51 protein-coding genes are annotated in these 56403 nt (G+C 69.1%); 35 read left to right on the top strand and 16 right to left on the bottom strand.

Annotated features, from left to right (window positions below):
- Nucleotides 1–249: 249 nt before the first annotated feature.
- Nucleotides 250–678: an NUDIX hydrolase gene (locus ACZ6DT_RS24765; RefSeq protein ID WP_465599328.1), complete on the bottom strand. Its 429-nt coding sequence runs from the start codon at nt 676–678 to the stop codon at nt 250–252.
- A 186-nt stretch (nt 679–864) separates the two neighbouring features.
- Here ACZ6DT_RS24765 and ACZ6DT_RS24760 point away from each other — a divergent pair, with 186 nt between their 5' ends.
- The 7 genes from ACZ6DT_RS24760 (at nt 865) to ACZ6DT_RS24730 (ending at nt 5429) form a co-directional block, all read left to right on the top strand.
- Complete coding sequence (locus tag ACZ6DT_RS24760) at nt 865–1026, top strand: hypothetical protein (RefSeq protein WP_169812906.1); 162 nt, start codon at nt 865–867, stop codon at nt 1024–1026.
- Between the two features lie 24 nt (nt 1027–1050).
- Nucleotides 1051–1611 carry a PH domain-containing protein gene (locus ACZ6DT_RS24755; RefSeq protein ID WP_465599325.1) on the top strand — a complete coding sequence of 187 codons (561 nt, stop codon included), beginning with the start codon at nt 1051–1053 and terminating at the stop codon, nt 1609–1611.
- Nucleotides 1612–1662: 51 nt separating this feature from the next.
- Nucleotides 1663–2526, top strand: coding sequence for a PHP domain-containing protein (locus ACZ6DT_RS24750; RefSeq protein ID WP_465599323.1), 864 nt, complete (start codon nt 1663–1665; stop codon nt 2524–2526).
- On the top strand, nt 2523–3152 hold the full coding sequence (locus tag ACZ6DT_RS24745; protein WP_465599321.1) for a MarC family protein: 630 nt from the start codon (nt 2523–2525) through the stop codon (nt 3150–3152). The genes ACZ6DT_RS24750 and ACZ6DT_RS24745 overlap by 4 nt, the downstream gene beginning before the upstream one ends.
- 217 nt (nt 3153–3369) lie before the next feature.
- Nucleotides 3370–4230 (top strand): RecB family exonuclease, encoded by an 861-nt coding sequence (locus ACZ6DT_RS24740; RefSeq protein WP_465599319.1) that lies wholly within the window; start codon nt 3370–3372, stop codon nt 4228–4230.
- Nucleotides 4231–4264: 34 nt separating this feature from the next.
- Nucleotides 4265–4609, top strand: coding sequence for a hypothetical protein (locus tag ACZ6DT_RS24735; RefSeq protein ID WP_465599317.1), 345 nt, complete (start codon nt 4265–4267; stop codon nt 4607–4609).
- A gap of 118 nt (nt 4610–4727) precedes the next feature.
- On the top strand, nt 4728–5429 hold the full coding sequence (locus tag ACZ6DT_RS24730; protein WP_465599315.1) for a hypothetical protein: 702 nt from the start codon (nt 4728–4730) through the stop codon (nt 5427–5429).
- Nucleotides 5430–5469: 40 nt separating this feature from the next.
- On the opposite strand, the gene ACZ6DT_RS24725 is transcribed toward ACZ6DT_RS24730, so the two are convergent.
- Both ACZ6DT_RS24725 and ACZ6DT_RS24720 read right to left on the bottom strand, forming a co-directional pair.
- Nucleotides 5470–6867 carry an Rv3212 family protein gene (locus ACZ6DT_RS24725; RefSeq protein ID WP_465599313.1) on the bottom strand — a complete coding sequence of 466 codons (1398 nt, stop codon included), beginning with the start codon at nt 6865–6867 and terminating at the stop codon, nt 5470–5472.
- Nucleotides 6868–7077: 210 nt separating this feature from the next.
- The gene (locus ACZ6DT_RS24720; protein ID WP_465599650.1) at nt 7078–8685 is read right to left on the bottom strand and encodes a DEAD/DEAH box helicase; all 1608 of its coding nucleotides are present in this window, start codon (nt 8683–8685) and stop codon (nt 7078–7080) included.
- Between the two features lie 506 nt (nt 8686–9191).
- Here ACZ6DT_RS24720 and ACZ6DT_RS24715 point away from each other — a divergent pair.
- From ACZ6DT_RS24715 to ACZ6DT_RS24705, 3 genes are all read left to right on the top strand, one after another.
- Complete coding sequence (locus tag ACZ6DT_RS24715) at nt 9192–9845, top strand: ferritin-like fold-containing protein (protein WP_034313407.1); 654 nt, start codon at nt 9192–9194, stop codon at nt 9843–9845.
- 60 nt (nt 9846–9905) lie between these two features.
- Nucleotides 9906–10136 (top strand): DUF3107 domain-containing protein, encoded by a 231-nt coding sequence (locus ACZ6DT_RS24710; protein ID WP_465599311.1) that lies wholly within the window; start codon nt 9906–9908, stop codon nt 10134–10136.
- 115 nt (nt 10137–10251) lie between these two features.
- The gene (locus tag ACZ6DT_RS24705; RefSeq protein ID WP_465599309.1) at nt 10252–11532 is read left to right on the top strand and encodes a heparan-alpha-glucosaminide N-acetyltransferase domain-containing protein; all 1281 of its coding nucleotides are present in this window, start codon (nt 10252–10254) and stop codon (nt 11530–11532) included.
- A 534-nt stretch (nt 11533–12066) separates the two neighbouring features.
- Here the strand turns inward: ACZ6DT_RS24705 and ACZ6DT_RS24700 are convergent.
- Both ACZ6DT_RS24700 and ACZ6DT_RS24695 read right to left on the bottom strand, forming a co-directional pair.
- Entirely contained in the window at nt 12067–12393 is a 327-nt protein-coding gene (locus ACZ6DT_RS24700; protein WP_465599307.1) for a DUF4873 domain-containing protein, read from the bottom strand.
- Nucleotides 12390–13169 carry a TetR/AcrR family transcriptional regulator gene (locus ACZ6DT_RS24695; protein ID WP_465599305.1) on the bottom strand — a complete coding sequence of 260 codons (780 nt, stop codon included), beginning with the start codon at nt 13167–13169 and terminating at the stop codon, nt 12390–12392. Before ACZ6DT_RS24695 ends, ACZ6DT_RS24700 begins: the two co-directional genes overlap by 4 nt.
- Before the next feature lie 50 nt (nt 13170–13219).
- Here ACZ6DT_RS24695 and ACZ6DT_RS24690 point away from each other — a divergent pair, with 50 nt between their 5' ends.
- Together ACZ6DT_RS24690 and ACZ6DT_RS24685 are read left to right on the top strand one after the other, a co-directional pair.
- Nucleotides 13220–14128: an AurF N-oxygenase family protein gene (locus ACZ6DT_RS24690; RefSeq protein ID WP_465599303.1), complete on the top strand. Its 909-nt coding sequence runs from the start codon at nt 13220–13222 to the stop codon at nt 14126–14128.
- On the top strand, nt 14125–15048 hold the full coding sequence (locus tag ACZ6DT_RS24685; RefSeq protein ID WP_465599301.1) for an alpha/beta fold hydrolase: 924 nt from the start codon (nt 14125–14127) through the stop codon (nt 15046–15048). Before ACZ6DT_RS24690 ends, ACZ6DT_RS24685 begins: the two co-directional genes overlap by 4 nt.
- A gap of 480 nt (nt 15049–15528) precedes the next feature.
- Here ACZ6DT_RS24685 and ACZ6DT_RS24680 read toward each other — a convergent pair whose 3' ends face one another.
- Nucleotides 15529–16065, bottom strand: a complete 537-nt coding sequence (locus tag ACZ6DT_RS24680) for a carboxymuconolactone decarboxylase family protein (RefSeq protein WP_465599299.1) — start codon at nt 16063–16065, stop codon at nt 15529–15531.
- A gap of 199 nt (nt 16066–16264) precedes the next feature.
- On the opposite strand from ACZ6DT_RS24680, the gene ACZ6DT_RS24675 reads away from it, so the two are divergent.
- Nucleotides 16265–16432, top strand: a complete 168-nt coding sequence (locus ACZ6DT_RS24675; protein WP_465599297.1) for a hypothetical protein — start codon at nt 16265–16267, stop codon at nt 16430–16432.
- Nucleotides 16433–16481: 49 nt separating this feature from the next.
- Here the strand turns inward: ACZ6DT_RS24675 and ACZ6DT_RS24670 are convergent, their stop codons facing one another.
- Nucleotides 16482–17105, bottom strand: coding sequence for a TetR/AcrR family transcriptional regulator (locus ACZ6DT_RS24670; RefSeq protein ID WP_039922912.1), 624 nt, complete (start codon nt 17103–17105; stop codon nt 16482–16484).
- A 320-nt stretch (nt 17106–17425) separates the two neighbouring features.
- On the opposite strand from ACZ6DT_RS24670, the gene ACZ6DT_RS24665 reads away from it, so the two are divergent.
- The 4 genes from ACZ6DT_RS24665 to ACZ6DT_RS24650 all read left to right on the top strand — a co-directional run bounded on the left by ACZ6DT_RS24665 (nt 17426) and on the right by ACZ6DT_RS24650 (nt 21988).
- Nucleotides 17426–18283: an alpha/beta fold hydrolase gene (locus ACZ6DT_RS24665; RefSeq protein WP_465599295.1), complete on the top strand. Its 858-nt coding sequence runs from the start codon at nt 17426–17428 to the stop codon at nt 18281–18283.
- A gap of 81 nt (nt 18284–18364) precedes the next feature.
- Nucleotides 18365–19540 carry a DUF3152 domain-containing protein gene (locus ACZ6DT_RS24660; RefSeq protein ID WP_465599293.1) on the top strand — a complete coding sequence of 392 codons (1176 nt, stop codon included), beginning with the start codon at nt 18365–18367 and terminating at the stop codon, nt 19538–19540.
- A 117-nt stretch (nt 19541–19657) separates the two neighbouring features.
- Nucleotides 19658–20836: an adenylyltransferase/sulfurtransferase MoeZ gene (gene moeZ / locus ACZ6DT_RS24655; protein WP_125780984.1), complete on the top strand. Its 1179-nt coding sequence runs from the start codon at nt 19658–19660 to the stop codon at nt 20834–20836.
- A gap of 354 nt (nt 20837–21190) precedes the next feature.
- Entirely contained in the window at nt 21191–21988 is a 798-nt protein-coding gene (locus tag ACZ6DT_RS24650; protein WP_465599291.1) for a TIGR02569 family protein, read from the top strand.
- A gap of 40 nt (nt 21989–22028) precedes the next feature.
- Here the strand turns inward: ACZ6DT_RS24650 and ACZ6DT_RS24645 are convergent, their stop codons facing one another.
- Genes ACZ6DT_RS24645 through ACZ6DT_RS24635 form a run of 3 tightly spaced genes read right to left on the bottom strand, consistent with a single transcriptional unit; the run spans nt 22029 to nt 25489 of the window.
- Nucleotides 22029–24272 carry an FtsX-like permease family protein gene (locus ACZ6DT_RS24645; RefSeq protein ID WP_465599289.1) on the bottom strand — a complete coding sequence of 748 codons (2244 nt, stop codon included), beginning with the start codon at nt 24270–24272 and terminating at the stop codon, nt 22029–22031.
- Nucleotides 24269–24949 (bottom strand): ABC transporter ATP-binding protein, encoded by a 681-nt coding sequence (locus ACZ6DT_RS24640; protein ID WP_465599287.1) that lies wholly within the window; start codon nt 24947–24949, stop codon nt 24269–24271. Before ACZ6DT_RS24640 ends, ACZ6DT_RS24645 begins: the two co-directional genes overlap by 4 nt.
- Nucleotides 24950–24964: 15 nt before the next feature.
- Nucleotides 24965–25489 (bottom strand): PadR family transcriptional regulator, encoded by a 525-nt coding sequence (locus ACZ6DT_RS24635; protein WP_465599285.1) that lies wholly within the window; start codon nt 25487–25489, stop codon nt 24965–24967.
- Between the two features lie 269 nt (nt 25490–25758).
- On the opposite strand from ACZ6DT_RS24635, the gene ACZ6DT_RS24630 reads away from it, so the two are divergent.
- From ACZ6DT_RS24630 to ACZ6DT_RS24605, 6 genes are read left to right on the top strand one after another with little or no spacing between them, the layout of a single operon-like run.
- The gene (locus ACZ6DT_RS24630) at nt 25759–27759 is read left to right on the top strand and encodes a molybdopterin oxidoreductase family protein (protein ID WP_465599648.1); all 2001 of its coding nucleotides are present in this window, start codon (nt 25759–25761) and stop codon (nt 27757–27759) included.
- Nucleotides 27756–29183 (top strand): FAD-dependent oxidoreductase, encoded by a 1428-nt coding sequence (locus ACZ6DT_RS24625; RefSeq protein WP_465599283.1) that lies wholly within the window; start codon nt 27756–27758, stop codon nt 29181–29183. Before ACZ6DT_RS24630 ends, ACZ6DT_RS24625 begins: the two co-directional genes overlap by 4 nt.
- A gap of 29 nt (nt 29184–29212) precedes the next feature.
- The gene (locus ACZ6DT_RS24620) at nt 29213–30571 is read left to right on the top strand and encodes a nitrate/nitrite transporter (protein WP_465599281.1); all 1359 of its coding nucleotides are present in this window, start codon (nt 29213–29215) and stop codon (nt 30569–30571) included.
- Complete coding sequence (nirB, locus tag ACZ6DT_RS24615) at nt 30571–33075, top strand: nitrite reductase large subunit NirB (protein WP_465599279.1); 2505 nt, start codon at nt 30571–30573, stop codon at nt 33073–33075. Before ACZ6DT_RS24620 ends, nirB begins: the two co-directional genes overlap by 1 nt.
- On the top strand, nt 33072–33419 hold the full coding sequence (nirD, locus tag ACZ6DT_RS24610; protein ID WP_465599277.1) for a nitrite reductase small subunit NirD: 348 nt from the start codon (nt 33072–33074) through the stop codon (nt 33417–33419). Before nirB ends, nirD begins: the two co-directional genes overlap by 4 nt.
- Nucleotides 33416–34519 (top strand): uroporphyrinogen-III synthase, encoded by a 1104-nt coding sequence (locus tag ACZ6DT_RS24605; protein ID WP_465599275.1) that lies wholly within the window; start codon nt 33416–33418, stop codon nt 34517–34519. Before nirD ends, ACZ6DT_RS24605 begins: the two co-directional genes overlap by 4 nt.
- A gap of 87 nt (nt 34520–34606) precedes the next feature.
- On the opposite strand, the gene ACZ6DT_RS24600 is transcribed toward ACZ6DT_RS24605, so the two are convergent.
- Both ACZ6DT_RS24600 and ACZ6DT_RS24595 read right to left on the bottom strand, forming a co-directional pair.
- Nucleotides 34607–35725, bottom strand: a complete 1119-nt coding sequence (locus ACZ6DT_RS24600) for a DNA glycosylase AlkZ-like family protein (protein WP_465599273.1) — start codon at nt 35723–35725, stop codon at nt 34607–34609.
- Nucleotides 35726–35734: 9 nt separating this feature from the next.
- Nucleotides 35735–36130 (bottom strand): DUF3224 domain-containing protein, encoded by a 396-nt coding sequence (locus ACZ6DT_RS24595; RefSeq protein WP_465599271.1) that lies wholly within the window; start codon nt 36128–36130, stop codon nt 35735–35737.
- Nucleotides 36131–36190: 60 nt separating this feature from the next.
- Here ACZ6DT_RS24595 and ACZ6DT_RS24590 point away from each other — a divergent pair, with 60 nt between their 5' ends.
- Genes ACZ6DT_RS24590 through ACZ6DT_RS24580 form a run of 3 tightly spaced genes read left to right on the top strand, consistent with a single transcriptional unit; the run spans nt 36191 to nt 39305 of the window.
- A complete protein-coding gene (locus ACZ6DT_RS24590) occupies nt 36191–37159 on the top strand; it encodes a helix-turn-helix transcriptional regulator (protein WP_465599269.1) in 969 nt (322 codons plus the stop codon).
- Nucleotides 37152–37961 carry a uroporphyrinogen-III synthase gene (locus tag ACZ6DT_RS24585; RefSeq protein WP_465599267.1) on the top strand — a complete coding sequence of 270 codons (810 nt, stop codon included), beginning with the start codon at nt 37152–37154 and terminating at the stop codon, nt 37959–37961. The genes ACZ6DT_RS24590 and ACZ6DT_RS24585 overlap by 8 nt, the downstream gene beginning before the upstream one ends.
- Before the next feature lie 54 nt (nt 37962–38015).
- A complete protein-coding gene (locus ACZ6DT_RS24580; RefSeq protein WP_465599265.1) occupies nt 38016–39305 on the top strand; it encodes a sensor histidine kinase in 1290 nt (429 codons plus the stop codon).
- A gap of 260 nt (nt 39306–39565) precedes the next feature.
- Here the strand turns inward: ACZ6DT_RS24580 and ACZ6DT_RS24575 are convergent, their stop codons facing one another.
- Nucleotides 39566–40396: a siderophore-interacting protein gene (locus ACZ6DT_RS24575; protein WP_465599263.1), complete on the bottom strand. Its 831-nt coding sequence runs from the start codon at nt 40394–40396 to the stop codon at nt 39566–39568.
- Nucleotides 40397–40410: 14 nt separating this feature from the next.
- Nucleotides 40411–40734 (bottom strand): MGMT family protein, encoded by a 324-nt coding sequence (locus ACZ6DT_RS24570; RefSeq protein WP_465599261.1) that lies wholly within the window; start codon nt 40732–40734, stop codon nt 40411–40413.
- A 54-nt stretch (nt 40735–40788) separates the two neighbouring features.
- Between ACZ6DT_RS24570 and ACZ6DT_RS24565 the strand changes: the two genes are divergently transcribed.
- Nucleotides 40789–44013 (top strand): ATP-dependent helicase, encoded by a 3225-nt coding sequence (locus ACZ6DT_RS24565; protein WP_465599259.1) that lies wholly within the window; start codon nt 40789–40791, stop codon nt 44011–44013.
- Nucleotides 44010–47285 carry an ATP-dependent helicase gene (locus ACZ6DT_RS24560; RefSeq protein ID WP_465599257.1) on the top strand — a complete coding sequence of 1092 codons (3276 nt, stop codon included), beginning with the start codon at nt 44010–44012 and terminating at the stop codon, nt 47283–47285. Before ACZ6DT_RS24565 ends, ACZ6DT_RS24560 begins: the two co-directional genes overlap by 4 nt.
- Before the next feature lie 68 nt (nt 47286–47353).
- Here the strand turns inward: ACZ6DT_RS24560 and ACZ6DT_RS24555 are convergent, their stop codons facing one another.
- On the bottom strand, nt 47354–47740 hold the full coding sequence (locus tag ACZ6DT_RS24555) for a DoxX family protein (protein WP_465599256.1): 387 nt from the start codon (nt 47738–47740) through the stop codon (nt 47354–47356).
- Nucleotides 47741–47828: 88 nt separating this feature from the next.
- Here ACZ6DT_RS24555 and ACZ6DT_RS24550 point away from each other — a divergent pair, with 88 nt between their 5' ends.
- Both ACZ6DT_RS24550 and ACZ6DT_RS24545 read left to right on the top strand, forming a co-directional pair.
- Complete coding sequence (locus ACZ6DT_RS24550) at nt 47829–48905, top strand: potassium channel family protein (protein ID WP_465599254.1); 1077 nt, start codon at nt 47829–47831, stop codon at nt 48903–48905.
- Nucleotides 48906–49083: 178 nt separating this feature from the next.
- Nucleotides 49084–49491 carry a hypothetical protein gene (locus ACZ6DT_RS24545; protein ID WP_465599646.1) on the top strand — a complete coding sequence of 136 codons (408 nt, stop codon included), beginning with the start codon at nt 49084–49086 and terminating at the stop codon, nt 49489–49491.
- Nucleotides 49492–49704: 213 nt separating this feature from the next.
- Here the strand turns inward: ACZ6DT_RS24545 and ACZ6DT_RS24540 are convergent, their stop codons facing one another.
- Entirely contained in the window at nt 49705–50793 is a 1089-nt protein-coding gene (locus tag ACZ6DT_RS24540) for a neutral zinc metallopeptidase (RefSeq protein WP_465599252.1), read from the bottom strand.
- 217 nt (nt 50794–51010) lie between these two features.
- Here ACZ6DT_RS24540 and ACZ6DT_RS24535 point away from each other — a divergent pair, with 217 nt between their 5' ends.
- Genes ACZ6DT_RS24535 through ACZ6DT_RS24515 form a run of 5 tightly spaced genes read left to right on the top strand, consistent with a single transcriptional unit; the run spans nt 51011 to nt 56199 of the window.
- Nucleotides 51011–52162: a hypothetical protein gene (locus ACZ6DT_RS24535; RefSeq protein WP_465599250.1), complete on the top strand. Its 1152-nt coding sequence runs from the start codon at nt 51011–51013 to the stop codon at nt 52160–52162.
- Nucleotides 52156–52797, top strand: coding sequence for a DUF4129 domain-containing protein (locus ACZ6DT_RS24530; RefSeq protein ID WP_465599248.1), 642 nt, complete (start codon nt 52156–52158; stop codon nt 52795–52797). The genes ACZ6DT_RS24535 and ACZ6DT_RS24530 overlap by 7 nt, the downstream gene beginning before the upstream one ends.
- Nucleotides 52794–53927, top strand: a complete 1134-nt coding sequence (locus tag ACZ6DT_RS24525) for a DUF4350 domain-containing protein (protein WP_465599246.1) — start codon at nt 52794–52796, stop codon at nt 53925–53927. Before ACZ6DT_RS24530 ends, ACZ6DT_RS24525 begins: the two co-directional genes overlap by 4 nt.
- A 26-nt stretch (nt 53928–53953) precedes the next feature.
- Nucleotides 53954–54913 (top strand): AAA family ATPase, encoded by a 960-nt coding sequence (locus ACZ6DT_RS24520; RefSeq protein WP_465599644.1) that lies wholly within the window; start codon nt 53954–53956, stop codon nt 54911–54913.
- Nucleotides 54913–56199 carry a DUF58 domain-containing protein gene (locus ACZ6DT_RS24515; RefSeq protein WP_465599244.1) on the top strand — a complete coding sequence of 429 codons (1287 nt, stop codon included), beginning with the start codon at nt 54913–54915 and terminating at the stop codon, nt 56197–56199. The genes ACZ6DT_RS24520 and ACZ6DT_RS24515 overlap by 1 nt, the downstream gene beginning before the upstream one ends.
- The last annotated feature ends 204 nt before the right edge of the window (nt 56200–56403 follow it).

Raw genomic sequence — 56403 nt, 5'->3', positions numbered from 1 at the left:
GGGGGGGGGGGGGGGGGGGGGGTGGGTGGGGGTTTTGGTGTGGTGTTTTTCCCCTCCCCCCCCCCCCCCCCCCCCCCCCCCCCCCCACCACCGTGCGCGACGGCGTCCTGCACGGACGGCGGCCGCCCCGACTTCCAGGTTTACCCATTCGGCTCTGCGAACATGTCGGCGAAGTGTCGGGAAGGATAATTTTCCCCTTCCGCGCCGCTCAATCCCCGGGTCATTCGCCGAATCGGACACGGCAGGTCGTCAAGATGGCGCGATGTCCCCCGTCGGCAGCACTCCCCAGTCGCGGAGAGTGACGAACAGGAGTTCGGCCAACTGGCCCTCTTTGTCGAGTTCGATCAAGGTTCCGGCGTCGATCCACCGGGCTTCGTCGGCGTCATCCCCTGCACGGAGAGTGCCGCCGGTGACCGCGCAGCCGTAGTCGTGGATGTCGTACCGGCCGCGGCGGGCGTTGCCGACGTAGCTGCCCGGTATCACGTCGAGCCCCGTCTCTTCGCGCATTTCCCGGATCACGGCCGCTTCGTCCGTTTCGCCTGGTTCCACGCGTCCGCCGGGGACCGACCACAGCCCCCGTCCGGGTTCATTCGCGCGCCGGATCAGCAGCAGCCGCCCGAGTTCGTCGTGGACGATGCCGCCGACACAGCGGACGGTGCTGTCCGAAACGGTGGTCATTCCCGAATGGTAGACGCGGGCTTCCTGACAATGGCTGTCCTGTACACGGAGAGTAGCCGTACGGTACACTTCCCCTCGCCGGCTGACCCAAGCGCGGGACTTCCCTCCCGCGCCGGTGGAAGGTGCGGTACAAAATGAATAGCCAGTATCCGCAGTCAGTCACCGTAAGAGACAGGATTGATCGCTGTGAACGCGAAAAAGCTCCTCACTTTCGCAGGAATCGCGTTGGTGCTGTTCTTCGTGATCGCGCAGCCAGGTCAGGCCGCGGGCCTCGTGGGAAACATCATCGGCTTCCTGCGTGACTCGGCCGAATCGGTGATCACCTTCGTCAGCAGCGTCTTCAGCTAGCGGGGGAGTGGATACTCTATCGGTATGTTCGCCCCACGCGATCCAGACGAGTATCTCCTCGACACCGAACGGCGGGTCATCAGGATCCGCCGGCACTGGGCTGTGCTGTTGTGGGAAACCTTCGAGACGGCCGCGTTGCTGGCCGTCTGCGTTCTGTTCTCCTACCTGTTGCCGCCCGCCGCGTGGGTCATCCAGAACATCCTCTGGTATGCCGCGTTGCTCATCATCCTGCGCTTCGCGTACGAGGTGATGGAGTGGTGGGTCGAGCGCCTGGTGGTCACGGACAAGCGGTTCGTGATGACCACCGGTGTCTTCACCACGAAAGTGCTGATGATGCCGATCACCAAGGTCACCGACCTCACCTACGAACGTTCGGCGTGGGGCCGGATGATGGGGTACGGGACCATGGTGGTCGAGTCCGCCGGTCAGATCCAGGCGCTGAACCGCATCGACTACCTGCCGAAGCCGGAAGAGTTCTACGACACGATCTCCGAGCTCGTCTTCGGCGACAAGCAGAAGCAGGCCGAGCGCTTTTCGATGATCAAGGCGCAGCGCGCGGCACGCGGCAAGAAGAAGGTCGGTTAGCGCAGGTCCCGGAGTCGCTGTGACCTGGAGCATCGTCGATACTGAGCGGCGATGCGCATCGACCTGCACGCCCACTCCACCGCCTCCGACGGCACCGACAGCCCTGCCGGGCTGGTCGCCGCTGCCGCGAAGGCGGGCCTCGACGTCGTCGCGATCACCGATCACGACACCACGGCCGGCTGGGCCCCGGCCGCCGAGGCACTCCCGCAAGGGCTCACCCTGGTGCCCGGCGCCGAGTTGTCCACGATCTCCGTCGACCCGGTGACCGGACGGCATATCAGCGTCCATCTGCTCGCGTACCTCTTCGACCCGGCGTCGCCGGCGGTCGTCGCCGAGCAAGCCCGGCTGCGATCGGAGCGGCGATGGCGGCTGCGCGTGATGGCCGAGCGGATGGCCGCCGACGGCCTGCCGGTCGATCCCGACGAGGTCATGTCGCTGCTGCCCGAGGACGGTTCGGCCGGACGGCCCCACCTCGCGCAGGCACTGGTGCGGGCCGGCGTCGTCTCGTCGGTGAACGAGGCCTTCGGGAGCTACCTCGGCAACGGGAGCGGATACTTCGTGGCGCGCCAGGACACGCTCGTGGAGGACGCGATCGACATGATCGCGGCGGCGGGCGGGGTCACCGTCATCGCGCATCCCTTCGCCTACACGCGCGGCGCGACCATCACCGTCGACGTGCTCGCCGGGCTGGCAGGGCACGGCCTCACCGGTGTCGAGGTCGATCACCCGAACCACGACGAGGAGACGCGCGTCCGGCTGCACGGGCTGGCGGGGGAGCTGGGGCTCGTGCGCACCGGGTCGAGCGACTACCACGGTACGAACAAGACCATCGATCTCGGCGACGAGACCACCGATCCGGTCGCATTCGAAGAACTCGTCGCGCGGGCGACCGGCTACGAGGTCGTGACCCGGTGACGGTCACGGACTTCTTCGACGCGCGCCTGTTCATGAGCGCGACGATCACGCTGATCGTCATCATGGACCCGCCCGGCACGGTGCCGGTGTTCCTGAGCCTGACCGGCCGGAAATCGGTGGCGTTCCGCGCCAAGGCCGCGCGGCAGGCGGTGCTGGTCTCGTTGCTGGTGATCTCGCTGTTCGCCGTTGCGGGACAAGCGATCCTGTCCTACCTCGGCATCGGGATCCCGGCGCTGCAGGGCGCGGGCGGGCTGTTGCTGCTGCTCATCGCGCTGCAACTGCTCACCGGTAAGACCGGCGGCGAGGCCGAGGCGGCGAGCGACGACGTCAACGTCGCGCTCGTGCCGCTCGGGACGCCGCTGCTCGCCGGCCCGGGCGCGATCGCCGCGACCATCGTCTTCGTACGGCAGGCCGATGGACACGTCGGCGCGTACGTGGCTCTCGCGCTTTCGATCGTGACGGTGCACTTCGTGCTGTACCTGTGCATGCGGTACTCGGGCGTGGTCATCCGGCTGATCAAGGAAAGCGGGATCACGCTGCTGGCGAAGATCGCCGGTCTGCTGCTGGCCGCGATCGCGGTCGAGCTGGTGGCGAACTCGGTGAAGGGCTTCATCTCGGGCACGTGACCGGGCGCCGGTGATAGCAAAGGTCCCTTGCTCTCTTCCGTGCATCGGGCGGCCGTGAAGGCCTCCTTCACGGACCCTGGGTCCCTCAAGGAGGCCTTCACGGACCGGCACGCTCGGCTGAGGCCCGAAGCGATAGCAAAGGTCCCTTGCTCCCTTCCTGGGGATCCCCTCGAAAAATGTCGGTGGGGGTGCGTAGCGTTGCGGGCGGGGTGATCCGATGGAGCAGATTGGTTTCGACTTCGGTGTCGAGGCGCCGCGCAAGCTGACGAAAGTCTCGCCCGCGCGCCTCGCGACGTTCGAAGATTGCCCGCGCCGCTACCGCATGTCGTATCTGGACCGCCCGTCCCCGACACGCACCGGCGCGTGGGCGCACAGCACGCTCGGTGCGGTGGTGCACAACGCTTTGCGGGCGTTGTTCGACCTGCCGGTGATCAAGCGTGTGCCGCAGCGGGCGATGGCGCTCGTCGCCGAGCACTGGAAGGACGCCGGGTTCGAAGACACCGACCAGGCGGCCCGGTATCGAGCCAGGGCGAAGGCATGGGTCGCGGAGTACGTCGAGCACAACGACGTCAGTGTCGATCCGGTCGGGTTGGAGCGCTGGGTTTCGGCGCCCGTCACGCTCGAGCCGGGCAGCGGGCCCAGCCTCATCATCGAGGGCCGCGCCGACCGCATCGACCAGCGCGGCCGGGAATTGGTGATCATCGACTACAAGACCGGTCGTCGTGAGCCGGACGAGTACGAGGCGCGCTCTTCGCAGGCTTTGGCGCTGTACGCGGTCGCCGCGGCTCGGACGCTGCGGTCACCGTGCTACCAGGTCGAGTTGCACCACGTGCCCACCGGGACCATCGCGGCCGCCGAGCACACCGAGGAGAGCCTCAAGCGGCATCTCCAACGTGCCGACGAGACCGCCGGAGACCTGCGCCTGGCAACGGATACGCTGGACGCCGGCGGCGACGAGGACGTGTTGTTCCCGGCGCGCCCGGGCCGCCGTTGCTCATGGTGCGACTTCCGGCCCAGTTGCGCGGCAGGCCGAGAGGCCGGGCCCGCGGCTCAGCCGTGGGAGTTGCTGGCGCCCTAGATTCTCCAGATTCGACGATTGGACAGGCGAGGACGTGTCGTCACCGGACACCGAAAAGCTCGCGACCACACCCCCGCCCACGGAGCGGAACGAGCGCGAGGCGCCCGAAGGCGGCCGGTTCTGGCGCGGGCTGACCGGATCGCTCGCGGCCGGGATGGCCGTGCTGGCGGTGTGCGTCGTCTCGATCGCCGTGATCTGTCTGTTCAGCGGTGCGCCGGGTCCGGGTCTCCTGATGCTGATCGGCCACCCGGTCGCCGCGATACTCGCCTTGCTGGCGCAACGGGTCGTCGATGGGCGTACTGGCCGCGTCGCGGGCTTCGCGGGTCTCGGCGTGGTGGTGAGCGTGACGGCCGCGCTGAGCTTGTTCTGGTGGAACTGACCGCGGCAGGAAAGTGCCATCGACCGGAGAAAAGCCTCCCGTCCCTGCGAAACTGTGGCTCACTGGGCACGTCGTAGATGAACACGCTGCCCCGCAGCGAGGACGAAGGGCACCGTCGATGACTTACCCACCCCAGCCAGGACAGCCCGACCAGGGCCATGGCGGGCAGCAGTACCCAGGACAGCAGCACCCAGAACAGCAACACCCGGGCCAGCAGCACCCAGAACAGCAACACCCGGGCCAGCAGTATCCACAACAGCAGTATCAGCAGGGCGGTTACGACCAGAGCGGCGCGTACCCGCAGCAGCAGTACCCCGGCCACGGCCAGCAGCAGTACGGACAGAACCAGCAATACGGACAGGGCTTCGGCGGGCCGCCCGCGCCGCCGAAGAACGGCAAGACCGCCCTGCTGGTGGGCATCGCCGCCGCCGCCGTGGTGGTGCTCACGCTGGGTATCACCGGGTTCGTCGCTCCCGGGTTCTTCCTGAGCGACGACAAGGCCGGCAAACCGTCCGGTCCGGAAGGCACCGCGCAGGCGATCATCGACGGCATCAACGCCCACGACAGGACCGCGTTGACGGCGCTCAAATGCACGAACGCCGAAAAGGACATCGACCAGGTCATCGATCGAGTCAGCGAGGCGTCGGACGCCACGCTCGGAGCGGTCACGAAGGTCTCCGAAACCAAGTACACGGTGGCCGTCACGCTGACCATCGCGGGACGACCCGGCACCGCCACCGGCACGCTCGCGAGCGAAGACGGCAAGTGGTGCTGGAAGGAAGTCAGCCGGCTGCGCACCAGGTCCTCGACGACGCGCTGACGGGCGGCGGTGGCAAGGGGCCTTTGCTATCGCCTGCCGGTCACTTGAGCGCGACCAGGGTCGGGCCGCGTTGCTCCAGCAGCACCGGACCGACCGAAGAGAGCACCACCGGGCCGGTGTAGCCACGCCTGTCGACGCCGACGGTGCGGATCGTGGCGCCGGTCGTCTCGTCGAGCACGGCGAGCCCGCCCTGGATGGGCACGACCAGCTGTTCCCCGAAGGTCACGCCGGGGCCGGCGGCGTTGTTCAGAGTCCAGCGCGGCGTGAGGTCTTCGCGCGAGAACGCCATGGTCTTCGAACCGGTGAACCAGTAGAAGCCCTGCGCGGTCCACGCGGTCGTCATGACGCCGCCCACCGGATCCTGCGTGATGTCCGCGTCGGGCACGTCGAGCGGGTACGCCGACTTCTGCAACCCGTCGCCGCCATAGATGACCAGCAGTTTCTGTTCGGGCAGCACGATCAGCGCGAGATCGCCGGACATCGCGACGACCTTCGCGTTCTTGCCGGCGAGCACTGTGCTGTAGTCGACCTTCGGGTCGTCGGCTTCGTCGTTGGTCGCGCGGTAGACGGTGAAGCGGTCGGCCGGGTCGCCGGGGCAACGCTCGATCACGCCGATCTTGCCCCCCGCGGCGGCCACCGTGCCGTAGGTGCAGCCGGTCCTCGGCTGCTTGTTCGGGTTCACGATGGCGGGGACCTGGCCGTACTCCATGCTCTTGACCAGGTCGTCGCGCCAGGTGTTCAGCAGCTTCTTGCCGGTGGTGGTGACGTGCGATCCGTCGACGACCAGCCGGGTCCCGAGTTCGGCGTCGCCGTTGCGCTGCGCCGTGCGGCGCCCGGTGCCGGCGTCGAGCTGGGTGACCTCGCTACAGCCGGTGTCCTTGCGATACACCGCGTCCACCTTGATCCCGGCGAGCGCGACGGTGCACAGCTCGAGATCGCGGGCGTAACGCCACCGGACGTCGCCGGTGTACGGGTCACGGCCGAGCACCTCGCCCTTGTCCGCGGTGACGACGCTGTTGGCCTCGCCGATCGGGACGGGCGTCGAAGAACTCGGTGCCTGCCACAGCTCGGTCAGCGAGCCGGGCACTTCCGCCGGAGCGGGCGGGAGCCCGGGCGGCAGGGTGGCGGCGACCTGTGCGACTGTCGCCGCGTTGTCGCTGTTCACGCCGATCACGACGCCGGTGACGGCGACGACCACCACGATCGCCGCGGCGGTCGCCCGATCCCGCGTACGGTTCCACGGCGAGCGCCGGGCGCGTTTCCCGCCCGGCGGTGGCTCGGTGTCCACCGCCGCGCCGGGTTCGGCGTCCAGCACGTCCTCGGTGCCGATCGCGCTTTCGGCCGTCTGCGGTTCGACACCGTTCGACGGCTGTTCGGGTTCGGCGGGCACGGGCCGCGCCGGTTCGTCGTCCGGCGCGGCGTCCCAGCGTTCGCTCACGTGCCCCTAGCTCCCCACGTCGCGGTCTGCGTTCTTACCGTGAACCCGCGACCGCGATCTCGTCGCCAGTGCGCCGACCGGTCGCACACCTCACGGTGTCCGAGGCAGGCGCCCTGCCGCCGAGATCGCGGGGCCGTTCGGCCGGGGCGGGTTCACTTTTGTGGCTGGTGCCGCAGTGAGGCTTCAGCTCCGCCAGGCGGTCTGAAGCTCTCAGTCTGCCGACGCAGGTGTATCAGAAGTCGCCGAGGGACGGCGACGGCGGCGTCGGCGAGCCGGACGCTCGGCGCTGTCGCCTGCCTCCTTCTCGACCGCCGGGCCGCTGACCTCCGGGCTCGGCTTCGCGGCGCCGCGGCTGCGGCGACGGGTCCGCGTGCGGCCTTCTGACGAGACTTCGCCCTCGGTGCCTTCCGCCGGAGCGTCCGCGGCGTCCGCGGCTTCGATCTTGGCGGCCGCGTCCGCACCGCCACGGGTCCGCTTGCGCGGGGTGCGGTTGCGCTTGCGGGGCGCTTCTTCTTCGTCCTTCGAGCCCTGTCCCTGGCTCTGGCCTTGGCCACGGCCGCGGCGCTTGCCGCCCAGGTCTTCCTCGACCTCGGCCGAAAGACCGGCGCGGGTCCGCTTCGACAGCGGGAGGCGCCCGGTGGTGCCCTCGGGAATGCCCAGGTCGCTGAACAGGTGCTTCGACGACGAGTACGTCTCGGCGGGCTCGGGCATGTCGAGGCCGAGGGTGTCGGAGATCAGCTTCCAGCGAGGCTCGTCGTCCCAGTCGACGAGGGTGATCGCGACACCGGTGCGCCCGGCGCGGCCGGTGCGGCCGATCCGGTGGACGTAGGTCTTCTCGTCCTCCGGCGTCTGGTAGTTGATCACGTGCGTGACGTCGTCGATGTCGATGCCGCGGGCGGCGACGTCGGTGGCGACCAGCACGTCGACCTTGCCGGAGCGGAACGCGCGCAGCGCCTGCTCGCGGGCGCCCTGGCCAAGGTCACCGTGCACGGCGGCGGCGGCGAAGCCACGCTCGACGAGCTCGTCGGCGACCTTCTGCGCGGTGCGCTTGGTGCGGGTGAAGATCATCGTCAGGCCACGGCCTTCGGCCTGCAGCGCGCGGGCGATCAGCTCGGGCTTGTCCATCGAGTGCGCCCGGTAGACGAACTGGGTAGTGCGCTCGTGGATGGCGCCGGCGTCGTTCTCCTCGGCGCGGATGTGCGTCGGCTGGGTGAGGAACGTACGGGCCAGCGTGATGATCGGGCCCGGCATGGTCGCCGAGAACAGCATCGTCTGGCGCTTGTCCGGGACCATCCGCAGGATGCGCTCGATGTCGGGCAGGAAGCCCAGGTCGAGCATCTCGTCGGCCTCGTCCAGCACCAGACCGCGGACCTTGCCCAGCACCAGGTGCTTCTGCTCGGCCAGATCCAGCAGGCGGCCCGGGGTGCCGATCACGACGTCGACGCCGCTGCGGAGCGCCGCGATCTGCGACTCGTAGGGGCGGCCACCGTAGATGGCCAGTGTGCGGATGCCGAGGTGCTTGCCCGCGCCCTTGAGGTCGTTCGCGACCTGGATGCACAGCTCACGGGTCGGCACGACGACCAGTACCTGCGGGGTGCCGTCGCCGGGGACCTCGACGCGATGCAGCAGCGGGACGCCGAAGCCCAGCGTCTTGCCCATACCGGTGCGGGCCTGGCCGATCAGGTCGTCGCCGGCCATGGCCAGCGGCAGCGTGAGGGCCTGGATGGCGAAGGTGCGCTCGATCCCGGCCTCGCTCAGCGCCTTCACGATCTCCGGCTTGACGCCGAAGGAGGCGAAGGAGGGGGCTTCGGGTTCCACCGGTGCGCCCGCCTGCAGCGGGTGCGACACGTCGAGCGCCGCCGGGCCTGACTCGCTGTGCTCCAGCGCGACGGCCTCCGGAACGCCGGTGGGGTTCTCTTCGGTTGTGGTTTCGTTCGTGGTCAGGGTGCTCGCCTCTCTCGTGACCAGCGCGCACTGCCCTGGTCACCGATCGACACTCGACCACGAAAATTCGCTCGGGCTCCGCGCTACTGGCGCTGAAGCGGCCCTTCGTGGGAATGCCGCAGGATGGCGTGCACGCACATCATTCTTGCGCTGATCAGGGCCGCACCGGCTGTCCTTCAGCCGCAGCAGCGTCCCGATCCGGGACGGATGATCCGTCGTATCCGATCGCCAGTGTACCTGGTCTGCGGTTTTCGGATAGTCCCCGCCGCGCAGATGGCGGTGGGGTGGCTCTCTTTCCGGCCGAAACCCCACCGCGCCGACGGAGGTGGGATCGGTCTCTTCCCTGCCTGGTGAGGGTGTTCGGCGATACCCTTTCCGCCGTGACGGAGGCAAAGCAGATCAGTGAAGGCGTAGTCGATTTGCTCGGCGTACTCGCCTATGGGGAATTGTCCGCATTCGATCGCATGGCCGAGGACGCGCGCACCGCGCCGACGCTGTCCGGCCGGGCCGCGCTGGCGTCCATGGCGGCCGCCGAGATCGGGCACTACGACCTGCTCACCAAGCACCTCGCCGGGCACGGCGTCGCGATCGAGGACGCGATGAGGCCGTTCGTCGGGCACATCGACGCCTGGCACGCCTCCACGGCGCCGCGTTCCTGGCTCGAGTCACTGGTGAAGGCCTACGTCGGCGACGGACTCGCGGCGGATCTCTACCGCGAGATGGCCAGCTGGCTCGACCCCGAGACCAAGGATCTGGTGCTCACCGTGCTCGCCGACACGGGGCACTCCGCGTTCGCCGAACGCGAAGTCGCGGCCGGGATCGAGGCAGACCCGAAGGCCCGCGACAAACTCGCGCTGTGGGGCCGTCGCCTGCTGGGCGAGGCGTTGACGCAGGCCCAGTACGTCGTCGCCGAGCGGGACGGGCTCGCCGAACTGATCGTCGAAGGTTCGGGCGACCTTTCGGGAATCGCCGCGCTGTTCCGCCGGTTGCAGCAGGGGCACACCAAACGCATGCAGGTGCTGGGGCTCGGCTGACGTCTCTTCGGCTAGCCTTGGCGGGGCCAGCAATTACGAACTTTCAAGCGGAGGTCCCACGTGGAGGTCAAGATCGGCATCAAGGACACGCCGCGAGAGCTCGTGGTGTCCAGCGGCCAGTCGCCCGACGAGGTCGAGGAACTGGTCGCGAACGCCTTGAGGGCCGGCGACGGGATCTTCCGCCTCGACGACGAAAAGGGCCGGAAGTACATCGTGCCCACCGACCGGATCGCCTACGTCGAGATCGCGGCGTCGGACGTTCGCAAGGTCGGCTTCGCTGTGGGTGGTTAACCCGATCGGGTTGTAGTCGGATGTCACAGTGGCGTCACCGCCGCGTCTCAGCCAGCTCTCAGATTTGATCGTCACGCTAAGGCGGGGACGGCAGGGGGCCTAGCCGAGAAATGAGGTGGACGGCGTCACTGTGATGGACCGCGCGCTGGTCGACGGCGTGCGTACAGTTCCCGACCAAGGCAAACGGATCGCTGGGCGGCTGACCGGCATCGACGTCGCCCGCGGCCTGGCCGTCCTCGGCATGTACGCGGTACATGTCGGTCCAGATCCCGCCAGAGGCGGCGTCGGGGTGCTGTTCAAACCGTTCGAAGGACACTCCGCGGCGTTGTTCGCGGTACTGGCCGGGGTCTCGATCGCCCTGATGTCCGGCGGACGCCGTCCGAAGATGGGCCGCGACCGGACGCGAGTCGCGCTCAAGCTGGCGACCCGGGCACCGCTGCTGGTGGCGTTGGGGCTGTGGCTGACCAGCCTCGAGACCGGCTACATGGTGATCCTGGCCTACTACGGGGCCTGTTTCCTCTTCGTGATCCCGTGGCTGCGCGCGGGCGCGAAGGCCCTGGCGATCGCCGCGGTCGTCGTCGCCGTGGCGGGCCCGCTGCTCTCGCATCTGATCAGAGCGCACCTGCTTCCCCGCGACCTGCTCTTCTTCGCGCCGGACCTGACCGCGGACGATGTCACGTCGACCGGATTGCTGAAGGCCGCGACCGTTCTCGTCCTGACCGGAACCTTTCCCGCGTTGACGCTGATGGCGTACGTGTTCGCGGGGATGTCGCTCGGGCGGATGGACCTGACCTCGCGCAGCGTATGCCGCCGGCTGTTCTTCGGCGGGTCGGCGCTCGCGGTGGGCGGCTACGTCGTGTCCTGGATCGCGACCGGGCCGCTCGGTGGCATGCAGGCCGTCTACCGCTCACTCGAACCGGCCGCCGCGCAGGCGGGGATGACATCGCCGGAATTCTTCCGGCTCCATCAGACCTGGATCCACGGCACGCCGCCGACCACCAGCTGGGCCTGGGAATTGCTGCCGACGGGCACTTCGTACACGCCGTTCGACCTGCTGATCTCGATCGGGATCGCGGCGGCGGTGATCGGCGGCTGCCAGCTGCTGATGCCGAAGTTCGAACGCGTGCTGCGGCCGCTTTCGGATCTGGGCGGGCGGGTGCTGAGCGCGTACGTGCTGCATTTCGTGGCGATCGCGCTGCTGTGGGACGAGAGCGACGGCGATTCGATCTTCAGCGTGCTGCACTTCGTCGAGTTCTCGGCGGTCGCGCTGACCGCGGCCGTGTTGTGGCGGAGGTTCGTCGGGCGCGGGCCGCTGGAATGGGCGATGAACAAGCTGTCAAGCTGGCCGAAGTACCTGCTGTCCGCTGGGCGGGTGCCCGCTCAGCGGCGCGGCTGACCTGCGAAAAGAGAGCAAGGGACCTTTGCTCTCTTTTGTTAGCGTGCTAACGAACGAGAGCAAAGGTCCCTTGCTCTCCTCGCGTTCGGGGGCAGCCGCGAGGTACATGGAGGCACCCTTCCTTGCGCTAGACGCAAGGGTCCCGGCGAAGTCGGACCGGTGGCGCACTTGGCGATTCGAACTGGACTTCCGAAGGGCGCGGTCGACAGGGTGTCTTGAGCATCGAGTGTCCATTAAGGACGCTATTAGACCGCCGGATGTCCATTTGATGCCTATATGTACGTTTTTCGACTGAGGTCGTGAGTGAGAATGAGGGCTAGAACCGTCTTTTTCACTCACGACCCGGTCGGAAAACGCCCGAATCGGACACTGTCGCCCCTCCGATGTCCCTTGTGGACAGTCGAGAAGGTGTCATGCCACTGTGGCGAGCCCGCCTCTGTCGCCGCAACACCCACTTGACCAGCGGTTATGCGACTCACTGGGCTCTCACGCTAGGCGCGAGGAAGGGGGCCTTCATGTACCTCTGCCCGGGGGTCAGGCGTTGAGCTCGTTCAGTTCTTCCAGTGAGGTCGGCACGTGGAAGGGCGGCGTGCTGGTGCCCATGATGCGGTAGCGGTCCCACGGGTCCGGGTCGGAGAGTTCACCCTTCGCGCTGTACTCGCCCGCGCGGATCTCGACGGCGGTCTTCTTGCCGCCGACGGCCGCGGACACCTGCTCGTTGGTGGCCACGCGGCCGTACCAGCGGTAGTACCCGTCGATGGGCTGGAAGTAGCCCCGCAGGTCGACCGTCGTGGCGATCTCGGTCCCGTCGATCACGAGGACCGCTTCGCCGGAGTAGCCGTCTTCGTCGTGCTCGCTCATTGCCCCTCCGCCTGCTTTTCCTGGGTCTTCCGCATCTGGACGACCTTGTTCTCTTCGAGCGGCAGATTGGGATCGATGACGATGCCCTGCTGCCGGGAGAGGCCGTCGATCGCGGCCCAGATGATCTGTGTCAGGTATTCGACGACGCTGTCACGGCCCATCGAGCGCCGGTCCAGCCACCATTCGCCGGTGCTCTGCACCATGCCGACGATGCCGTGCGCCCACGGTTCGGCGGCGCCGGAGTCCATGTTGAACATCCGCATGTAGTCGCCGAGCAGCGCGGTGAGCGCGGTGGCGATCAGTTCCTTGTCCTCGGCGACGACGTCGGATTTGACGACCGCCTTTTCCTGGAGACCGCCGCGTGCGAGCAGGCGATACAGGTTGGGGTGCTCCTCGATGACGCTGAAGAACGCGTCGAGCGCCATCCGGATGCGGGGGATCGGGGCCAGTTCGGAGTTGATGGCCGGGATCAGCCGCTGGAAGAGGATCTCCGTGCCGCGCTGCCCGAGCGCGACGTACAGATCCGCCTTGTCGTCGAAGTGCCTGTACAGCACGGGTTTCGTGACGCCCGCTTCGGCGGCGACGTCTTCCATGCCGAGGTCCGGCCCGTGCGTGTCGAGCGCGCGGAGGGCCGCTTCGACGAACTCCGCGCGGCGTGCGATCCGGTGTTTGCGCCAGCGGTCGCGACGGGCGTCGCCCGTGTCGGCCTCACCCGCCGTGGGGTGCTTGCCCGACTGCTTGCTGTTGCGCTTGACACGTTCGATCACCCAAGTCATGCTACCAGAGGTAACTGTTACCGCGAGTTACAGATAGGGGTGTGTCGGCAATGACGCGGGCGCTTAAGGAAACAGACCGGGAGAAGACAGCCGAGCGGCTGCTCAAGTCCTCCGCAAACAAGTTCTACGACCCCGACGTCGACATCGACTGGAACGCTCCGCTCGTGGACGGGAAGCACTACATCCCGGCACATCGCTCCTCGCTCTACGGCACCGAGTTGTGGGACTCGCTGTCCGAAGAGCAGCGCATCGAACTCGGCAAGCACGAGGTCGCGAGCGTCGCCACGACGGGGCTGTGGTTCGAAATCCTCCTGATGCAGATGTTGCTCAAGGAGGTTTACGAAGAAGACCCCACCAGCTCACACGCCCAGTACGCGCTGACCGAGATCGCGGACGAATGCCGTCACTCGACGATGTTCGCGCGAATGGCCTCGCGAATCGGCTGCCCGTCCTACGGGCCGGTGCCGTGGCTGCGACGGCTGGCGAAACTGATGCCGTCGATCAGCTACGGCCCCGCGCGGTACGGTGCGATCCTCGTCGCCGAAGAGGTCCTCGACCGGCTTCAGCGCGAGCAGATGAACGACCCGGACATCCAGCCGCTGGTGCGTATGGTGAACCGGATTCACGTGCTTGAGGAAGCCCGCCACGTCACCTTCGCCCGCGAAGAGGTCACTCGCGGAATGGCGAAACTGTCGAAGAAGGAAATCCTCTACCAGCAGTTCATCATCGCGGTCATCTCTTACTTCGTGACGCGGGCGTTCATCAACCCGAACGTCTACAAGGCCGTCGGCATCCGGCCGCGTGACGGCGTCGAAGCCGCGCTGAACAACCCCAACTGGCGCGAAAGCGTCCAGTGGGCGGGCGAGAAGATCATGCCGTTCCTTCAGGAATCGGGTCTGATCGGCAAGCCCGGCATGTACTTCTGGCGTAAGTCCTTCCTGCTGCCGGGGAAACGATGAAGAGCGTCAAACCGCGCGACGCCGTCTCATGGGACCCGTCGCGGGAACATCGGTTCGTGACCGGCGACGGCACGGCGCTGCACGTCGAGACGAGCGGTCCGGCGGACTCCGAACTCACGCTCGTACTCGTGCACGGCTGGACCCAGGACCACCGGACCTGGGACGGTGTGGTGTCGAGGCTCGGCGACTCCGTCCGGATCCTGCGCTACGACCTGCGCGGTCACGGCGGTTCCGCGCCGGCGAAACCGGGGACGGCGACGATCGCGACCCTCGCCGACGACCTCGCCGAACTGATCCGGGACCGCGTCCCGAACGGACCGCTCGTGCTCGCCGGGCACTCCATGGGCGGCATGACGATCATGGAACTTTCCCGCAGCCATCCCGATCTGGTGGATCAGCGCGTCGCGGGGGTCGCGTTCGTCGCCACCTCGTCCGGTGAGATGGACCGGATCACCCTCGGCCTGCCGGGGATCGCGGGGAGCGGCGCGGCGAGGTTCGAACGCCGGCTCGCGAAGCTGCTAGCGAAGAACCGCCGGGAAGCCTTGCCGCTGCCGCTTTCGGTGGTGCGGCCCGGCGCGCGGCTGCTCGTCTTCGGGCGGCGGCCTCAGCGGGCCGATGTGGACTCGGTCGCCGAACAGTTGCTGTGCGCGCATCCGGCGAGCGTCGCCGGATTCCAGGACGCGATCTCGCGGCACGACTGCCGGGTCACGCTGGCCGCGTTGCAGGGCAAACCGGTGATCGTGCTGGCGGGGGAGCGGGACCGGCTCTGCCCGCCCCCGCACGCCAAGGTCATCGCCGACGCGCTGCCGGAAGCCGAATTCGTGCGCTACCCCGGCGCCGGGCACATGCTGCCGCAGGAACGGACGCAAGAGGTTTCGGGCCGCATCGCGGCACTCGTCCGCCGCGTCGCGAGGGTCTGAAAGCGGGAGCGAGGGACCTTTGCTGCTGCCTTGGGACCCAGAGTCCTTGAAGGCCTCCTTCACTACCTTCAGGGTCCCGGCAAGTCGCATAAACACTGGTCAAGTGGGTGTTGCGGTGACAGGGGCGGGTTCGCCACAGTCGCCTGACGTCTTTTTCGACTGTCCACATAGGACGACTTCGGGGCTACGGTGCCCGATTTGGGCGTTTTTCGACCGGGTCGTGAGTGAAAAAGAGGGTTCTAGCCCTAAATTCCACTCACGACCCCAGTCGGAAAACGTACTTAAACGCATCAAATGGACATCCAGCGGCCGAATGGTGTCCTTTGTGGACGCTTGACGCTCAAGACGCCCTGTCATCCGCCCCCGTCGGAAGTCCAGTTCGAATCACCAAAAGCGCCACCGACCAGCGGCTGCGACTTTGCCTACCCTGACCTTCAGGGTAGGCAAGGAGGCCTGCACGGACTGTGGGTCCTCTGTCTTTCAGAGGTGCGTGTAGCCGTTCTCCAGGAGACGGATGCCTGCCTCCCGGTAGGCGTCCTGGTCGTCGGTGGCGATCGTGGCCAGCCCGTCGACGTAGCGGTTGAACATGCAGAAAGCGGCCGCGATCAGGACGGTGTCGTGGATTTCGACGTCCGTCGCACCCGCCGCGCGGGCGGTCTCGATCAGATCTTCGCTCACGGATTTCCCGCTTTCGCGGACAGCGAGCGCGACGCGCAGAAGCGACTTCACCTTCGCTGACACGGGCGTGCCGTCGATGTCCTTCCAGGCCGCTTCGACAACCGGCATGCCTCCTTCGAGCGCTTCGGCGGCGACAGCGCCGTGACTGCGTGAGCAGAACGTACAGTCGTTGCCGCGCGAGACGACCGCGGCGACCAGTTCCCGTTCGCCGACGCTGAGGCTGCTCGGGCCGCGAAGCAGGACCTCGGCGAGTTGCCCGAGCGGCGCCGCCGTCTCCGGCCGGTAGGCGAACAAGGCGGTGATGCCGGGCAGGTTCTCGTCGAGCGCGATATGGGGCATGGTGACTCCTTGCGGATCGGCAACACGGTCGCTGGAGTCATATCCGAAAACCGGCCCCGCCCGATGCCGCTGGATGGCTCAAAGGCGAGAGCGAGATCGTCAGAGTCCGAGGCCGCGCACTCCCCGATGGCGAGTGCGTCGATCTCTGCGCCGACGGCGACCGCTGGACGTCCGATCCGGTCCCCGGCGCGGCGTCACGATGATCCGTTCGCCTGGATTGCCCGGTGAGCCACCCGAGTGGTTCGGCGCCGAACCCGGCCTGCCTCGCGCGGTGCGCGCCGGGCCGTGGATCGCCCAGCACGGTCAGTTCTTCGACGGCTGTGGCCGAAGCTCCTGCCCCGGTAACCCCACGCAATTCGTCCTCTGAATGCGGTACTTGCGCGCGCAACTACCGCATTCAGAGGACGAAACGCGGATCAGTGCTGCAGCGGGAAGCCACCGCCGATCCCTCGCCAGGCGAGGTTGGCGGTGAGGGCGACGGCCTCTTCGCGGCTCATCGACTTGTGGTGCGCCAGCCAGAACCGCGCGCTGACCTGCGAAAGACCCACGAGGCCGACGGCGAGCAGCCGTGCCTTGTCCTCGTCGAGGCCCGCGTCGGCGGTGATGGTCTCGGTGATCGCGTCGACGCTGGCCGACGTCGCCCGGTCCACCGCCTCCTGCACGGCGGGCTCGCCACGCAGGTCGGATTCGAAGACCATCCGGAACGCGCCGGCGTCATTGTTGACGAAGTCGAAGAACGCGCCGACGGTGGCCGGCACCCGCTGCTTGTTGTCCGTCGTGGAGTCGAGCGCGTCCTTGACCCGCCGCACCAGTTCGTCGACGTGGCTCTCCAGCAGCGCGATGTAGAGGTCGAGCTTGCCGGGGAAGTGCTGGTAGAGGACCGGTTTGCTGACTCCGGCCTCCTCGGCGATCTCGTCCATCGCGGCGGCGTGGTAACCGTTCGCGGCGAACACCCGCTGAGCGGCGGCCAGCAGCTGGGCGCGGCGTTCCGTTCTGGGCAGGCGGACACCTCGTGCCTGCAGTCGCGCCATTTCTGTCATCGTTCCTCCAGTTCGAGGCACTCGTCTCCGCCGAGAACGCATCAGCCTTGTTCGAGGCGATCCTTACCGCCGAGAACTCATCAGCGCAGTCGAGCGGGCTCCGCGGGCGGGGTCACCGCCGCGTGAAGTGACCTCGAGATTACTCGCCGGTACAGCCGGACCGCCAAGGGTCGGGCATCCTTGATGCTGTGTCTTCTCCAGTTTCCCGTGTCGCCGGGGGCCGCCCGCCGTTGACCCACGTACCGCTCTCGCGCAGGTCATTGCCGTCGCTGGACCCCGCGCCGCCGCCTTGGCCCGGGGAAACAATAAGTGTCGGCGGGGTGAAATTGCACATCCGCCGGACCCCGGGCGGTCCCGAGAGGGCCGTCTACGTCCACGGGCTCGGCGGCTCGGCCACGAATTGGACCGATCTCGCCGCCCTCTTGGCGCCCCAAGCGGCAGGCACTTCGGTCGATCTGCCGGGGTTCGGCTACTCGGAGCCGCCCGACGCTTTCGACTTCAGCCTCACTGCGCACGCCGAGATCGTCGCGGGCCACATCGAGAGCCTCGACGGCGGGCCGGTGCACCTGTTCGGCAACTCGATGGGCGGCGCGGTCGCGCTGCTCGTCGCGGCCCGGCATCCGGAACTGGTGAAGACGCTGACGCTGATCTCGCCGGCGATGCCGGATCTCCGTCCCAGCATGAGGCGGCTGTCCGATCCGCGGATGGCGTTCGCGTACCTGCCGCTGATCGGCCCGCGGGTGCGTCGCCAGCTGGCCGCACTCGGCCCGCGCGAACGCGCCATGCAGGTCATCAAGCTGTGCTTCGCCGACCCGGCCCGCTTCGCCGAAAGCAGACTGGACGAGCTCGAAGAGGAGCACAGCGCCCGCGCCGCCTTCGCCTGGGCCGCCCCCGCGCTCGCTCGCAGCACGTTCGGCATCTTCCGGACGTGGTCCGCGCGTGGTCCCGCGTCGTTGTGGGCCGTCGCGCCGACCGTCGACGCGCCGACACTCGTCGTTTGGGGGCAGCACGACCGGGTGATCTCCGTCCGGCGCGCCGAGCGCACCGCTCGGCTACTTCCGCACGCCCGGTTGCTCGTTCTCCCTCGAACCGGCCACGTGGCGCAGATGGAACGCCCGAATGTCGTAGCGAGGGCCGTTTTGGGCATGTGGGAATCGGTCGAATCGGGCACCTGGTAGCCCATTCGGGTGGGCGGGACACGCCGCGCGAAGCGCCGGTCGCTCACAACATCACAGTTCGGTTATGGCACCCTGGTGCCCGTGGACCGGGTTAAGCAAGGCGCGCAGGGCGAAGGACGGCGGTCTCAGTACTCCGTCTCCGGTCGCCGTTCTCCGCGTACCCAGCCTCGGACCTCCGACGCACCGCGCACCGGCCAGTACCGGCCGACGCCGCCGCCGTCGCAGCGGCTCGACGAGGACCGCTACCGCCCCGGCGGCCGCCGGACCAGTGCCCAGCCGCTCAGCGCGTCCTGGAAGCCGCACGAGCCCGGCGCCCCCAAGTCCAAGGCACGCAAGAGCAAGGGCGGCATCGGCCACTTCGCCAAGACCTACGGCTGGCGGGTGTACGCGCTGCCGATCCTCGTGGTGATCACCGCGCTGGTCGTGTTCAACACCGCCACCGGCCCGCCCGAGCCGATCGCCACGGACGGGGCCAGCCTCGCTTCGGGCGATGGAGCCGACGGTTCCGCCGGCAACGGCGGCGAGCCGGGCGCGGGTGTCGACGGGGGCGGCGACGTTCTCCCGGAGAATCCGGCCAAACCGGTCGATCTCAAGATCCCGACCGCGGATCTGCCCAAGGGCGACCCTTTCACCGAATCCGGCCAGGGCACCTATCACGTGGTGCCGGGCAAGGGGGAGAAGGTCGGGACGGGACAGTTGTTCACCTACACCGTCGAGGTCGAGGACGGTATCGATCCGGTCAGCTATGGCGGTGACGACAGCTTCGCCGTGATGGTGCAGGGCACGCTGTCCAACGCCAAGAGCTGGACGTGGGACGGCAAGAAGGCGCTTCAGCGTGTCGACGCGAGTTACCCGAACCCCAGCTTCCGGGTGAGTCTCACCACACCGAACACGACGCATCGCGCGGACGTCTGCATGTTCCAGATCACCTACGAGACCTCGTGCTACCGGTCGAGTTTCGACAAGCGCGTGGTGATCAACCTCGCCCGCTGGGTGCGCGGAGCGATGGCGTTCGAGAGCGACATGGTCGGGTATCGCCAGTACGCCATCAATCACGAAGTCGGGCATGCCCTGGGCGGAAAGCACGTGGGCTGCCAGGTGAACGGCGGGATCGCGCCGGTGATGATGCAGCAGACGTTCGGCGTCTCCAACGACTTCGTGGCGCAGCTGAACAATCTCCCGGGCGGTGACCGCGGCAAGGTGCTCGCGGACGGCAAGATCTGCAAGCCGGGCTCCTGGCCGAACCAGACACCCTAGTCCTGCCCTCCCATCCGCTGGAATTTCCCAGGATATGAAACAGGGGAAGTCGATTCCGCCTGTCGGTGTTGTAGATACTGGGATGCGACCGCGATCCACGCGAGATGGAGGACCCCGATGTCAGGCACGCTGCCGCCGCTCGTAGAGCCGGCCGCCGAGCTCACCAAGGAAGAGGTGGCCCGGTACAGCCGTCACCTGATCATCCCGGACGTCGGGATGACCGGGCAGAAGCGGCTGAAGAACGCCAAGGTGCTGGTCATCGGTGCCGGCGGCCTCGGCAGCCCCGCGCTGCTGTACCTGGCCGCGGCCGGTGTCGGCACGCTCGGCATCGTCGACTTCGACGAGGTCGACGAATCGAATCTGCACCGCCAGGTCATCCACGGCCAGTCCGACATCGGCAAGCTCAAGGCGGCGTCCGCGCAGGAGTCGCTCGCCGAGATCAACCCGTTCGTCAAGGTGCACCTGCACACCGACCGGCTCGAGTCGTCCAACGCGCTGGAGCTGTTCGAGCAGTACGACCTGATCCTCGACGGCACCGACAACTTCGCCACGCGATACCTGGTCAACGACGCCGCCGTGCTCACCGGCAAGCCTTACGTGTGGGGCTCGATCTACCGGTTCGAGGGGCAGGCGAGCGTGTTCTGGGAGGACGCGCCGAACGGCAAGGGCCTCAACTATCGCGACCTCTACCCCGAGCCGCCGCCGCCCGGCATGGTGCCGTCGTGCGCCGAGGGCGGGGTGCTGGGCGTGCTGTGCGCGTCGATCGGCTCGATCATGGTGAACGAGGCGATCAAGCTGATCACCGGCATCGGTGAGCCCCTGCTGGGCAGGCTCGTCAGCTACGACGCGCTCGAGATGAAGTACCGCGAGGTCAAGATCCGCAAGGATCCGGAGACCCCGAAGATCACCGAGCTCATCGACTACGAAGCCTTCTGCGGCGTTGTGTCCGACGAAGCCGCTTCGGCCGCTTCGGGGCACACGATCACTCCGGCGGAGCTCAAGGCCAAATTCGACAACGGCGACAACTTCGCCCTCATCGACGTCCGCGAGCCGCACGAGTACGAGATCGTGAACATCAAGGGCGCGACGCTGATCCCGAAGGACAAGATCCTCTCGGGCGAGGCGCTGTCGGAACTGCCGCAGGACAAGCCGATCGTGCTGCACTGCAAGTCGGGCGCGCGGTCGGCGGAGGCGCTCGCGGCCCTGCATCAGGCCGGGTTCAAGGACGCCACCCACCTCGGTGGCGGCGTGCTGGCCTGGGCACGGCAGATCGACCAGAGCCTGCCGACGTACTGAGATCTCTTGCCGGCCTTCGGTCTGGGTACAGGCGGTAGCAAAGGTCCCTTGCTCTTTTTTGGTCTTGGTGGTGCCGTGAAGGCCTCCTTCCCTAACGCTGAAGGTAGGGAAGGAGGCCTTCACGGACTCTGGGTCCCTCAAGGGGGCCTTCACAGACCGGCGGGCGCCCGCGCCCGGGGTGCAGAGCAGCCACAGCGAGCCGAGCGCGACGCGGCGAGTTGTCCGGCGCTGCGCCGTTCGGGGGACCACGAGCGAAGAACGGCAGGTCAGAAGCGATTTTGTCTTGAGTATCGCTAGTCGACACCAGCGCGTCTTCTCGTTCGTGGGGTGGAAGACGGGGTAACGTGCCGAGCCGTGCGTGCCACCCTCGAAAGCCCTCCGGAACACGTCTGTTCGGCGTTCGGCGGACGTACCGGTGACGCGGAACCGCTGCCTGGCACCACCGCCTGGCGCTACAACGATCTCGTGCTCAAACCCGTCGTGGACAAGTCGCGGACGCTGTGGACGGCGCGCGTGTTGGAAGCCGTCGACGAGCCTGGGTTGCGGGTCGCGAAGCCCGTTCGGTCCAGCGACGGCCGATGGGTGGTCGGCGGCTGGTCGGCGAACCGGTTCGTGTCCGGCACGGCCGAGCACCGCTACGACGAGGTCGTGCACGCGGCGGTCAAGCTGCACCGGGCGACGGCCGGGTTGCCGCGGCCGGATTTTCTGGGACGGCGCACCGATCTCGAGGCACTGGCCGACAAACTCGCCTGGGGCGAGGCGGACATGTCGCTCGACGAGAACAAGGGCGGCCGCTGGTTCGAGGTGCTGGCGGGCTCCCGAAGACCGGTCAAATTGCCGGAACAGGTCGTGCACGGGGAGTTGCTCGCCGGAGTGCTGTTCGACGGCGACGCGGCCCCCGGCATCGTGGATTTCGTGCCGTACTACCGGCCCGGTGAATGGGGCGCCGCGATCGTCGCGGTCGACGCGCTGGCCTGGGGCGGCGCCACCATCGATCTTCTCGAACGCTGGGCGCATCTGCCCGAATGGCCTCAGCTTCTCCTGCGGGCGATCCTCTTCCGGCTGGCCGCCAACGCCCTCGACCCGCGGTCGACGCGAGCGGCGCACGACGGGCTCCGCGCCGCCGCCCGCGACGTCAGCGCCGTGTTGTAAGTCCGTGAAGGCCCCTGGTTCAGGAGCCTTCACGGACGGATCACTCGGTGCGCAGGTTCTCCGCTTTCGCCGCCGAGCGCACGGACGGCACCGTCGACGCCGTCACCAGCAGCACCATCACGACCGCCGCCGCGATGAGCATCCCGACCGCGGACCAGTCGACGTACAGCCCGTCCCAGAACAGCCGTCTGCCCAGCGCGGCGAGGGCGATCCCGGTCGCCGTGGCGACCACGATGCCCAGCAGCAGCGGAATCCCGTTCTGCCACAACAGAGACCGGACGATCACGCGCACCGGGACACCGGTGGCGGACAGCGCCCCGAGCGCCCGGCGCCGTTCCCGGACCTGTTCCTGGGCGAGTACCAGCAGGCTCACCCCGGCCAGCAGCAGGACGAACAGGGCGCCGCCGAACAGGATGTTCCGCGCGTCGTCGAACATCCGGGCCTCGTCGGAGGCCCGTTGCCCGTTGTAGGACGCCACGGTGACCTCTCCGCTGTACGGGGCCACCGAGTTCCGCACCAGTTCGACGAAGTCCGGATCCCCGGTCGCCCCACGCACGCTCACCGTGACCCACGCGGCGGCCAGATCGACACCCGCCACCGCGGCAGGTGTCGCGAGCACGCGCACCCCGAGCTGTTCGGCGAGCCCCGCCGGCTTCACCTCGAGTGGACGCGGCGTGACCGGAACGGTCCAAGGCCGCTGCCGCTTGTCGTTGTCGGTGAGTTTCACCGACTGTCCTTTGTGGATGAACGCGGGATCGGTGAACACGTCGCCGTCGCGGCAACCGGTCGCGGTGGTCGCCGCCTCGATCGTGGCGCAGTCGGCGACGGCGAAGGAAGTGAACGCGCTGTCCGCGCTGTTCGCCTCGACGAACATCGAGCGCATGGTCTGGAAGTCGGCCGCGCCGGGAACCGCGCGGACGGCGGCCACCGCCCGGTCGGCCATCGGGGCGTCCGCGTGAACGGTGGCCCGGCCTTCGGTTCTGTCCTCGTAACCGGCCGCCAGCACCGCTTGGCCGGTCAACAGGCTTTGCAACCCGATCGCCCCGGCGAGCACCACACAGAGACCCGCGACCACCCGTGACGGGGTGCCGCTGTCGTTCCGCAGACGGCGGATCGCGAGCTGGAACGATGGCGGTCCGCCCTTGATCCTGGAGACGACGCGTTCCAGGAGCCACGGCAGCAGCGCAGGGATCCCGAGCATCAGCAGGACGGCACCCCCGATGAGCGCGATCCGGCCGAGTTCGCCGGCGACGCCCAGATCCGGGGCTATCAAAGCGATTCCGGCGACGATCGGCAGCAGCCGCCACCACAACCGGCGCTGCGGCGCTGCGGTCTCGCGGACCACTCCGAGCGGTTCGACGACGGTGTGCCGTTGGGCCGCCCAAGCCGTCACGACGGTCAGGGCCGGGACCACGAGCACGATCAGCGCCGCCAGCGGCCACGACGGCGTCAGGTCCTTCGGGTACACCCCGAAACGTAACACCTGGAAGTCCGCCACCGCGCCGCGGAAGAGCAGGAACAACGCCGTCCCGGCGACCAGCCCGGTCACGGCGCCCACGAGGGATTCCGCCGCGGTGATCCGGCGTAACTGCGCCAGCGACGAGCCCGCCAGCCGCAGTGCGGCGAGCCGCCGGTCCCGGGCGGCGCCACCGAGCCGGGAGACCGTCCCGACGAAGATGAACACCGGCGTGAGCAGGACGAAGACGCCCGCCAGCAGCAGCGTGAGGACTCCCCCTTCGAACGGCGTTTCGTAGCCGCGGTCGGAACCGAACGCGTAGGTCGCGAGGCCATCGCTCAGTTTGTCCGTGCCGACGTAGGCGACCAGGTCGTTCGGATTGAGCACGGCCTCCGCGTCGATGATCCCGACGGGTTCGCCGGGCAGGCGGGGCCGCAGCAGGCCACTGGTGTCGGACGCGACGAGCTCTTCCAGTTTCGGTGAAAGGAAGACCTCGCCAGGTGCGGGCAGGCGGTCCACGCCCGGCGGGACCGGCGAGGTCGGCCCGGTGGGCTGAAGGTGGACGAGCGCGATCGCCTGGCCACGGAAGTCGGTCTGGGTCGCGCTGTAGTTCAGTGGTGCGACACCGGGGATCGGTTCGTGCCGCGGGGAAGCGGCGTACACCCGCTGGTCGCGGTTCTCCATGACGGTGCCCGCGGAGGCGCCGATCAGGAGGATCGCCACCGCGAGCCCGATGCCGGCGGCGGTCATGACGAGCCTGACGATCGAGCCCCGGCCGCCCCCGACGGCCAGCCGGAACCCCAGCATCAGATCTTCGCGCCCGGTCATCGGGTCACCGCCGGTTCACGCGTTCGGCCGTCTCGCACGATGATCTCCCGGTCGGAGTAGGCGGCCACCCGCGGTTCGTGGGTGACCAGGACGACGGCGGCGTCGGTCTGTTTCGCCGTCTCGGACAGCAGGCGCATGACGAGCTCGCCGCTCAGCGAGTCCAGCGCGCCGGTCGGCTCGTCGGCGAAGATCACCGACGGTTCGGTGATCAGCGCCCTGGCCATGGCGACCCGCTGGCTCTCCCCGCCCGAAATCTGGCCCGGTGTGCTGTCGTCCGAGTCGCCGACTTCCAGCCGGTCGAGCCAGTTCCTGGCGATGCGCTCGGCGGGACGGCGTTTCATCCCGCCCAAGCGCAGTGGCAAGGCGACGTTCTCCAGACACGTCAGCTCCGGGACGAGCTGCCCGAACTGGAAGACGAAACCGAATTCGGTGCGGCGCAAGGCGCTGCGTTCGGCGTCGGGCAGGTTCGCGAGGTCGCGCCCGCGGAACAGCACCTGTCCTCCGTCGGGCCGCAGGATGCCGGACAGGCAGTGCAGCAACGTCGATTTCCCGGATCCCGAGGGACCCATGATCGCGACGATCTCGCCGGCTTCGAGCGTCAGCCCGGCCCCGGCCAGCGCCTGATTCGGGCCGAAGGCCTTGTGCAGGCCGAGCCCGTGTAACAACGGTGTTTCCACTGTGTGGTCCCCAGATCAGCGCGTCAGCTGGCGCGCGAGGTCGTCGAGGCGGGCGGCGGTGAGCTCCAGCCATCGCAGATCCGCTTCCAGGTGGAACAGCGCGTGGTCGCAGATCAGCTGGTCGGCGAGGTCGCCATCGGTCTTGCGGGCGGTGAGCTCGCGCATGGTGCGCAGGTGGGAACTCCGCTGGGCGTCGAGCAGATCCTCGGCGCCCCGGCCGGACAGGAGTGCGAGCACGACCTTGGTGTAGAGCGTGTTCTGCAGGTAGACCGAGGGGCTTTCCGGGCTCTTCAGCCATTCCTCGACGTTGGTGACGCCCGCTTCGGTGATCGCGTACCGCTTCCGGTCCGGACCGCCGCCCGCTTCGATGCCGTTCTCCTCGACCAGGCCGTTCCTCAAGAGCCGGTTGAGTGTCGAGTAGACCTGCCCGTAGTGCAGTGGACGGTCTTGGCGGAACTGCTTGTCGTAGAGCTGTTTGAGGTCGTAACCGTGTTTGGGGCCGGCTTCGAGCAGGCCGAGCAACGTGTTCCCGATGGACATGCGGGCGACTATACACAGTGTGTATACGCACGATCTGTACACGGGGTGCATAGTTTCGGGTACTTGCGACAGGCGAACGCGACCTCACGGTGTGACGTACATCGGCGGCGGTCAATGTCAAACGCCTGAAACATTCAGGACTTTCCAGGTAACACGGTCTACCTACCTTCAAGCGCTATCGACGCCTGGAGGAGGTGCCCGTGCCGCTCACCGCTCCCACCGCGACCGCGGTGGACACGCACTGCCCGTACTGCGCCCTGCAGTGCGGGATGAGCCTCGACGGCGCCCGGGTCGCGCCGCGTGACTTCCCGGTCAACGCCGGCGGCCTGTGCCAGAAGGGCTGGACGTCGGGGGAGCTCCTCACCTCGCCTTCCCGCCTGACGACGCCGTTGATCAGGGTCGACGGCGAACTCCGCCCCGCGTCCTGGCCGCGGGCGCTCGACCTCGTCGCGCGGCGGCTCACCGAGATCCGCGCGGCCAAGGGTGCCGATTCGGTCGCCGTCTTCGGCGGCGGCGGGCTGACCAACGAGAAGGCGTACCTGCTGGGGAAGTTCGCCCGGGTCGCGCTGGGCACCTCGCAGATCGACTACAACGGCCGGTTCTGCATGTCGTCGGCGGCGGCCGCCGGAATCAAGGCGTTCGGCGCCGACCGCGGCATGCCGTTCCCGGTCACGGATCTCGCCGGCGCCGACGCGGTCCTGCTCATCGGCGCGAACCCGGCCGAGACGATGCCGCCGTTCACCCAGCACCTGAGGGGCGCGGACCTGATCGTCGTCGACCCGCGCCGCACCCCGACCGCCGAACTCGCCGGATTGCACCTCGCTTCCGCGCCCGGCACCGATCTCGCCCTCGCGCAAGGCATCCTGCACGCCGTCGTCGCCGACGGCCTGCTCGATCAGTCCTATGTGGACAAGCGGACGAACGGCTTCGAGAAGCTGTGGCGCTCGGTCGCGGCCTGGTGGCCGGAGCGGGTCGAGCAGGTGACCGGGGTCTCCGCCGCGGACCAGCGCCGCGTCGCCGCCAAGCTCGCGGCGGCACGCAACGCCTACATCCTCACCGCGCGCGGCACCGAGCAGCACGCCAACGGCACCGCGATGGTCAACGCCTGGATCAACCTCGCGCTCGCGCTCGGCCTGCCGGGGCGGCAGGGTTCCGGCTTCGGCTGCCTGACCGGGCAGGGCAACGGCCAAGGCGGGCGCGAGCACGGGCAGAAAGCCGACCAGCTGCCCGGCTACCGCAAGATCGACGACCCCGCCGCCCGCGAGTACGTCGCCGGAGTATGGGGTGTTCCGCCGGAATCCCTGCCGGGGCCGGGCCGTTCGGCCGTCGAGTTGCTGGAGGCGCTCGGCGCCGAAGACGGACCGAGCGCGTTGATGGTGTTCGGCAGCAACCTCGTCGTTTCCGCACCCGGCGCCGGGAACATCCAGGACAAAGTGTCCTCTTTGGACTTCCTGGTGGTCTCGGACCTCGTCCTGTCGGAGACCGCGGCGATGGCCGACGTCGTCCTGCCGGTCACGCAGTGGGCCGAGGAGGACGGCACGATGACCAACCTCGAAGGCCGGATCCTGCTGCGGCGTAAAGCGATCGACCCGCCGTCCGGCGCGAAAACCGACCTCTACGTGCTTTCCGAACTCGCCCGCCGGTTCGGCCAGCCGGACGGACGATTCCCGACGGACGCCGAGACCGTCTTCACCGAGCTCCGCCGGGCGTCCAAGGGCGGTGTCGCCGACTACTCGGGCATCACCTACGACAGGCTCCGGGCAGGCGAGGCCCTCTACTGGCCCGTTCCGGCGGAATCGCATCCCGGCACGCCGCGGATGTTCCTCGACTCCTTCTCCCACTCGGACGGCCGCGCGCGGTTCGTCCCGGTGGACCACGTCGGCCCGGCCGAGCTACCCGACGCCGAGTTCCCCTTGCAGGCCACCACGGGCCGGGTCCTGCAGCACTACCAGTCCGGGGCGCAGACCCGGCTGGTCAAGGAGCTGAACGACGTCGTAGCGGAGGCCTTCGTGGAAGTTCATCCCGACACCGCCGCGAGGGCGGGACTGGCCGAGGGCGACCTCGCCGTCGTGCGCTCCCGGCGCGGCGAGACCGTCGCCCGGGTCCGCTGCGTGGCGTCGCTGCGCCCCGACCTGGTGTTCCTGCCGTTCCACTTCCCCGGTCAGGGCCGGGCGAACCTGCTGACCAACCCGGCGCTCGACCCGACGAGCCGGATGCCCGAGTTCAAGGTGTGCGCGGTCGCGCTCGCCCCGGCCGAGGCCGTCGCGTGAACCCCCGGTCGGTGGTCATCGCCGGATACGGGATGGCGGGCGCGCGGCTCGCGGACGAGATCCAGCGCCGCGATCCCGAAGGTGAGCGCGTGCGGCTCACCGTCGTCGGCGCGGAGGAGCACACCGCCTACAACCGGGTGCTGCTCTCGTCGGTGGTCGCCGGGACCATGCGGCCCGAGGCCGTCCGGCTGCACGACGACGAATGGTCGACTCGCACCCGTGCCGACCTGCGACGGGGCGTCACCGCGACGTCGATCGACAGGAGCGCACGGCGGGTCCATCTCAACGATGGGTCCACTGTGGACTACGACGCGCTCGTGCTCGCCACCGGCGCGAACCCGTGGATGCCGCCGGTCGAAGGGCTCGAACCCGGTCCCGACGTCGTCGCGTTCCGCACGCTCGACGACTGCACCCGCATCCTCGACGCCGCCAAGCTGGGCGCCCCGGTCGCCGTGCTCGGCGGCGGGCTGCTCGGCCTGGAAGCCGCGCGCGGCCTCGCCGGACGCGGGAACCTCGTCACCGTCGTGCATCCGATGCCGCACATCATGGAACGCCAGCTCGACGCGGAATCCGCGCGGGTGCTGACCAGGAAGCTCGAAGAACTCGGAGTCGGTTTCCGGCTCGGTGCCGGGGCCGCGCGCTATGTCAGCGGCGACGGGCTCAAACTCGACGACGGCACGCACGTACCCGCCGATCTCATCGTCGTCTCCACCGGTGTCCGGCCCGAGACGAAACTGGCCGTGGACGCCGGGCTGACCGTCGAGGGCGGCATCGTCGTCGACGATCTGCTGCGCACCAGCGACGGCCGGATCCACGCGATCGGTGACTGCGCGAAGCATCCGGGCGCGTTCGGCGGTCTCGTGCAACCCGCGTGGGAACAGGCCGCCGTCGTCGCGGATCTGGTCACCGGCACGAAATCCGCGTCGCGGTATCGCGGCACCCAGGCGGTGACGCGGCTGAAGGCCCGAGGCATCGACCTCACCGCGCTCGGCGAGACGATGACCGGTGCGGACGACCCGACCGCCGAAGTGCTCACCTTCAGCGACCCGGCGGGCTGCCGTTACGGCAAGCTCGTGGTCCGTGGAAACCGGGTGGCCGGCGCGATCCTGCTCGGCCTGCCCGACGCGGCCGCGACGATCACGCAGCTCTACGACCGGGGCACCCCGGTACCCGAAGACCGGCTGGCGGTCCTTTTAGGACGCTCACTGCCGCCCGGGGCGCCGTCGGCGGCGAGTCCCGCCGATCTGCCCGCGTCGGCGGTCATCTGCCGCTGCAACGCGGTGACCAAGGGGCGGCTCGTCGAGGCCTGGCGCGCCGGTGCCACCGACGTCCCGGCCCTCGCCGGAGCGACCAGGGCGACAACCGGCTGCGGCGGCTGTAAGGACGCCGTCGGCGGGGTCGCGAAATGGCTGGCCGCCCAGTGAACCCGAACGCATCCACCAAGGAGGACCTCATGCACGCTCGGGGCAAGCGCTGGATCGAGCACTGGGATCCGGAGAACGAGCGGTTCTGGGAGGAGACCGGGAAGAAGATCGCCCGGCGGAACCTCTGGTTCTCCGTACTGGCCGAGCACATCGGCTTCTCCGTCTGGACACTGTGGTCGGTCATGGTCCTGTTCATGGGCCCGCAGTACGGGTTCTCGGCCGCCGACAAGTTCTTGCTGGTCTCGACACCGACGCTGATCGGCGCGTTGATGCGACCGCTGTACACCTTCGCGGTGGCGAGGTTCGGCGGCCGGAATTGGACGATCGTCAGCGCGTTGCTGCTGCTGGCGCCGACGATCCTGGCGGCGATCGCGATGCAACCGGGCACCTCGCTCGGCACGTTCCTGCTGATCGCCGCGCTCGGCGGGGTCGGCGGTGGGAACTTCGCGTCGTCGATGACCAACATCAACGCGTTCTACCCCGAGAAGCACAAGGGCTGGGCGCTCGGGCTCAACGCGGGCGGCGGGAACCTCGGGGTGGCGGCGATCCAGCTGATCGGACTGCTGGTGATCGGCACCGTCGGCGCGACCGCACCCCGGGTGGTGCTGGCGATCTACCTCCCGCTGATCGTCCTCGCGGCGATCTGCGCGTACTTCTACATGGACAACCTCGCCTCGATGAAGGGCGACACCAAGGCGATGCGCGAGGTCGTCAAGGATCCGCACACCTGGGTGATGTCGTTCCTCTACGTCGGCACGTTCGGTTCGTTCATCGGCTACAGCTTCGCCTTCGGTTTGGTGCTGCAGAACCAGTTCGGCCGGACGCCGCTGCAGGCGGCCGCGGTGACGTTCCTCGGCCCGCTGCTCGGCTCGTTCTCGCGGCCGACGGGCGGCTGGCTCGCCGACCGGATCGGCGGCGGCAAGATCACCTTCGTGACGTTCGTCGGCATGGCCGCGGCGACCGTGGTGCTGATCCTGGCGTCGACGTCGAACTCGCTGGCCTTGTTCACCGTCGCGTTCATCGTGTTGTTCGTGCTCACCGGTATCGGCAACGGCTCGACGTACAAGATGATCCCGGCGATCTTCCGCGCCAAGGCGAAGGTCGCGATCAGCGAAGGCGCGGACGAGACGCTGGAGATGCTCAAGGCACGCAGGCTTTCCGGGGCCTTGATCGGGCTGGCCGGGGCGATCGGCGCGCTCGGCGGGCTGTTCATCAACCTGGCGTTCCGGCAGTCGTTCGCGGATACGAAGAGCGGGGTGCCGGCGTTCGTCGCCTTCCTCGTTTTCTACGGGCTGTGCTTCGCCGTCACCTGGGCGGTGTATCTGCGCAAGCAGCAGTCGGAAGTGGCGAGCACCCGAGGACTGGCGCTCGCCGGGGCGGAGGTCTGATGCGGAAACTCGTCGTCGCGGGACATGGCATGGTCGCGCACCGGCTCGTGGAAGCGGTGCGCGCGGAGGACAAGACCGGCGAGTGGCAGATCGTGGTCCTCGCCGAAGAGGCGCGACCCGCTTACGACCGCGTCGCCCTCACGTCCTATGTGGACACTTGGGACCCGGCTTCCCTCTCTCTCGACGGAGCGGACTACGCGGACGACCCGCTGGTCGAGCTGCGGCTCGGTGACGCGGTGGTTTCGGTGGACCGAGACCGCAAAGTCGTCGCCACCGAGGCCGGACACGAGCAGCCGTACGACGCGCTCGTCCTCGCGACCGGTTCGCGGCCGTTCGTCCCGCCGGTGCCGGGACACGACCTTCCGGGTTGCTTCGTCTACCGGACGATCGAGGACCTCGACGCCATCAGGGAAGCCGCTCAACGACCTGGGCGCGGACGTCGTTCCGCGGTCGTCATCGGTGGTGGGCTCTTGGGGTTGGAAGCCGCGAAGGCGTTGCGGGACATGGGTCTCTCGCCGCATGTGGTCGAGATGGCACCGCGGCTGATGCCGTTGCAGGTCGACGAGGGTGGCGGTGGCCTGCTCCGGCGGCTGATCACCGACCTCGACGTAACCGTCCACACGGGAACGTCGACCGACGCCATCGAGCCGGACGGCGAACGCTACCTCGCCAAACTCGGCAACGGCACCGAACTCGACGTCGACCTGGTCGTGTTCTCCGCCGGCATCCGGCCGCGTGACGACCTCGCCCGTTCGTCCGGGCTGGAGGTCGGCGCGCGGGGCGGCATCCTGGTCGACGACACCTGCCGGACGTCGGATCCGGCGGTGTACGCGATCGGTGAATGCGCGGCCGTGCACGGCAAGGTGTACGGCATCGTGGCGCCCGGGTACGCGATGGCGGAGATCGTCGCGGCGCGGCTGACCGGCGGCGAGGGCACCTTCCCCGAGCCGGACATGTCGACGAAGCTCAAGCTCATGGGTGTCGACGTCGCCAGCTTCGGCGACGCGCACGCGGCGACCGAGGGCGCGCTGGAAGTCGCGTTCAACGACGCGGTCGCCGGGACGTACAAGAAGCTCGTGGTGTCGGACGACTCGAAGACGTTGCTCGGCGGGGTGCTGGTCGGGGACGCGAGCGAGTTCAACACGCTGCGCGCGATGGTGGGCAGGCCGCTGCCCGCCGAGCCCGGTGCGATCCTCGCGCCGGCCGGTGGCGGAGCGGCGGTCGGCGTCGACGCGCTGCCCGACGCCGCGCAGATCTGTTCCTGCAACGCGGTTTCCAAGGGCGCGATCACGCATGCGATCACCGGAGAGGGCTGCGATTCGGTCGCCAAGATCAAGGGCTGCACGCGGGCGGGCACGGCGTGCGGATCGTGTGTCCCGCTGCTGGGGAAGCTGCTGACGGCTTGCGGCGTCGAGCAGTCGAAGGCGCTGTGCGAGCACTTCCCGCAGTCGCGCGCGGAGCTGTTCCAGGTCCTCCAGGCCACCCGGATCACCACGTTCAGCGAGATGATCGACCGCTACGGCACCGGAACCGGCTGCGCCATCTGCAAACCGGCGATCGCGTCCATCCTGGCCACACTGGGCAACGGGCACATCCTCGCCGGTGAGCAGGCGACGTTGCAGGACACCAACGACAAGTTCCTCGCGAACCTGCAGCGCAACGGGACGTACTCGGTCGTCCCGCGCATTCCCGGCGGCGAGATCACGCCGGAGAAGCTCATGGTGATCGCCCAGGTGGCGATGGATTTCGGGCTGTACACCAAGATCACCGGTGGACAACGGATCGACCTGTTCGGCGCGGGAGTCGACCAGCTCCCGCTGATCTGGCGGCGGCTCGTCGACGCCGGATTCGAGTCGGGACACGCGTACGGGAAGTCGTTGCGCACGGTGAAGTCGTGCGTCGGTTCGACGTGGTGCCGCTACGGCGTGCAGGACAGCGTCGGGCTGGCGATCGAGCTGGAGCTGCGTTACCGCGGCCTGCGGTCGCCGCACAAGCTGAAGTCCGCGGTTTCGGGCTGCGCGCGGGAATGCGCCGAGGCGCGGAGCAAGGATTTCGGCATCATCGCGACCGACAAGGGCTGGAACCTCTACGTCGGCGGCAACGGCGGCGCGACCCCGCGGCACGCGGATCTGCTGGTGTCCGAAGTGGACACCGAAACGCTGATCCGCACGATCGACCGGTTCCTGATGTTCTACGTCCGCACGGCCGACCGGTTGCAGCGCACCGCGCCGTGGGTCGAGGAGATGGAAGGCGGGCTCGACCACCTGCGCGCGGTGATCGTCGACGACAAACTCGGCATCTGCGACGACCTCGACTCGGCGATGGCCAAACATGTCGGCGACTACGCCGACGAATGGCGCGGCGTGCTGGAGGACCCGGAGAAGCTGGCGAAGTTCAGCTCGTTCGTCAACGCGCCGGGCACGCCGGATCCGACGATCGCGTTCCGTACCGAACGTGACCAGAGGGTGCCCGTGCTGCTGGGTATCCCGGAGGTGAAACAGTGACGACCTCGATCGAGCGCACCTGGACCGCCGTCTGCGCGGCGGGTGCCGTCCCCGAATGGTCCGGTGTCGCCGCGCTGCTCGACGGCGGCGTGCAGGTGGCGATCTTCCGGCTGCCCGGCGATCGGTGGTACGCGCTGTCCAATATGGACCCGGTCAGCGGGGCCGCGGTGCTTTCGCGGGGGATCGTCGGCGACGCGGGCGGGGTCCCCGTGGTGGCGTCGCCGGTGTACAAGGAACGCTTCGACCTGCGGACCGGCTCATGCCTCGACGCTGAAGGAGTTTCGGTCGCCGCGTATCGGGTTCGGGTCACCGGGGGTGTGGTGGAGGTGGAATTCTCACCGTGACAGAAGTCCTTCCCCTGGCGGGATTCGTCATCGGGATCACGGCGGCGCGGCGGGCTGACGAGCTCGGCGCGCTGTTCGTGCGTAAAGGCGCGACCGTGCGCTATGGTCCGGCCATCCGGATCGTGCCGCTCGCCGACGACACCGAACTGCGGTCGGCGACCATGCGGTTGCTGGAAGACCGCGTCGACGTCGTCGTCGCGACGACCGGGATCGGCTTCCGCGGCTGGGTCGAGGCGGCCGAAGGCTGGGGGCTGGGGGAGGAGCTGCTGGCCCGGTTGGAGAAATCGTCGCTGCTCGCCCGCGGTCCGAAGGCCAAGGGCGCGATCCGCGCGGCCGGGCTCTCGGAGGATTACTCGCCGGCATCGGAGAACAACGCCGAGTTGTTAAGGCATCTCCTCGATTCCGGTGTGGACGGTCAGCGGATCGCGGTGCAGCTGCACGGCGAGCCGCTTCCGTACTTTGTGGACAGACTGCGCGCCGCGGGCGCCGAGGTGATCGAAGTGCCGGTGTACCGCTGGGTCGGTCCGGCCGACCCCGGGCCGCTGGACCGGTTGCTGGACGCCGTCCTCGACGGTTCGGTGGACGCGCTGCCGTTCACCAGCGCGCCCGCCGCCGCGTCACTGCTGGCGGTGGCGAGACGGACCGGGAAACTGCCGGGAGTACTACGGGTACTGGAAAAGCGTGTGGTGGTCGCCTGTGTCGGGCCGATCACCGCGGCGCCGTTGGCCGCACTGGGGATCCCGACGGTGCAGCCCGCGCGGTCGCGGATCGGGGCGCTGGCGCGGACGGTGTCCGACGCGCTCCAAGCCCGTTCGCCGCGATTGGACGCGGGCGGACGAAGTATCGAACTGCGCGGTCAGGCGGCGCTGGTCGACGGGCAGTGGTGTGACATCGCGCCCGCGCCGATGGCGATGCTGCGAGCGCTGGCGGAGTCACCGGGGCGGGTGTTCTCCCGGCGGGAACTGGTCGCCGCGTTACCCGATGGTGGCGAGGAGCACGCCGTCGAGACCGCCATCGGGCGCCTGCGGAGTTCTCTGGGGTCGCCGAAACTCGTCCAGACGGTGGTGAAACGGGGCTACCGCCTGGCCGTCGACCCGTGACACCACCCACCTCCCGCATTTCGTCCTCTGAATGCGGTACTTGCGCGTGCAACTACCGCATTCAGAGGACGAAATGCGGGAGGTGGGTCAGGCGAAGGTGACGCGGTGGTCGGGGAACTCGCGGGCGGCGGCGACGCGGGCCGCCTCCTCTTCGGCCGCTTTCCGCACGGCCGGACGGAGGGCGTCGAACGGGGTGACGGTGAAATCGAGCCGTTTCTTCCCGCTCGCCTTGGCCCGCCACACGCCGGCGATCTCGCCGTCGGCCAGCAGCGCGCCGGGATTGCCGAGGATCTTCCAGACCTCTTTCTGCCTGGCCTTGTCCGGCACCACCACGGCGCGGTCGCGCGCTTGGACGAACGGGTCCAGCGGCGGCAGCAGGCGCACCACGTCCGGCTCGGGCGGGTTCTCCAGCAGTGGCACGCGGTCTTCCGGCAGGAACGCCTTCTTGCCGTCGACCCGGACCTCGACCAGGCCGTCCGGCCACATCGCGTCGACGCCGGTGCGGGTCGTTCCGACGTAGGCGGCGGCGTCACCGGGGGCGGCGGGACCGTTGATCCGCAGGTAGCCCTCGACCACGCGTTTGGCCGCCTCGACGTCCGGCGACGTCTTGAACCGACCGCGCCTTTCCAGAGGCGCCAACGTCGCTGGCGTCGCGCCTGGCTCCAGCCGGACTCCGGCGTGGATCGACGCGACCCGCATCAGCTGCTCGTAGATGTGCACGACACCGCAGCCGCGGCAGGCGTACGACAGGCCTTCGGGGATCCGTTTCGTGACCGCGCCACTCACCGTGCCCTTGGTCTGCGGGCCGGTGACGACCTCGCGGATCGCCTTCGCGGCGGTGAACAGCGCGTCCGTCGCGGACATCCCCGCGTCCTCGACCTGCTTGCGCTGCCAGAGGATCCGCGCCATCGCGTCCTTCTCGTCGAGCGGCACGAGCGCGGCCCGGATCGCGTCGAGTTCCGCGCGGCGGTGGAAATGCGGCGCGCCGCGATGCGTCCACGCGAGCACGAGGCGGTCGTCGTCCCAGGTTTCGGACGTGATGTCGCCGTCGACGCGGGCGGCGAGACCCAGCAGGGCGGTGTCTCGCACGGAATCCTGCAGCCCGAGGTCGAACACGGCCGCCGCGGCCGGATCCGTCTCGTCACGGTGCAGTCCGTGCGCCGCGATCCGGTACGCCAGCACCTGCTCGCGAACGACTTCGAGCACTGGGCCCCCCTAAAGCGCGTAATCGAACGTGTACGACATCGTCGGCTCACCGAGCGCGCCGGTCGTGGTGCCGGTACCGGTGATCCCGGTGAGTTCACCCGTTCCGGAGCCTTCGACGACCGTGAACGTCGACGAAATGCCCTTCGCGTCGAAGCCGGTGTCGTGCTTGATCACGAAGCTTCCCTTGCGCCCGTCCACACTGCCTTCGACGCGTTCGAGGCCGGGGGACGTCGTTCCGCCGCCTTCGAAGCCCTCGCCCGCGTAGTACAGCAGGTAGTCGATGACCGCCTCGCCTTCGATCAGCCCGCTGTAGGCGAACGTGGCGTGGGCGTGGGCCACGCGCGGCCCGCCTTCCGTGCCACTGACGAGGGCTTCTTCCCAGTTCTTCATGGCGAACGTGTTCATGGGTTCACCCTGTCAGCCATACCTGTCAGATCATGTCAGGTTTTCGGGGATACTGGATCCATGCGCGCGAGCAGACTCCTGTCGGTCCTCCTGCTGCTGCAGAACCGCGGCCGGATGACGGCCGAGGAGCTGGCGGCCGAGCTGGAGGTGTCGGTCCGGACGGTCTACCGCGACGTCGAGGCGCTGTCCGCGGCCGGCGTGCCGGTGTACGCCGACCGCGGGCGGACCGGCGGATATCAGCTCGTCGACGGCTATCGCACGCGGCTGACCGGGCTGACCGAGGAGGAGGCGCAATCGCTTTCGCTGGCGGGCCTGCCGGGCGCGGCCGCCGAACTCGGGCTGGGCACGGTCCTGGCCGCCGCGCGGCTCAAACTGCACGCGGCCATGCCCGCGGAACTGCGCGCCGGGGCGAGCAAGGTCTCCGACCGGTTCTACCTGGACGTCCCCGGCTGGCATCGCGGGATCGAGAGCCTGCCGCGACTGTCCGAACTGGCCGACGCGGTCTGGCACGCGCGGCGGATCAAGGTCCGGTACGAACGCTGGGGGCAGCGGAAGGTCGATCGCGTCCTCGACCCGCTGGGGCTGATCCTCAAGGCCGGGAACTGGTACCTCGCGGCGCGGTGCGACGGGACCGACCGGACCTATCGGGTCTCCCGCATCGAAGAGCTCGACGATCTCGGTGAGACTTTCGAGCGGCCGTCCGATTTCGACCTCGCGCGCTACTGGCAGGAGTGGTCGGAGCAGTTCGAAAAGCGGATGTACTCGCGAGTGGCGGTGGTCCGGCTTAACGAGTTCGCCCGCATACTGGTGCCGTTCTATCTCGGAGCCGTCGGAGTACGAGCGTTGCGGGAAGCGGACGCCGAACCGGATGAACACGGCTGGCTCACGATGGAATTGCCCGTGGAGCCGGGAGAACCGGCCGTCGGCGAACTGCTGCGGTTCGGCGGGAACCTCGAAGTGCTCGAACCGCCAGAGCTGCGCGAGCGGCTGGCGGAGGAGATCGGGAGGATGGGCGCGCGTTATGGCTGACCTGGCAGGCATCACGATCGGGATCACCGCGGAACGGCGGGCGGAAGACTTCATCGGCGCGCTCGAGCGGCACGGCGCGACAGTGCTGCACGCACCCACCATCCGCATCGTCCCGCTGCCCGACGACGCGGAACTGCGGGCGGCGACGGACGCCGTATTGGCCGGACCGGTCGGGTTCACCGCGGTCACCACCGGCGCCGGGTTCCGCGGCTGGCTTTCGGCGGCCGAAGGCTGGGGGCTGCGCGAACCGTTGCTGGAGCGGCTGGCGGCGTCACGGATCTTCGTGCGTGGACCGAAGGCGGCGGGCGCGGTGCGCGGCGAGGGCCTGCGCGAGGAATTTTCCGCGCCCGAGGAGAGCAACGCGGCACTATTCGAAGGCTTGCGCGACGCCGGGGTTCGCGGGGCGCGGGTCGCCGTCCAGCTGCACGGAACCCTGCTGCCCGAACTCACCGGTTCGCTGCGGGACGCGGGCGCGGACGTCGTCCAGGCGCAGCCGTACCGCTGGCTTTCGCCCGCCGACGTCGCACCTGTGCACGAACTCGTCGAAAGTGTCATTTCCGGACGCGTGCACGCTTTGGCGTTCACCTCCGCTCCGGCGGCCACGAATCTGCTCACGCTGGCGGGTTCGCATCGCGAGGAACTCCTTGCCGCACTGCGAGGTCCGGTGTTGTGCGCGTGCGTCGGACCGGTGACCGCCGCGCCGTTGGCGGCCGCAGGGGTACCGACCGTCCAGCCCGAACGGCAGCGACTCGGCGCGCTGGTCAAACTTCTCGTCGCGGAACTGCGCGTTCGGCCGTCTTGACGCGGCTGGTCCGCTTTGCCAGGCTCGACACATCGGACGCGGGGAGGGCGGCGGATGTCCGAGTCTCAATCGGTCACGTTCGTGCGCGCGATGTTGCGAAAGGGCTCTTCGGTCTTGGGCGCGAGCCCCGCCGACGAAGCACCCGACCCCGATTCCGTTCCCGACTGGCGCTATCGGGAAGATTCCGCGGACACACTGCTGATGCGTGCCATCCGCTACTCCGCCCTCGGCCCGATCTTCTACCGCGTGGCCGCGTTTCCCAAGGTGTACATCGGTTTCCTGGTCGCGAACGGTTCGGCGGGGATCGTCCCGGTACTGAGCACGACGATTCTGGCGGTGCTGCTCAACGTCTTCGCGGTCTGGTGGGTCGTGAAGGGCCGCGGGATCCGGGCGAAGACGTCCGGGCGGCTGATGTACGCGGATCTCGCCGTGGGGGTGGTGCTCACGACGGTCGTGGCCGTGGCCGCGCCCACCGAGATCCAGCCGTTCGCCGTCGACGTCGCGTGGACGTGGATGGTCGGGACGGTGGCGTTGTGGACGCTGTCGTTCGGGCTGCCCGCCGCTTGCCTGCTGTTGATCGCGGCCTTGCCGTTCCGGGCGTTCCTGACCTGGATCGGCGGACTCCCGATCGACCATCCGCTCGCGGTGAGCCGATCGGTCGGCTGCATGGTCGCGCTCGTCGTGGCGATGGTGACCACGGCCGGGATCCTGATCCTGCTCGGCGTCGGGACCCGTTTCGCGCTGGGGATCGGGATGCGCCGCGGGCAGCGTGCCGAACGGCTGCGGACCCAGCGGGTGATGCACGACTCCGTGCTCCAGACGCTGGAAGCGATGGGCATGGAGGCGCCCGATGACGACTCCGCCACCGCGAAACGGCTCGCCGAGATGCGGGCCGCCGCCCGGGCGCAGGCCGCCGAACTGCGGCGCGAACTGACCGGCCCGGACGCGCCGTCGGCCCGGGGCCTCGCCGCGGACCTCGCCGAGGTCGCCACCGAGATGGCGCGCGACGGCCTCCGCACCCAACTCGTCGCCGCCGAGACCGAAGAGGACTACCGCCTCTCGCACGCGCGCCGGACCGCCATCCGCGACGCCGTCCGCGAAGCGCTCCGAAACACTGTGAAGCACGCCGGGACGAACCAGGTCGTGCTTCGCGTCGAGGAGTGCGAAGGCGGCGTCGCGGTCATCGCGCGGGATCAGGGGACCGGCTTCAGCATGCTGGACCGCCCGCCGGGCTTCGGGATCAGCCAGTCGATCATGGCGCGGCTGGCGGAGGTCGGCGGGCGGGGGACGATCGATTCGCAGCCGGGGCGGGGGACTCGGGTGACGCTGTGGGTGCCGCACTGAGGTCTTCAGTACATGGTCTCTCAGTACATGAAGGCCCCCTTCCTTGCGCAGGCGCGGCGCCGAGGTACATGAAGGCCCCCTTCCTGTACCTAGGCGCAAGGAAGGGGGCCTTCATGTACTTGGGGCTGATGGTGGGCGAGTTCTGGGGCGACCGGCCGGTCCGTGAAGGCATCCTTCGCTACCTACGCCATCGCTTGCTTAGCATGCCTACGTAAGCGATAGCAAAGGTCCCTTGCTCTCTTCCCGCAGGTCAGAAGGCCTCAATTCGCTTCGGGAGCCGCAGCTTCCCCGGCCTCCGCCTGTCGCATCGCTTCCCGCCCGGCGGCCTCTTCGCTCACGCCTTGCCGCCAGTACCCCGTGAAGCAGATCGCCCGCTTGTCCACCCCGCGCTCCCGCACGAGATGCCGCCGCGCCAGCTTCACCATGTTCGCCTCGCCCGAAAGCCACGCGTACGGCGTCCCGCTCGGCAGTTCCGCCTTCCGCACGGCTTCGAGCACCGCGTCGCCGACCGGACCGGAGCCCCGCACCACCCAGTGCGGCTCCACCGTTCCCTGCGTTTCGAAGACCTGCCGATCCTCGCGATCACCGATCTCGACGTAGACCACGGCTCGCGTCCCGGCGGGCAGCGCTTCGACGATCGCGCCGATCGCCGGGATCGCGGTCTCGTCACCGACCAGTAGCTGCCAGTTCGTGTCCGAGGGCACGTCGTAGAGCCCGTGCGGTCCCAGGAAAGCGACCCGGTCACCCTCCGAAGCGCGCGACGCCCAAGCCGAGGCGGGGCCTTCGTCGCCGTGCAGCACGAAGTCGATGTCGACCTCCCGCACCGACGGCCGCAGCGCGCGCACGGTGTAGGTGCGCATCGGCGGCCGGACGTCGTCGGGCATGGCGAGGTAGGTCCGGTACCAGGACAGCATTTCGTCACCGCTCAGCGGAGCGGGCAGCACGGGTTCCGCCTGACCGGGCTGCGGGAAGAACACCTTCAGGTACTGGTCGGGCGCCTGATCCACCAGCGACGCCCCCGAGAAGGTCACCCTGCTCATCCGCGGGGTCAGCCGCCGGACCGCGGTCACCTTCGCCTCGATATAGCTCATTAGGCGAGGCTAACCTAAAAGAGTGCGCCGGGACCAGCGTCATCGTCGGGATCCCGCTGCCACCGGTATTTCCGCAGGTCGACGCGCTGGCCGTCGGCCAGAACGCCCTCCACGCGCAGCTTCTCCAGCTGCTCGTGGACGAGATGCGGAGCCGGCGTCCCGTCGGCGCGCAGAATGCGGTGCCAAGGCAGGTCCTGGCCGTCCTCGCCGAGGATCCGCCCGACCAGCCGTGGTGACGGGGCTCCCGAAACCGACGCTATATCCCCATAAGTCGCGACAGAGCCGGCGGGCACGCTCGCGATGACCTCGCGCACCCGCTCGTGCAGTTCGTCATCCATGGGACCACTTTGCCGTGCCGCTGCGAAGTTGTGTCGGCGGGGCGTGGTTCCATCGTGGGCGTGAACGGGCGGCGAACAGCGGCACGAACCGACGCGCGGCTGGTCCGCACGCCGGTCACCGGCACGCCCTCCTTTCAGTGGGATTCCGGCGCCCGGCGCCTGCTGGCCGCCCCGGACGGCTTCCGCCGGGTCCTCGGAGGCCCGGGTACGGGCAAGACGGCCTTGCTGGCGTCGGCGGCTTCGCGGCGCATCGCGGAGGGCGCGGATCCGGAGAGCGTGCTCATCCTGACCACCTCTCGCAAAGCGGCCGAGGTCCTGCGTGCCGACATCACCCACCGGCTCACCACCGATCCGGAAGAGGATCCGCTGCCGCGCACGATCCGCGAGCCGCTCGTGCGCACGGTGCACTCGTACGCGTACGCGCTGTTGCGGATGGAGGCGCAGGCCGACGAGCTCCCGCCACCTCGCCTGCTGGCCGGAGCGGAACAGGACGTCGTCGTCCGCGACCTGCTCGCCGGTGACCTCGAAGCGGGCGCTCTCGACTGGCCCGAACAGTTGCGGCCCGCGCTGAACGTGCCCGGTTTCGCCGAGGAACTAAGGGACCTCCTGCTCCGTGCCGCCGAACGCGGGCTCGGCCCGGAGGATCTGGTCGAACTCGGCAGGCGGCGCGGTCGTGACGAATGGGTCGCGGCAGGGCGCTTCTGGAGCCAGTACGAAGAGGTCACGCTGCTGCAGGGCGCGGGCGGCAACGCGCTCGGCGTCGCGAGCGCGCCCGCGCTGGACGCGGCGGAACTCGTCACCTCCGCGCTGCTCGCGTTGGAGGACGACCCCGAACTGCGCGAACGCGAGCAGCGCCGCGTCCGGCACCTCTTCGTCGACGACGCCCAGCATCTCGACCCGTTGCAGACCCGGCTCATCCGGCTCATCGGGCACGCGGCCGACGAATTCGTCGTCGCGGGTGACCCCGATCAGTCCGTGTTCTCCTTCCGCGGCGCGGATCCCCGGCTGTTCGCCGACGCGGACGAGGACGGCGAACGCACGGTCCTGCTGACCACCGCGCACCGGCTCGCCCCGGTGATCCGCACGGCCGTCACGAAACTCGGCTCCGTACTGCCCGGCTCGTCGCCGCAGCGCAAACTCGCCGACGCGCCGGACGCCGAGGGCGGCGCCGTCCGCGTCCGCCTGATGCCGACCCCGGCCGCCGAGGCGAGCTGGATCGCCGATCAGCTCCGGCGCGCGCATCTCGTCGACGGGGTGCCGTGGTCGGAGATGGCGGTGCTCGTCCGGTCGCCTGCCCGTACTTTCCTTGTCCTGCAACGTGCGCTGCGGGCGGCCGGGGTGCCGATCGGTTCGGCCACCGAGGAACTGCCGCTCGCGAAGCAACCCGCGGTCCGTCCTCTGCTGGCGATGCTGCGGCTCGCCGCCGATCCGGACCTGCTCGACGTCGATCTCGCCGAGATGCTGTTGTCGTCCCCGCTGGGCGGCGCGGATCCGCTCGCTCTGCGGCGGTTGCGTCGCGGCCTGCGCAGGCTGGAACTCGCCGGCGGCGGGCAGCGGTCCAGTGACGAGCTTCTGGTGGAAGCCCTACGTACCGACGATGTTCTCACCGGTCTCGCCGAGGCCGAGTCGCTGCCGATGCGCCGGGTCGGCGGTCTGCTGCACGCCGCGCACCAGGCGGTGGTGCGCGGCGACGGTGTCGAGCAGGTGCTGTGGGATCTCTGGCAGGCCAGCGGTCTGGAGCAGCGCTTACTACGCTTGGTCGATCGCGGTGGTTCACTCGGCTCACAGGCGGACCGGGATCTCGACGCGATCGTCGCCCTCTTCGACGCGGCCGGTCGCTATGTCGACAGGTTGCCGAAGGCGAGTGTCGCCTCGTTCGCGGATTACCTGTCCTCGCAGAACATCGCGGGGGACACGCTGGCGCCCGCCGCCATGAAGAGCGAAGGCGTGTCACTGCTGACGGCGCACGCGGCCGCCGGGCGTGAGTGGACGGTCGTGTCGATCGCCGGTGTCCAGGAGGGCAGCTGGCCGGATCTGCGGCTGCGCGGTTCCGTACTCGGCGTTGAGCGGCTGGTCGACCTCATGTCCGGCGTCGATGACGAGAAGGTGTCCGCCACCGCGCCGATCCTCGCCGAAGAGCGGCGGCTGTTCTACCTCGCCGCGAGCCGCGCGCGGAAGACGTTGCTGGTCAGCGCGGTCGCGGGGGAGGACGAGCAGCCCTCGCGATTCATCGACGACCTGGAGGAGAACGGCGCGGACGACGGCGGCCTCGATTCGCGGATGAAGCCGGCCGGACGTTCGCTGGTGCTCGCCGAACTCGTCGGTGAACTGCGCGAGGTGGTCTGCGACGAGTCGAGCGAGCCGGCGCGGCGGCAGCGGGCGGCGCGTCAGCTCGCGAAACTGGCCGCCGCCGGGGTGCCGGGCGCGCATCCGGGCACCTGGTACGGCCTGCTGGAACCCTCCACCGGCGAACCCGTGCACGGGCCGGGCGACCTCATCCGCATCTCACCGTCCACCGTGGAGGTTCTGGTCAAATGTCCGCTGCGGTGGCTGATCGAACGCCACGGCGGAAGTGACCCGGCACAACTCGCGGCCGTCACGGGAACCCTGGTGCACGGGCTCGCGCAGGCCGTCGCGGGTGGCAGCAGCGACGAGCAGATCCGCACGGCCCTGGACGAAGCGTGGGTGCGGGTCGACGCGGGGGCGCCATGGTTCTCACGCCGCGAGCGGTCGCGGGTCGAGCAGATGTTGCGGAACTTCATCTCCTGGCTGGAATCCAGCCGCAGGGAGTTGATCGAAGCCGGGGTCGAGCAGGACATCGAGGTCGAACTGCCGGTCGGCGACGGTGACACCAGCGATCTCCGCGTGCTCCTGCGCGGCCGCGTCGACCGCGTGGAGATGGACAAGGATGGTCGTCCGGTCGTCATCGACATCAAGACCGGCAAGGTCCCGATCTCCGCCGCCGACGCCGAACAGCATCCGCAGCTCGCCGCGTACCAGCTCGCCGTGCTGCTCGGCGCGGTCGAGGGCGGTTCGAAACCCGGTGGCGCGCGGCTGGTCTACGTCGCGAAGTCCAACAACAAGACCGGGTCCACCCAGCGCGAGCAGGCGCCGCTGGACTCCGACGGCGGAAAACAGTGGCTCGAACTGGTGCGTTCGGCGGCCGGATCCGCCGCGGGCCCGGAGTACGGGGTCACCGAGAACCCGGACTGTGATCGTTGCCCGGCAAGGGGTTGCTGTCCGTTGCGGCCGGAGGGCAGGCAGGTGACCGGGCCGTGATCTCCGAATTCCAGCGCCGTCAGGTCGAACCGGGCGCGATCGCCCGGGCGCTCGGCCTGCACAGCCCGACCGACGAGCAGGCCGAGGTCATCGCCGCGCCCATCGAGCCGTCGCTGGTGGTCGCGGGGGCAGGCGCGGGCAAGACCGAGACGATGGCCGCGCGCGTGGTGTGGCTGGTGGCCAACAGCATCGTGCCGCCGGAACGTGTCCTCGGCCTGACCTTCACCCGCAAGGCCGCCCGCCAGCTCGGCGAACGTGTCCGCACCCGGCTGCGCCGTCTCGTCGGATCGGGGCTGCTCGACAAGATCGACCCGACCGGTGACCTGCGCATGACGGTGACGGCGGGGGAGCCGACGGTGCTCACCTATCACGCGTACGCCGGGCGGCTGCTGTCCGAGCACGGCTTGCGGCTGCCCGTCCAGCCCGGGGTCCGCTTGCTTTCGGAGACGTCTTCGTGGCAGTTCTCGCATCGCGTGGTGTCCACTTGGGACAACGACCTCGACACCGATCGAGTGCCCGCCACGGTGACGGCGCAGTTGCTGGCGCTGGCCGGGGAACTCGGTGAGCATCTGGTCGAGACCGAACGGCTCGCGGAGTACACGTCGTGGCTGTGCGAGGTCATCGAGACCGCGCCGCGGGCCAAGGGGCAGCGTGCGGCGCTCCCGCAGAAACTGGCCGAAGTCATGACGGCGCAACGGTTCCGGCTCGCCCTTCTGCCGCTGGTCGAGGCGTACCACGCGCGGAAGCGAGCCGAGGGCGCGCTCGACTTCGCCGACCAGATGTCCTTGGCCGCGCAGCTCGCCAGCAGCTATCCGGCGGTGGTCGCGGGGGAGCGGGAGCGCTACGGCGCCGTCCTGCTCGACGAGTACCAGGACACCGGGCACGCCCAGCGGATCCTGCTGCGGTCGCTGTTCGGCGGCGTCGAGCATCCGCCGATGCCGGTGACCGCGGTGGGTGACCCGGCGCAGGCCATCTACGGCTGGCGCGGGGCGAGCGCGGCGAACCTGCCCCGGTTCACCACGGACTTCCCCCGCGACAACGGCGAACGGCTCGTCCCGGCGCTCGATTTCGGACTGCTGACCAGTTTCCGCAACCCGCCCGAGGTACTCGAACTCGCGAACGCGATCTCGGAACCGTTGCGGGAACGTGGACTCGGTGTCGCCCGGTTGCGTGCGCTGGAGGGTGCGGGATCGGCCGACATCGCCGCCGCACTGCTGCCGGACGTCCGCGCCGAACGCGAGTGGGTGGCCGACGCGGTGGCGAAACGCTGGTTCGAAACCGTGGAGGAGACCGGAAAGCCGCCGACCGCGGCGGTTCTGGTGCGCCGCCGCGCCGACATGGCGCCGATCGCGGCGGAGATGCGGGCGCGCGGGCTTCCGGTGGAGGTCGTCGGCCTCGGCGGCCTTCTCGACGAACCCGAGGTCGCGGACCTGGTCAGCACGTTGCGGGTGCTCGCCGACCCGCTCGCGGGCAGTGCCGCCGCCCGGTTGCTGACCGGGGCACGCTGGCGGATCGCGGCCGCCGACCTCGCGGCGTTGTGGCGCCGCGCGGGAGAACTGTCCTCGCCGGTGCCACCTTCGGGACCCTCCGATGTGGACGAACCGGTGCTGGTGACCGAACGGGTCGAACAGGCGGGGCTCGCCGACGCGATCGACGATCCCGGGACGCCGGAACGGTATTCGCCCGAGGGCTACCGGCGGATCCGGAAGATCGGCGCCGAACTTTCGGCGTTGCGACGGCGGCTCGACCAGTCGCTGCCCGAACTGGTCGCCGACGTGGAACGCACGATGCTGCTCGATGTCGAATCGCTGGCCCGCCCAGGGCCCGCGGGGCGCGCGCACCTGGACGCTTTCGCCGACGTCGTCACGGATTTCGCCGAGACGTCGCCGACCGCCACTCTTTTGTCCTTTGTGGACTACCTGAACACGGCCGCGCACGCGGAGGACGGACTCACCCCCGGCGAGGTGGAGGTCGTCCCGGATCGGGTCCAGGTGCTGACCGTGCATTCGGCCAAGGGGCTCGAATGGCGCATCGTCGCGATCCCGCATCTGGTCAAGGAGGTCTTCCCGGGACGGCGGCGTTCGTCGTCGTGGCTGCGGACGTCGACCTCGTTGCCCGCCGCGCTGCGCGGGGACTCGGAGGACCTGCCGGAGCTGAGGATCCCCGAAGGCTCGGATCGCAAAGAAGTGCAGGAAGCGCTGGAACTGCACGAAGAGGGCTTCATCGCGCGAGAAGCGGACGAGGAGCGGCGGCTTTGCTACGTCGCGCTGACCCGCTCCGAACACACGATGCTGATTTCCGGCCACTGGTGGAACGAGAGCAGTGCGCGGCCGAAGGGGCCGTCGGAGTTCCTGCTCGAAATCGGCGAGGTGATGCGCGGGAACTCGGTCGGCCGGATCGAGCACTGGGCGGACGAGCCGGAAGCCGAGGGGGAGAATCCGCTGGTTGCGGACTCCCGCCGGTCGCGGTGGCCGGTCGATCCGCTGTGGCCGCGGCGCGAAGGCGTCGCAGGCGGCGTCGATCTGGTCCTCGGCGCGATGGAAGACAGCGAAGACAGCGAAGACAGCGAAGACACTGAGGAAGAGGAAGAGGACGATCCGGACAGCTGGATTTCCGACACCAAGGTGCTGCTGGAGGAGCGCGCGCGGGCGCAGAACCGCGTGCAGCAGGTCGTGCTGCCGCCGCATCTTTCGGTGAGTCAACTGGTCGAGCTGTCGGCCGATCCTGACGCGCTGGCCAAACGGCTGCGGCGGCCTCTTCCCGTGCGCCCCAACACTTACGCGTGCCGGGGGACGGCGTTCCACGGCTGGCTGGAGCAGCGGTTCGGCGGCGAGCAGCTACTGGAGATCGACGACCTGCCGGGCGCGGCGGACGTCGACGAGGCGCCCGATTCCGAGCTGGAGGCGTTGCAGGCGGCGTTCGAGAAGAGCGAGTGGGCACACCGGGTGCCGCACGCCGTCGAGGTCCCGTTTTCGGCGGACGTCGTGGGCGTGACGGTGCGGGGGCGGATGGACGCCGTGTTCGCCGACGCCGACGGCGGGTGGACCGTCGTCGACTGGAAGACCGGCGCGGTGCCGGAGAAAGACCGGCTCGCGCCGCTGGCCGTGCAGCTCGCGGCGTACCGGCTGGCCTGGGCGGCACTCAAGAAGGCGCCGGTCGAGAAGGTGCGCGCGGCGTTCCACTACGTGAAACACGACAAAACCGTTCGCCCGGCGGATCTGCTGGACGCCGAAGGCCTGCGACAACTACTGCGAAGCGTCCCGACGATCTAGCATTTCGTCCTCTGAATGCGGTCCTTGCGCGGGCAACTACCGCATTCAGAGGACGAAACGCAGGGGTGTCAGGCGCGGTCGCGCACCTTCAGCGCCCAGGTCACCAGCGGGATCTGGAGCGGGACGCGGGCCCAGAAGGCCGCCCGCCAGTGCTTCGGCGCCTTGCGGCGATCGGCGTCGACGGCCATCTTGACGTTCCCCGGCAGGACCACGACGAACAGCAACGCGGCCACGAGCCCACCGAGACGTCGCGTCTTCGGGTTGGCGACCGCCGCGGCGACGCCCAGCTCGGCCACGCCGGAGCCGTAGGTCCACGCCCGCGGGGAGCCCGGGAGCTGTTTCGGGATGATGGCGTCGAAGGGCTTCGGCTGGACGAAGTGCAGCACACCGGCCGCGCCGAGCAGGCCGGCGAGGAAATACGCGGGCCGCTGAGACGGCTTGGGATCCGAAGACATGCCCTGAGCTTCGCATACCGCGTCCAACAAGCGGATCTTCGGCTATCCTCCCGACCGTGAGTGACGCGGATCAGGCCGGAGCCTGTGCATGAGGGTTCTCAAGCGTTTCCCGGTCCGGCTGAGCGACCGTCCGGACCACGAGCTCGTCGGCGTGATCCGTATGCCGGAACTGACGGTCAGCCCGCTGCGGTCGATCCTCAAACGGATCATCGGCGCAATGCTCGCCCTGCTCGCGACCGTCCTGATCGTCTACTTCGACCGGGACGGCTACCGCGACGCCAACGGCGACGGACTCAGTCTGCTCGACAGCCTCTATTACGCGACAGTGTCGCTGTCGACGACGGGGTACGGTGACATCGCGCCCGCGACGTCGTCCGCGCGGCTGGTGAACGTCCTGGTGATCACCCCGCTGCGGGTGCTCTTCCTCATCGTCCTGGTCGGTACCACCCTCGAAGTGCTCACCGAGCGCTCTCGTCAGGCTTTCAAGATCCAAAAGTGGAGGACGAAGGTGCGGGACCACACGGTCGTCGTCGGATTCGGCACGAAGGGCCGGTCGGCGGTCAACGCGCTGCTCGGGGACGAGAACATCGAACCCGACCACATCGTCGTCGTCGACACCGACCAGCAAGCCCTCGAAGCGGCCACCGCGCTCGGCCTGGTGGTCGTGCACGGTTCGGCCACCCGCGCCGACGTGCTGCGCGTCGCCGGGGTGCAGCGGGCCAAGGCCGTGGTCGTCGCCCCGAACCGGGACGACACCGCGGTGCTGGTCACACTGACCGCGCGCGAGCTGGCACCGAAGGCGCACATCGTGGCTTCGGTGCGTGAAACGGAGAACGTCCACCTGCTCAAACAGTCGGGCGCGAACCAGGTCGTGGTGTCGAGCGAAACCGCCGGGCGCCTGCTCGGCATGGCGACGTCGACGCCGCTGGTGGTCGACATGGTCGAGGACCTGCTCACCCCCGAGTCCGGTCTCGCGATCGCCGAGCGCCCGGTGGAGCCGTTCGAAGAGGGCGGTTCGCCGCGGCATCTGCCGGACATCGTGCTGGGCGTCGTCCGCGACGGCGTCCTGTACCGCGTGGACGCCCCGCAGGCCGACGCGATCGAGCCGGGCGACAAGCTGCTGTACATCCGGAAGGTGACCTCGGCGGAGACGATCGAGCGGTAGCGGGGGACCTTCGTATCACCCTGCCTGGACAAGAGGGCTCCTCTGTTCTGCCGCTGGTATCACTTCCCCCGGTCGGGAGGGCTCCTGTGTTTTGCCGCCGGGTTCTGGGAACATGGCGTTCGTGCGCAAGCGATCGGACCCGGCCAGAGGGCTCACCCCGGGGTGGAACTCCCTGGCCGTGGCGGCCGGCGTCGGCCTCCTGGTGATCTTTCTGGCCTGGTTCGCCGGGCCAGGGCTGTTCGGCATCACGAACGAGCCCCGGGGGACGACCGTGGTGGCGGAGGTCGTCGAGCCCGCGCCCTGCACGGGCGGCGGCGCGACCGAGAAGGTCAAGTTCGAATTCGGCGGCAAGCAGGTGGAGGGTTCGCTCAACGGCTGCGGGCACGGCAAGGGCGAGCGCCTCGAGGTCGTCGTCCCCGACGGGGCTTCGGGGGACGGCGTTTCGGTGCACGCGGCCGAAGCGACCACGGGAGCCAGCGACGGGCGGCGGCCGGTCGGGATGGCGCTGCTGGTGTTCAGCTGCTTCGCCGGCGGGATGTACGTCTACCTGGTGCTGCGCGGGCCACGGAGGCTCGCGACGGCCTGATTCCAGGTCGCGCCACCCGTGTCCTGACACGGCAGAGCGAACTCGCGTGATTGGAAGGCGAACTCGCGTGATTGAAGGCCGAACTCGCGTGATTGGAAGGCGAACTCGCTGACCAGCCGGGCTGGGCAAGCCTCGATCGCCGACGGCACCACATCCGTCGGCGAGCGGCATCCAGCCACCCGAAGCGCGTGAAGGGGACCGTCACGCGCGAAGTCAGGAAACGGCGCTCGCCGGGGCCGAGAAGGTGTTGCAGTCGGCGATCCGGTTGTTGCTCGCGCCTGCCCGCCACCAGGACGCGTAATGCGCGTTCGTCCCGTGGTCCTGGCTGCGCGAGGTGTTGTCGCCCCGGGTCTCCTGGTCGTTCCAGGCCTTGTTGTACATGTCCCGGCTGACCGTGCCGCCCTGGTCGACGTGCGCGCCGAGGAACATCCCGGAGAAGCACTGCGCCTGGAGTTCCTTGCGCCGTGACATCTCCAGCCCGACGGGGCTGTTCTGCCCGGCCTCGTAGATCTTCTGCCAGGCCGCGTCCATCAGCCCCGCGACCTCCTGCACGTGATGCCCGTACTCGTGCGCGAAAAGGGCGAGGTAGACGCCGGGGTTGTTGCCGTACTGGTCGGTCTGCAAACCGCGGAACGGCACGTAGAGGTTGTTCTCGCAGTAGTACGCCGCCGTCGCGATGCCCACCTGGATCGTGCCGCATTCGGTTTCGAAGCTGGCCCCGGTCGGGAAGTGCAGCGCGGGCGGGGTGAACGGCAGGTCGTAGGCGTCGAGGAACGGTCCCCACGCGTTGTCGAGGCATTTGCCCGCCGCGGTGAAGAACGCCTCGGATGCCTGCTGGCTGCTCTGCCACTGCGGCAGCGTGCAGACCCGGTTCCGCAGGCCGGCGTTGGGGTCCTGGAGGATCGGGTGGTCGCCGAGCTTGAGGATCTTCTGCGGCCCGCTCGACGACGGCGGCGCCTTGGACGGCGACGACGGGAACGGGTTCGTCGAGGACGACGGCGACGAAGACCCGCTTGGCGGCAACGCGGCCGGGGAGGTCGGGTTCGGCAGGGTCGAATAGCCCGCGTTCGCTACGTGATCGGTGCCGTCACGATTGAGTGAAATGATCGCGACCAGGCCGAGGACCAGTACGGCGACCGCGCCGAGGCAGATGCCGACGATCGCGCCCGCGGACCGCCGACGCGGTGGCGGCGGCGGGAAGTGGTGCGGGGCGCCGTGCCACTGGGCAGGGGGCTGGCCGTGCACCGGCGGTGGCTGGACGGCGCCGCGTGGCGGCCACTGGCCGTGGGGCGGTTGCGTCATCAAGTCGGTCCCGGTGGTTCTAGGGGCGAACCGGGGGTGCCCGGCCCGATGTTCAGCATAACGAGCTAACGGCGTCCCGACCCACAGCTCGGCTGCAGAGGGTATCCAGTGTGAGGCGAGTGGTCACCCATCAGTGTCGTCACCCCAGCTCTGGCCGGGTGTCGGACCCTCTGGAAGAGTGGGCGTAAGCAACGTGAACGGGTAAAGGGGCTGTCGCATGACGGAGACCGGCGGACCGTCCGGGCCGGAAGGTACCGAGACTCCGGGCAAACCGGCGGACAAATCGGCACAGCCGCAGGCGGGGGAATCGGAACGGCCGCAGGCGGACACACCGGCGCCGCCGCAGGGGGAAGTGCAGCCGTCACCGGCGCCGGAGCAGCAGTGGCAGTCCCCGTCCGGGGCCACACCGCCGCCTCCGCTGCCGTCCTATCAGCCGCCGCAGCAGCAGCAATATCCGAACTGGAAGGTCGGTCTCGGCAGGCCGGGGGTCATCCCGCTGCGCCCGCTGAACCTGACCGACATCCTCGACGGCGCGGTCACGACCATGCGCCGGTACTGGCGGATGGTCTTCGGCGCCGCCGCCGTGACCGCCGTGCTGACCGCGGCCATCGACCTGATCGGGTACCTGCTGGTCGACACGACCGAGGACCTCGAGCGGCTCCGTGATCTCGGTCCGGCCGCCACCGATCAGGAACTGCTGAACCAGACGCTGGACATGCTCGGTGGATCCTTGGCGGCGAGCCTCGTCAGCCTCGTCGCCACGATGATCGGGACCACGCTGCTCACCGGGTTCCTGACCGTCTTGATGGGCAAGGCCGCACTGGGCAAACCGATCGTCTTCAAGGAGGCGCTGAAGGAGGCGGCGGGACGGCTGCTGCCGCTGCTCGGGCTGACCGTGCTCTACACGCTGGCGATCATGGTCGCGGCGATCTTCTGTTTCGTACCCGCGATCATCCCCTACACCTTCTGGGCGCTGGCCAGTCCGGCCCTGCTGCTGGAACGCGGCACCGTGCGGGAAGCGTTCCGCCGGTCGGCGAAGCTGGTCTCGGGGATGTTCTGGCGGATCTTCGGGATCCTGTTGCTGGCCGGCGTGATCTCGGGGTTCCTGGCGATGATCATCACGATGCCGTTCAGCTTCGGCGCGTTCATGACCCTGTTCACCGACCCCGAGCAGGTGTACATCCCCTCGACCGGTGACCTGATCCTGCAGTCGGTGGGCACGGTGATCGCGCAGACGATGGTCGGTCCGTTCTCCGCGCTGGTGACCGTGATCCTCTACATCGACCAGCGGATGCGCCGCGAGGGCATGGACATCGAACTGGCCCGCGCGGCCGGGATCGCGACGCCGCCCCCGCCGCGGGCATGGTGACGCGTTTCCTCTCCGAGGTCCCGGTCGACATCGACCGGGACACCGCCCGGCTGCGTGCCGCCGAGGAGCTCGCGGGTCAGGCATATCAGGCCGCGAAGCCGAACTGGCTGTCCCAGGCGTTCAGCTGGATGCTCGAAAAACTGTTCGGCGTCCTCGAAACCGTCGACAGCGCCGTGCCCGGCGGGATCTTCGCCGTGGTGCTGCTGCTCGTCGTGGTGATCGTGGTGGCCGTGGTGATCCGGCTGAAGTCCGGTCCCTTGGCGACGTCGGCCAAAAGCGGCCGCGCCGTGTTCGCCGGGCGGCGCAAAGCGTCCGGCGAACATCGCAAGGCCGCCGAAGAGGCCGCGTCACGGGGTGACTTCGACGACGCCGTCCGTGAACTCTTCCGTGCCGTGGTGCGGTCTTTGGAGGAACGGGCGTTGCTGGACGAGAAGTCCGGCCGGACCGCCGACGAGGCCGCCATCGAAGCCGGACGGCTGCTCCCCGACGTCGCCGGGCCCCTGCGCGCCGGCGCGCGGTTGTTCGACGACGTCCACTACGGCGGGATCCCGGCCACCGAGGCCGGCTACCGGTCACTGTCCGAATTGGACGAACGCTGCCGTCGCGCCAGGCCCGTCGCCTTGGCGGCCGGATGACCTCGGTTTCGCCCGACGCCCGCCGGATCTGGCGCGGGGTGCGGCTCCCGCTCGCGGTCGTCCTCATGCTCGTGCTGACCGGGACGCTGCTCGTCCTCGTCCAGGGTGAGCAGACCACCGGCGCGCTCGAACCGGGGTCCTATGAGCCCGGTGGCAGCCGTGCGCTGGCGACCTTGCTGGAACGGGAAGGCGTCAGGATCCCGATCGTGCGCACCGCCTCCGAGGCCAAGGGGGTCGCGCGGGACGCGACCGTCTTGATCACCCAGCCCGCGTACCTGCCCAAGAACACCTTCGCCGAAATCCGGCGGAGCGCCAAGCATGTCGTGTTGGTGCAGCCGAGTCCTGTCACGGTCGAGGAAATCCTCCCCGGTGTGCGGTCGACCGGCCAGCTCGAAACCGAGTCCCGTGCCCCGGACTGCCAGGCCGTGGATCCCGTCGTGGCGGGCAGCGCGACGATGGGCGGCCTGAAGTACGCGGCCACGCAGCCGCGAGCGCAGGAATGTTACGGCGGCTCGTATCTCGAGGTGCCTGGTCCACAAGGGACGGTCACCGTCCTCGGCACTTCCGAGCCGCTGACCAACGAATGGCTCGCGAACGAGGGCAACGCGGCGCTCGCGACGCGGTTGCTCGGGAAGCACGAGCGGCTGGTCTGGTACCTGCCGACGCCGTCGGATCCGTCGCTCGAACCGGAAAGGAAGCCGCTGTCCGAACTGATCCCGGCGGGCTGGTCGTACGCGGCGTTGCAGGCCGGGGTCGCGGTCGTGCTGCTGGCGTTGTGGCGCTCGCGGCGGTTGGGCCAGGTGGTGACCGAACCGATCCCGGTGGTGGTGCGCGCGGCCGAGGCCACCGAGGGACGGGCGAGGTTGTATCGCAAGGCGAAGGCCGCCGCTCACGCCGGGGAGACCCTGCGCGAGGCGACCCGTGCGCGGCTCCGGCCGTTGCTGGGACTCACCCGTGACGCCGAGCCCGCGGCGCTGGTGGAATCCGTCGCCGTGCGGACCGGCCGGGCACCGGCCGAAATCGGCGCGCTGTTGTACGGGGACCCGCCCGCCGACGTGTCGGATGACGCCGCCCTGGTGCGGCTGGCGGACGGACTCGATGTCGTGGAACGAGAGGTGGAGCGGTCTTGAGTACCGAACAGTCCGAGCAGTCCACTGTGGATGGTGCGGCCGAGGCGCGGGCGGCGTTGATCGCCCTGCGGGCCGAGGTCGGGAAGGCCGTGGTGGGCAACGACGCGGCCGTCACCGGGCTCATCATCGCGTTGCTGTGCCGGGGACACGTGCTGCTCGAAGGCGTTCCCGGCGTGGCGAAGACATTGCTGGTGCGGGCCTTGGCCGCGGCACTGGATCTGGAGACCACCCGGGTGCAGTTCACGCCGGACCTCATGCCGGGCGACATCACCGGCTCCATCGTCTATGACGCGCACAGCGGCGAGTTCTCCTTCCGCGAGGGCCCGGTGTTCACGAACCTGCTGCTGGCCGACGAAATCAACCGCACTCCGCCGAAAACGCAGTCCTCGCTGCTGGAGGCGATGGAGGAGCGTCAGGTCTCCAGCGACGGCAAGACGCGGCCGCTGCCCGATCCGTTCATCGTCATCGCGACGCAGAACCCGGTCGAATACGAAGGCACGTACCCGTTGCCCGAGGCGCAGCTCGACCGCTTCCTGCTGAAGCTGACCATGCCGATGCCGTCCCGCGAGGACGAATTCGGCATCCTTTCCCGGCACGCGCAGGGTTTCGACCCGCGAGACCTCGGCGCGGCGGGGATCACCCCGGTCGCCGGGATCGCCCAGCTCGACGCCGCGCGGCGCGCGGTCGCCGGGGTCACCGTGCGCCCCGAGGTGCTCGCCTACATCGTGGACGTCTGCCGGGCGACGCGGTCGCTGCCGTCCGTGCGGCTCGGCGTTTCGCCGCGTGGCACGACCGCGCTGCTGGCCGCGACCCGGGCGTGGGCGTGGCTCGCGGGCCGCGACTACGCCACCCCGGACGACGTCAAAGCCTTGGCGCGGCCGTCCTTGCGGCACCGGCTCGATCTGCGGCCCGAGGCCGAACTCGAAGGCGCGACCGCCGACGGTGTGCTGGACCGCGTCCTCGCGTCCGTGCCCGTTCCGCGCTGATGGCCGTCACCGGGCGGCTCGGGCTGCTGGCGCTCCTCGCGGCACCGGTGGTCGGTTTCCTGCTGCCCTCGTCGGCCGGGATCGGGCTGGCCGCGGCGGTGCTGTTCCTGTTGGTGGCGCTGGATCTCCTGCTCGCCGGGAGTGTGCGGCGACTGGACTTCGCGCGGTCCGGCGCGACGGCCGTGCGGCTGGGGGAGGAGTGCGAGGTCACGCTGACCGTGGCCAATCCCGGTGGCCGTCCGGTGCGCGCGTGGCTCCGGGACGCCTGGCCGCCCAGCGCTGGCGCGGACGACAGGCACCGGCTGACCCTGCCCGCTGGCGAACGCCGCGTCGTGACCACCCGGCTCCTGCCGACCCGGCGCGGCGACCGGACGGCGGCCAGGGTCACCGTCCGGTCGACCGGGCCGTTGGGACTCGCCGCACGGCAGGGTTCGCACGACGTGCCGTGGACCGTGCGCGTGCTGCCGCCGTTCCACAGCCGCAAGCATCTGCCGTCGCGGCTGGCGCGGCTGCAACAGCTCGACGGCCGCAACGCCGTGCTGATCCGGGGCCAGGGCACGGAATTCGACTCCCTGCGCGAGTACGTGATCGGCGACGACGTCCGGTCGATCGACTGGCGGGCTTCGGCACGCGCGTCCGACGTCATGGTGCGGACCTGGCGCCCCGAACGCGACCGGCACGTGGTGCTGGTGCTCGACACCGGCCGCGTTTCGGCCGGCCGGGTCGGGGACGCGCCGCGGCTCGACGCGGCGATGGACGCGGCCCTGCTGCTGGCCGTGCTCGCCGCGCGGGCGGGTGACCGCGTCGACCTCCTCGCCTACGACCGGCAGGTCCGCGCCGCGGTCCAAGGTTCGAGCGAATTGCTGCCCGCCTTGGTGAACGCGATGGCGCCGCTCGACTCGTCGCTGGTCGAGACCGACGCGCGAGGCATGATCGCGGAGGTGCTGCGGCGGACGCGGCGGCGCGCCCTGGTCGTCCTGCTGACCGGGCTCGACGCGGCGCCGCTGGAAGAAGGCCTGTTCCCGGTGCTGTCCAAATTGACCTCGCGACACCAGCTGATGATCGCTTCGGTGGCGGACCCGCGGGTCGCCGAGATGGCGGCGGGCCGCGGTGACGCGGAAGCCGTCTACGACGCGGCCGCCGCTGAGCGGGTACTGGCAGAACGGCGCCAGGTCACCGCGCGGCTGGCGCGGCACGGTGTCGAGGTGGTCGACGCGGTCCCCGAGGACCTGCCGCCGCGGCTGGCCGACCGCTATCTCGCGCTGAAGGCGGCCGGACGGCTCTGAGGTTTCGGTTCTCGCGTCGTTGAACGGTGGTACCCGGGAGCCTGGAGAGGGAACAGTCTCGCCAACGAGCCTCGGTGCTGGGGGTCGGGGGGGGGGGGGGGGGGGGGGGGGGGGGGGGGGGAGGGAAGCACACCATAGGAGGAAAGAGGGGAAAGCGAAGAAAACAAAAAGAGAAAAAGACGGAACAGAGAAAGAAGAACGACA

The sequence above is a fragment of the Amycolatopsis sp. NPDC041971 genome (genome assembly GCF_055588925.1).
This window is presented reverse-complemented; position numbering and strand designations above follow the sequence as displayed.

Bases quoted from the DNA above. Each gene is read 5' to 3' on its own strand.
- ACZ6DT_RS24730 (WP_465599315.1), top strand. From the start codon at position 4,728: ATGACTTACCCACCCCAGCCAGGACAGCCCGACCAGGGCCATGGCGGG.
- ACZ6DT_RS24635 (WP_465599285.1), bottom strand. From the start codon at position 25,489: ATGTCCATCGGGAACACGTTGCTCGGCCTGCTCGAAGCCGGCCCCAAA.
- ACZ6DT_RS24515 (WP_465599244.1), top strand. From the start codon at position 54,913: ATGGCCGTCACCGGGCGGCTCGGGCTGCTGGCGCTCCTCGCGGCACCG.
- ACZ6DT_RS24555 (WP_465599256.1), bottom strand. From the start codon at position 47,740: ATGTCTTCGGATCCCAAGCCGTCTCAGCGGCCCGCGTATTTCCTCGCC.
- ACZ6DT_RS24680 (WP_465599299.1), bottom strand. From the start codon at position 16,065: ATGCCCCATATCGCGCTCGACGAGAACCTGCCCGGCATCACCGCCTTG.
- ACZ6DT_RS24525 (WP_465599246.1), top strand. From the start codon at position 52,794: ATGACCTCGGTTTCGCCCGACGCCCGCCGGATCTGGCGCGGGGTGCGG.
- ACZ6DT_RS24695 (WP_465599305.1), bottom strand. From the start codon at position 13,169: ATGACTTGGGTGATCGAACGTGTCAAGCGCAACAGCAAGCAGTCGGGC.
- ACZ6DT_RS24645 (WP_465599289.1), bottom strand. From the start codon at position 24,272: ATGACCGGGCGCGAAGATCTGATGCTGGGGTTCCGGCTGGCCGTCGGG.
- ACZ6DT_RS24620 (WP_465599281.1), top strand. From the start codon at position 29,213: ATGCACGCTCGGGGCAAGCGCTGGATCGAGCACTGGGATCCGGAGAAC.
- ACZ6DT_RS24535 (WP_465599250.1), top strand. From the start codon at position 51,011: ATGACGGAGACCGGCGGACCGTCCGGGCCGGAAGGTACCGAGACTCCG.
- ACZ6DT_RS24670 (WP_039922912.1), bottom strand. From the start codon at position 17,105: ATGACAGAAATGGCGCGACTGCAGGCACGAGGTGTCCGCCTGCCCAGA.
- ACZ6DT_RS24700 (WP_465599307.1), bottom strand. From the start codon at position 12,393: ATGAGCGAGCACGACGAAGACGGCTACTCCGGCGAAGCGGTCCTCGTG.
- ACZ6DT_RS24675 (WP_465599297.1), top strand. From the start codon at position 16,265: ATGATCCGTTCGCCTGGATTGCCCGGTGAGCCACCCGAGTGGTTCGGC.
- ACZ6DT_RS24585 (WP_465599267.1), top strand. From the start codon at position 37,152: ATGGCTGACCTGGCAGGCATCACGATCGGGATCACCGCGGAACGGCGG.
- ACZ6DT_RS24590 (WP_465599269.1), top strand. From the start codon at position 36,191: ATGCGCGCGAGCAGACTCCTGTCGGTCCTCCTGCTGCTGCAGAACCGC.
- ACZ6DT_RS24630 (WP_465599648.1), top strand. From the start codon at position 25,759: ATGAGCCTCGACGGCGCCCGGGTCGCGCCGCGTGACTTCCCGGTCAAC.
- ACZ6DT_RS24740 (WP_465599319.1), top strand. From the start codon at position 3,370: ATGGAGCAGATTGGTTTCGACTTCGGTGTCGAGGCGCCGCGCAAGCTG.
- ACZ6DT_RS24755 (WP_465599325.1), top strand. From the start codon at position 1,051: ATGTTCGCCCCACGCGATCCAGACGAGTATCTCCTCGACACCGAACGG.
- nirB (WP_465599279.1), top strand. From the start codon at position 30,571: ATGCGGAAACTCGTCGTCGCGGGACATGGCATGGTCGCGCACCGGCTC.
- ACZ6DT_RS24550 (WP_465599254.1), top strand. From the start codon at position 47,829: ATGAGGGTTCTCAAGCGTTTCCCGGTCCGGCTGAGCGACCGTCCGGAC.
- ACZ6DT_RS24580 (WP_465599265.1), top strand. From the start codon at position 38,016: ATGTCCGAGTCTCAATCGGTCACGTTCGTGCGCGCGATGTTGCGAAAG.
- ACZ6DT_RS24570 (WP_465599261.1), bottom strand. From the start codon at position 40,734: ATGGATGACGAACTGCACGAGCGGGTGCGCGAGGTCATCGCGAGCGTG.
- ACZ6DT_RS24765 (WP_465599328.1), bottom strand. From the start codon at position 678: ATGACCACCGTTTCGGACAGCACCGTCCGCTGTGTCGGCGGCATCGTC.
- ACZ6DT_RS24690 (WP_465599303.1), top strand. From the start codon at position 13,220: ATGACGCGGGCGCTTAAGGAAACAGACCGGGAGAAGACAGCCGAGCGG.
- ACZ6DT_RS24575 (WP_465599263.1), bottom strand. From the start codon at position 40,396: ATGAGCTATATCGAGGCGAAGGTGACCGCGGTCCGGCGGCTGACCCCG.
- ACZ6DT_RS24750 (WP_465599323.1), top strand. From the start codon at position 1,663: ATGCGCATCGACCTGCACGCCCACTCCACCGCCTCCGACGGCACCGAC.
- ACZ6DT_RS24540 (WP_465599252.1), bottom strand. From the start codon at position 50,793: ATGACGCAACCGCCCCACGGCCAGTGGCCGCCACGCGGCGCCGTCCAG.
- ACZ6DT_RS24530 (WP_465599248.1), top strand. From the start codon at position 52,156: ATGGTGACGCGTTTCCTCTCCGAGGTCCCGGTCGACATCGACCGGGAC.
- ACZ6DT_RS24595 (WP_465599271.1), bottom strand. From the start codon at position 36,130: ATGAACACGTTCGCCATGAAGAACTGGGAAGAAGCCCTCGTCAGTGGC.
- moeZ (WP_125780984.1), top strand. From the start codon at position 19,658: ATGTCAGGCACGCTGCCGCCGCTCGTAGAGCCGGCCGCCGAGCTCACC.
- ACZ6DT_RS24685 (WP_465599301.1), top strand. From the start codon at position 14,125: ATGAAGAGCGTCAAACCGCGCGACGCCGTCTCATGGGACCCGTCGCGG.